This window comes from Marinobacter sp., assembly GCF_035268745.1.
Taxonomy (GTDB): domain Bacteria; phylum Pseudomonadota; class Gammaproteobacteria; order Pseudomonadales; family Oleiphilaceae; genus Marinobacter.
Genome location: NZ_DATFKH010000080.1, coordinates 1 through 48,434 on the forward strand (window position 1 = coordinate 1; position 48,434 = coordinate 48,434).

The 48,434-nt window shown below is 57.0% G+C and carries 47 protein-coding genes; 25 read left to right on the top strand and 22 right to left on the bottom strand.

All coding sequences use genetic code 11. The annotated features are described in order from the left end of the window. Together VJ956_RS06885 and VJ956_RS06890 are read left to right on the top strand one after the other, a co-directional pair. On the top strand, positions 1-1,968 hold a 1,968-nt coding region (locus VJ956_RS06885), incomplete at its 5' end, for an acetyl/propionyl/methylcrotonyl-CoA carboxylase subunit alpha (protein WP_324083114.1). Beyond that, positions 1,965-2,792 carry an NAD(P)-dependent oxidoreductase gene (locus tag VJ956_RS06890; RefSeq protein ID WP_324083116.1) on the top strand — a complete coding sequence of 276 codons (828 nt, stop codon included), beginning with the start codon at positions 1,965-1,967 and terminating at the stop codon, positions 2,790-2,792. The genes VJ956_RS06885 and VJ956_RS06890, both read left to right, overlap by 4 nt. Before the next feature lie 196 nt (positions 2,793-2,988). Here the strand turns inward: VJ956_RS06890 and VJ956_RS06895 are convergent, their stop codons facing one another. After that, the gene (locus VJ956_RS06895) at positions 2,989-3,969 is read right to left on the bottom strand and encodes an NADPH:quinone oxidoreductase family protein (RefSeq protein ID WP_324083117.1); all 981 of its coding nucleotides are present in this window, start codon (positions 3,967-3,969) and stop codon (positions 2,989-2,991) included. Positions 3,970-4,136: 167 nt separating this feature from the next. Beyond that, entirely contained in the window at positions 4,137-4,703 is a 567-nt protein-coding gene (locus VJ956_RS06900; protein WP_324083120.1) for a BLUF domain-containing protein, read from the bottom strand. Between the two features lie 267 nt (positions 4,704-4,970). Here VJ956_RS06900 and VJ956_RS06905 point away from each other — a divergent pair, with 267 nt between their 5' ends. Genes VJ956_RS06905 through VJ956_RS06920 form a run of 4 tightly spaced genes read left to right on the top strand, consistent with a single transcriptional unit; the run spans position 4,971 to position 9,002 of the window. Beyond that, complete coding sequence (locus tag VJ956_RS06905; protein WP_324083122.1) at positions 4,971-6,269, top strand: NCS2 family permease; 1,299 nt, start codon at positions 4,971-4,973, stop codon at positions 6,267-6,269. A 22-nt stretch (positions 6,270-6,291) separates the two neighbouring features. After that, positions 6,292-6,834: an adenine phosphoribosyltransferase gene (locus VJ956_RS06910; protein ID WP_324083123.1), complete on the top strand. Its 543-nt coding sequence runs from the start codon at positions 6,292-6,294 to the stop codon at positions 6,832-6,834. A gap of 57 nt (positions 6,835-6,891) precedes the next feature. After that, positions 6,892-7,557 carry a fumarylacetoacetate hydrolase family protein gene (locus tag VJ956_RS06915; RefSeq protein ID WP_324083126.1) on the top strand — a complete coding sequence of 222 codons (666 nt, stop codon included), beginning with the start codon at positions 6,892-6,894 and terminating at the stop codon, positions 7,555-7,557. Between the two features lie 50 nt (positions 7,558-7,607). Next, entirely contained in the window at positions 7,608-9,002 is a 1,395-nt protein-coding gene (locus VJ956_RS06920) for an AarF/ABC1/UbiB kinase family protein (protein ID WP_324083129.1), read from the top strand. Here the strand turns inward: VJ956_RS06920 and VJ956_RS06925 are convergent. The 4 genes from VJ956_RS06925 to VJ956_RS06940 all read right to left on the bottom strand — a co-directional run bounded on the left by VJ956_RS06925 (position 8,977) and on the right by VJ956_RS06940 (position 12,340). Continuing rightward, positions 8,977-9,516 carry an acyloxyacyl hydrolase gene (locus VJ956_RS06925; protein WP_324083131.1) on the bottom strand — a complete coding sequence of 180 codons (540 nt, stop codon included), beginning with the start codon at positions 9,514-9,516 and terminating at the stop codon, positions 8,977-8,979. The genes VJ956_RS06920 and VJ956_RS06925 overlap by 26 nt on opposite strands. A 139-nt stretch (positions 9,517-9,655) precedes the next feature. Continuing rightward, entirely contained in the window at positions 9,656-10,312 is a 657-nt protein-coding gene (locus VJ956_RS06930) for an SIR2 family NAD-dependent protein deacylase (protein WP_324083133.1), read from the bottom strand. A 63-nt stretch (positions 10,313-10,375) separates the two neighbouring features. After that, positions 10,376-10,888, bottom strand: a complete 513-nt coding sequence (locus VJ956_RS06935; protein ID WP_324083134.1) for a DUF2244 domain-containing protein — start codon at positions 10,886-10,888, stop codon at positions 10,376-10,378. A 48-nt stretch (positions 10,889-10,936) separates the two neighbouring features. Beyond that, entirely contained in the window at positions 10,937-12,340 is a 1,404-nt protein-coding gene (locus tag VJ956_RS06940; protein WP_324083136.1) for an FAD-binding oxidoreductase, read from the bottom strand. A 158-nt stretch (positions 12,341-12,498) separates the two neighbouring features. Here VJ956_RS06940 and serA point away from each other — a divergent pair, with 158 nt between their 5' ends. Further along, positions 12,499-13,728 carry a phosphoglycerate dehydrogenase gene (serA, locus tag VJ956_RS06945; protein WP_324083137.1) on the top strand — a complete coding sequence of 410 codons (1,230 nt, stop codon included), beginning with the start codon at positions 12,499-12,501 and terminating at the stop codon, positions 13,726-13,728. 70 nt (positions 13,729-13,798) lie between these two features. Here the strand turns inward: serA and VJ956_RS06950 are convergent, their stop codons facing one another. From VJ956_RS06950 to VJ956_RS06970, 5 genes are all read right to left on the bottom strand, one after another. Further along, on the bottom strand, positions 13,799-14,458 hold the full coding sequence (locus VJ956_RS06950; protein ID WP_414674396.1) for an OmpA family protein: 660 nt from the start codon (positions 14,456-14,458) through the stop codon (positions 13,799-13,801). A 24-nt stretch (positions 14,459-14,482) separates the two neighbouring features. Continuing rightward, positions 14,483-15,508 (bottom strand): alpha/beta hydrolase, encoded by a 1,026-nt coding sequence (locus VJ956_RS06955; protein ID WP_324083139.1) that lies wholly within the window; start codon positions 15,506-15,508, stop codon positions 14,483-14,485. 166 nt (positions 15,509-15,674) lie between these two features. Then, positions 15,675-15,983 (bottom strand): GIY-YIG nuclease family protein, encoded by a 309-nt coding sequence (locus tag VJ956_RS06960; RefSeq protein ID WP_324083141.1) that lies wholly within the window; start codon positions 15,981-15,983, stop codon positions 15,675-15,677. Continuing rightward, the gene (locus VJ956_RS06965) at positions 15,980-16,885 is read right to left on the bottom strand and encodes a DMT family transporter (RefSeq protein WP_324083143.1); all 906 of its coding nucleotides are present in this window, start codon (positions 16,883-16,885) and stop codon (positions 15,980-15,982) included. Before VJ956_RS06965 ends, VJ956_RS06960 begins: the two co-directional genes overlap by 4 nt. A 21-nt stretch (positions 16,886-16,906) precedes the next feature. Further along, positions 16,907-17,749: a 23S rRNA (adenine(2030)-N(6))-methyltransferase RlmJ gene (locus VJ956_RS06970; RefSeq protein ID WP_324083145.1), complete on the bottom strand. Its 843-nt coding sequence runs from the start codon at positions 17,747-17,749 to the stop codon at positions 16,907-16,909. 149 nt (positions 17,750-17,898) lie between these two features. On the opposite strand from VJ956_RS06970, the gene VJ956_RS06975 reads away from it, so the two are divergent. Then, positions 17,899-19,224, top strand: coding sequence for an MFS transporter (locus VJ956_RS06975; protein ID WP_324083147.1), 1,326 nt, complete (start codon positions 17,899-17,901; stop codon positions 19,222-19,224). On the opposite strand, the gene VJ956_RS06980 is transcribed toward VJ956_RS06975, so the two are convergent. The 5 genes from VJ956_RS06980 to VJ956_RS07000 form a co-directional block, all read right to left on the bottom strand. Then, positions 19,225-19,596, bottom strand: a complete 372-nt coding sequence (locus VJ956_RS06980) for a hypothetical protein (RefSeq protein WP_324083149.1) — start codon at positions 19,594-19,596, stop codon at positions 19,225-19,227. A gap of 51 nt (positions 19,597-19,647) precedes the next feature. Next, the gene (locus VJ956_RS06985) at positions 19,648-21,297 is read right to left on the bottom strand and encodes a methyl-accepting chemotaxis protein (RefSeq protein WP_324083151.1); all 1,650 of its coding nucleotides are present in this window, start codon (positions 21,295-21,297) and stop codon (positions 19,648-19,650) included. Between the two features lie 101 nt (positions 21,298-21,398). Further along, the gene (locus VJ956_RS06990; RefSeq protein WP_324083153.1) at positions 21,399-23,504 is read right to left on the bottom strand and encodes a PhoX family phosphatase; all 2,106 of its coding nucleotides are present in this window, start codon (positions 23,502-23,504) and stop codon (positions 21,399-21,401) included. 276 nt (positions 23,505-23,780) lie between these two features. After that, positions 23,781-24,041, bottom strand: a complete 261-nt coding sequence (locus VJ956_RS06995) for a hypothetical protein (protein WP_324083155.1) — start codon at positions 24,039-24,041, stop codon at positions 23,781-23,783. Between the two features lie 66 nt (positions 24,042-24,107). Further along, positions 24,108-25,910: an acyl-CoA dehydrogenase gene (locus tag VJ956_RS07000; protein WP_324083157.1), complete on the bottom strand. Its 1,803-nt coding sequence runs from the start codon at positions 25,908-25,910 to the stop codon at positions 24,108-24,110. 137 nt (positions 25,911-26,047) lie between these two features. Between VJ956_RS07000 and VJ956_RS07005 the strand changes: the two genes are divergently transcribed. Beyond that, positions 26,048-26,260, top strand: a complete 213-nt coding sequence (locus VJ956_RS07005) for a hypothetical protein (protein WP_324083159.1) — start codon at positions 26,048-26,050, stop codon at positions 26,258-26,260. A gap of 246 nt (positions 26,261-26,506) precedes the next feature. Here VJ956_RS07005 and VJ956_RS07010 read toward each other — a convergent pair whose 3' ends face one another. Continuing rightward, a complete protein-coding gene (locus VJ956_RS07010; protein ID WP_324083161.1) occupies positions 26,507-28,561 on the bottom strand; it encodes an NADPH-dependent 2,4-dienoyl-CoA reductase in 2,055 nt (684 codons plus the stop codon). A 96-nt stretch (positions 28,562-28,657) separates the two neighbouring features. On the opposite strand from VJ956_RS07010, the gene VJ956_RS07015 reads away from it, so the two are divergent. The 15 genes from VJ956_RS07015 (at position 28,658) to VJ956_RS07085 (ending at position 43,158) form a co-directional block, all read left to right on the top strand. Beyond that, positions 28,658-29,470, top strand: coding sequence for a crotonase/enoyl-CoA hydratase family protein (locus VJ956_RS07015; protein ID WP_324083163.1), 813 nt, complete (start codon positions 28,658-28,660; stop codon positions 29,468-29,470). A 95-nt stretch (positions 29,471-29,565) separates the two neighbouring features. Then, a complete protein-coding gene (locus VJ956_RS07020) occupies positions 29,566-32,376 on the top strand; it encodes a monovalent cation/H+ antiporter subunit A (protein WP_324083165.1) in 2,811 nt (936 codons plus the stop codon). 1 nt (position 32,377) lies between these two features. Beyond that, complete coding sequence (locus VJ956_RS07025) at positions 32,378-32,746, top strand: Na+/H+ antiporter subunit C (protein WP_324083167.1); 369 nt, start codon at positions 32,378-32,380, stop codon at positions 32,744-32,746. Next, positions 32,743-34,263, top strand: coding sequence for a monovalent cation/H+ antiporter subunit D (locus tag VJ956_RS07030; RefSeq protein WP_324083169.1), 1,521 nt, complete (start codon positions 32,743-32,745; stop codon positions 34,261-34,263). The genes VJ956_RS07025 and VJ956_RS07030 overlap by 4 nt, the downstream gene beginning before the upstream one ends. Further along, positions 34,260-34,748: a Na+/H+ antiporter subunit E gene (locus VJ956_RS07035; protein WP_324083171.1), complete on the top strand. Its 489-nt coding sequence runs from the start codon at positions 34,260-34,262 to the stop codon at positions 34,746-34,748. Before VJ956_RS07030 ends, VJ956_RS07035 begins: the two co-directional genes overlap by 4 nt. Beyond that, positions 34,745-35,014 (top strand): K+/H+ antiporter subunit F, encoded by a 270-nt coding sequence (locus tag VJ956_RS07040; RefSeq protein ID WP_324083172.1) that lies wholly within the window; start codon positions 34,745-34,747, stop codon positions 35,012-35,014. The genes VJ956_RS07035 and VJ956_RS07040 overlap by 4 nt, the downstream gene beginning before the upstream one ends. Before the next feature lie 52 nt (positions 35,015-35,066). Continuing rightward, a complete protein-coding gene (locus VJ956_RS07045; RefSeq protein ID WP_324083175.1) occupies positions 35,067-35,399 on the top strand; it encodes a Na+/H+ antiporter subunit G in 333 nt (110 codons plus the stop codon). Positions 35,400-35,614: 215 nt separating this feature from the next. Continuing rightward, positions 35,615-37,924, top strand: coding sequence for a putative monovalent cation/H+ antiporter subunit A (locus VJ956_RS07050; protein ID WP_324083177.1), 2,310 nt, complete (start codon positions 35,615-35,617; stop codon positions 37,922-37,924). Further along, positions 37,921-38,346, top strand: coding sequence for a Na+/H+ antiporter subunit B (locus tag VJ956_RS07055; protein ID WP_324083178.1), 426 nt, complete (start codon positions 37,921-37,923; stop codon positions 38,344-38,346). Before VJ956_RS07050 ends, VJ956_RS07055 begins: the two co-directional genes overlap by 4 nt. A gap of 34 nt (positions 38,347-38,380) precedes the next feature. Further along, positions 38,381-38,728, top strand: coding sequence for a Na+/H+ antiporter subunit C (locus VJ956_RS07060; RefSeq protein WP_324083180.1), 348 nt, complete (start codon positions 38,381-38,383; stop codon positions 38,726-38,728). Next, on the top strand, positions 38,725-40,239 hold the full coding sequence (locus VJ956_RS07065) for a Na+/H+ antiporter subunit D (RefSeq protein WP_324083183.1): 1,515 nt from the start codon (positions 38,725-38,727) through the stop codon (positions 40,237-40,239). The genes VJ956_RS07060 and VJ956_RS07065 overlap by 4 nt, the downstream gene beginning before the upstream one ends. Next, positions 40,236-40,709, top strand: coding sequence for a Na+/H+ antiporter subunit E (locus VJ956_RS07070; RefSeq protein ID WP_324083185.1), 474 nt, complete (start codon positions 40,236-40,238; stop codon positions 40,707-40,709). Before VJ956_RS07065 ends, VJ956_RS07070 begins: the two co-directional genes overlap by 4 nt. Positions 40,710-40,718: 9 nt before the next feature. Beyond that, positions 40,719-40,991, top strand: a complete 273-nt coding sequence (locus VJ956_RS07075; protein WP_324083186.1) for a monovalent cation/H+ antiporter complex subunit F — start codon at positions 40,719-40,721, stop codon at positions 40,989-40,991. Beyond that, positions 40,984-41,394 carry a monovalent cation/H(+) antiporter subunit G gene (gene mnhG / locus VJ956_RS07080; protein ID WP_324083188.1) on the top strand — a complete coding sequence of 137 codons (411 nt, stop codon included), beginning with the start codon at positions 40,984-40,986 and terminating at the stop codon, positions 41,392-41,394. The genes VJ956_RS07075 and mnhG overlap by 8 nt, the downstream gene beginning before the upstream one ends. Positions 41,395-41,508: 114 nt before the next feature. Continuing rightward, positions 41,509-43,158, top strand: a complete 1,650-nt coding sequence (locus VJ956_RS07085; protein WP_324083190.1) for a fatty acid--CoA ligase — start codon at positions 41,509-41,511, stop codon at positions 43,156-43,158. Here VJ956_RS07085 and VJ956_RS07090 read toward each other — a convergent pair. Genes VJ956_RS07090 through VJ956_RS07105 form a run of 4 tightly spaced genes read right to left on the bottom strand, consistent with a single transcriptional unit; the run spans position 43,155 to position 45,974 of the window. Beyond that, the gene (locus tag VJ956_RS07090; protein ID WP_324083192.1) at positions 43,155-44,429 is read right to left on the bottom strand and encodes a D-amino acid dehydrogenase; all 1,275 of its coding nucleotides are present in this window, start codon (positions 44,427-44,429) and stop codon (positions 43,155-43,157) included. The genes VJ956_RS07085 and VJ956_RS07090 overlap by 4 nt on opposite strands. A gap of 24 nt (positions 44,430-44,453) precedes the next feature. After that, positions 44,454-44,810, bottom strand: coding sequence for a translation initiation factor Sui1 (locus tag VJ956_RS07095; RefSeq protein WP_324083194.1), 357 nt, complete (start codon positions 44,808-44,810; stop codon positions 44,454-44,456). Between the two features lie 4 nt (positions 44,811-44,814). Then, positions 44,815-45,351 (bottom strand): DUF4136 domain-containing protein, encoded by a 537-nt coding sequence (locus VJ956_RS07100; RefSeq protein WP_324083196.1) that lies wholly within the window; start codon positions 45,349-45,351, stop codon positions 44,815-44,817. After that, the gene (locus VJ956_RS07105; protein WP_324083198.1) at positions 45,348-45,974 is read right to left on the bottom strand and encodes a YigZ family protein; all 627 of its coding nucleotides are present in this window, start codon (positions 45,972-45,974) and stop codon (positions 45,348-45,350) included. Before VJ956_RS07105 ends, VJ956_RS07100 begins: the two co-directional genes overlap by 4 nt. 69 nt (positions 45,975-46,043) lie before the next feature. Between VJ956_RS07105 and VJ956_RS07110 the strand changes: the two genes are divergently transcribed. After that, entirely contained in the window at positions 46,044-47,201 is a 1,158-nt protein-coding gene (locus VJ956_RS07110; RefSeq protein WP_324083201.1) for a GNAT family N-acetyltransferase, read from the top strand. Between the two features lie 27 nt (positions 47,202-47,228). On the opposite strand, the gene VJ956_RS07115 is transcribed toward VJ956_RS07110, so the two are convergent. Further along, a partial coding sequence (locus tag VJ956_RS07115; protein WP_324083203.1) for a nicotinate phosphoribosyltransferase occupies positions 47,229-48,434 on the bottom strand: 1,206 nt, incomplete at its 5' end.

Below are 48,434 nucleotides of genomic sequence, written 5' to 3' on the forward strand. Positions count from 1 at the left end.
ATGCTAAAAAAACTCCTCATAGCCAACCGCGGAGAAATCGCCGTCCGGATCATCCGCACCGCTAAATCCCTGGGATATCGAACCGTCGCGGTTTTCTCCGAAGCCGACGCCAAGGCGCTGCACGTGGAACTGGCCGACGAAGCCGTCTGCATCGGCCCGGCACCGGTCAACGCCTCCTATCTGAACGCCGATGCCATTCTCGATGCCGCCCGCAGAACCGGGGCCGACTGCGTTCACCCCGGTTACGGCTTGCTGTCGGAAAATTCCGGTTTCGCCCGCGCCTGCAAAGACGCAGGACTGATATTCGTTGGCCCGCCCGCGCAGGCGATTGAGCTGATGGGCAGCAAGCGCCGTTCGAAAATCGCCATGAAGAAGGCTGGCGTACCTGTCGTGCCGGGCTTCGAGGGCGATAACGCAGACGATGAAGAACTTATCAAAGCCGCCGCAGACATCGGCTACCCGCTGATGATCAAAGCCTCCGCCGGTGGCGGCGGCCGGGGCATGCGGCTGGTCGAGCAGGAAGCAGAGCTGGCAGATAGCCTCAAACGCGCGCGATCAGAGTCGAAACAGGCCTTCGGTGATGACGAATTGATCCTCGAAAAAGCGGTGATCGAACCCCGCCACATCGAAATCCAGGTCTTCGCCGACCGCTACGGTAACGCCGTCTATCTGGGCGAGCGTGACTGCTCCATTCAGCGCCGTCACCAGAAAGTCGTGGAAGAAGCGCCCTCGCCTTTCATGACACCGGAACTCCGCTTCGCGATGGGCGAAGCCGCGGTAAAGGCCGCGCTGGCCTGCCATTACGAAGGTGCGGGCACCGTGGAATTTCTGGTCGACAAAGAGCGGAATTTTTACTTTCTGGAAATGAATACCCGGCTGCAGGTGGAACATCCGGTCACCGAACTGGTCACCGGACAGGATCTGGTTGCCTGGCAGATGGCCGTTGCCGAAGGCGAACCGCTGCCGCTCAGTCAGGATGAAATCATCCTCAACGGACACGCTATCGAAGTGCGGCTTTACGCCGAAGATCCGGCCCACAATTTCACGCCGCAGACCGGCCCGCTGCATGTGTTTGCGCCGGCAAGCGGCGACGGCATCCGCTTCGACAGCGGCGTTCGCTGCGGCGACACCATAACCCCCCATTACGACCCCATGCTGGCCAAGGTCATCGCCTGGGGAAAAAACCGCAACGAAGCCCGCCGGCGGCTGCTGGCGGCGCTGGCCAATACCACCGTGTTCGGCACCATTACCAATCAGCATTTCCTGGCCCGGATCATTGCCAACGAAACCTTCGGACGGGGCGAAGCCACCACTGCGTTTCTGCACACCGGGTTTCAGGACGACTCGTCCATGGCCCCCGCCGACATCGGTCTTCGCCAGCTCGCTGTGGCCGCCTGCCTGTTCAGCCAGGGGCCGGAAAACCAGCAGGCCTGGAGCAACGCGCCGGCCACCGTTACCCCCATGAAGCTGGCGACCGGCGAGCAAACCCGTGAACTACTTGTCCGCACCAGCGGGAGCCGGATTAATGTCACCGCCGGCGAGGATCAGTACGAACTGAACCTGGTGTCCGCCGCAAACGGCCGCGCATGCATCATCGCCCAGGGCGTGCGGCAGGTTTGCCGCTATCACCGCCTGGGTGATCATCTTTATTTGCAGGCGTTCGGCCAGACTCTGGCACTGCGGGATCTCACCCACCAGCCTGCCAGCGGCGCAGTCAGCAGCGGTAGCGGCCATATTAAAGCCACCATGGACGGTGCCCTGATCGAAGTTCTGGTTGAGCGGGGCCAATCGGTGAAACAGGGTGATATGCTGGTGATTCTGGAAGCCATGAAAATGGAACACCCGGTCAGGGCTGACCGGGATGGCACGATTGCCAACCTTGCGGTGGGCAAGGGCGATCAGGTGAAACGCAACCAGCTACTGGCGGAAATCAGCGCTGACCATACCGGGGAGGACACAGAGCAATGAGCGACCTGACCAAGCGAACCGTTTTTATTACCGGTGGCAGCCGCGGCATCGGCCGGGCCATCGCATTGGCCTGCGCAACACAGGGTGCCAACGTGGTGATTGCCGCCAAATCTGACAAGCCCCATCCCAAACTGCCGGGCACCATTCACACCGTGGCAGACGAGATTCGCGAGGCGGGCGGACAGGCGCTGCCGCTGGTGCTGGACGTGCGTGACGAGGGCCGGGTAAAAGCCTGCATTGACGAAGCCGGCCATCATTTTGGTGGCATCGATGCCCTGGTCAACAATGCCGGTGCCATTCGCCTGACCGGAGTGGAAAACCTGAAAGCCAGCCGCTATGACCTGATGCATCAGGTGAACGCCCGCGCCGTATTCGTTTGCAGCCAGGCCGCATTGCCCTGGCTGAAAGAGTCAGACCAGGCTCACATCCTGAGCCTGTCGCCGCCACTGAACCTCGACACCAGGTGGTTTGCGCAGTACGGCCCTTACACCACGACCAAGTACGCCATGACCATGCTGAGTATGGGCATGGCCGAAGAGTTCAGGTCCTACAGGGTTGCCGTAAATACCCTGTGGCCGAAAACCCTGATTGCCACTGCGGCCATCGAATTCGAAGTGGGCGGGCCGAAGATGATGGCTCAGGGCCGCAAGCCGGAGATCATGGCCGATGCGGCAGTGAGCATTCTCGGGCGCCACGCGGACCGGATGACCGGCCAGACACTCATCGATGAAGACGTGCTGAGAGCCGACGGCGTGACCGATTTCGAGCCCTACCGCTACCAGCCCGGCGACAAGCCGCTGATGCCAGACCTGTTTCTGGAATAGTGTATTCACGGGACAAATAAAAAGGACCTTTAGCTTTCGGCTCTAGCCTGATTGTTCTGGTATATAGCCGGGGTTGAGGGGGCCAAGCGCCCATGGATGGGCTTGTAGCGTTTTTTGGGAGAGGGTGCCCACCGGTGCATTCCACCAAGACATGCGGGCTTGGAGCCCAACCTTAAGTTCCCCCGAGAGCCTCGTCTCAGGAACCAATCTTAAGCACAATCTTGCCGGTAGCCGTCCGGCCAGTCAGTGCGCCAAAAGCTTTCTCGTAGTCCTCGAATTCGAATACCTGGCTGATTCGCGGATCGATTTTGCCTTCGGCAAACATCTGCAGCAATTCCATCACGTTCTTTGCGCTGGTTTCCGGCTCGCGCTGGGTAAAGCTGCCCCAGAACACACCCACCACAGAACAGCTCTTCAGCAGCATCAGGTTCGCGGGAATCTTCGGGATGTCACCCGACGCAAAGCCGATAATCAGATGGCGGCCATTCCAGGCCATGGCCCGGAGCGCCTGCTCGGTGAATTCACCGCCCACCGGATCGTGGATTACATCGACACCCTTGCTGTTGGTCAGCTTCTTTACCGCCTCTTTCAGAGACTCTTCGGAATAGTTGATCAGTTCGTCGGCACCCGCTTCCCTGGCAACGGCCAGCTTTTCTGCGGTGCTGGCTGCAGCAATAACCTTCGCGCCCATCGCCTTGCCCAGTTCAATCGTTGCCAGACCAACGCCACCACTGGCACCCAGAACCAGAAGAGTTTCCCCCGGCAGAATATTCGCCCGCTGTTTTAACGCGTAGTAGGAGGTGCCATAAACCATTGAAAAAGCGGCGGCTTTTTCATCCGACATGGATTCCGGAATGGGCAGGATATTATGCTCCGGCACAACCATCTCTTCGGCAAACGCGCCGTAACCAGTCAGGCCGGCAACCCGGTCACCCGGGTTGAAGTTCCGGACATCGTCACCAACGGCAATCACCTCACCCGACATTTCACCACCGGGGGAAAATGGCATGGCTGGCTTGATCTGGTACTTGCCCTCAATGATAAGGGTATCCGGAAAGTTCAGACCCGCCGCCCTGACCCGGACCTTGACATCGCGCCCTCTGACTTCAGGGCTGGGCATATCCTCAATCACCAGCTTGTTGGCCGGACCGTATTCCTTGCAGAGAATTGCTCTCATGGTGGTACTCCATATTCGTCAGCGTCGGGTCAAAAGGGACACCCAAGGATAGTTGCTGATGATGCTGAAGCCAAACAGAGTAATGCCGGCAGATAAATGCTCCCTTCTATTTCTTCGGCGAATCAGTAAGGTTACGGGGCGCTGACTGCGGTATCAGAGCACCTGCATCAAAATATGGTGCTGGCATACACCAGGACGCCCACAAGGCCGAGAACTGCGAGCGCGAGTCCGATACTGACGGCGCTCATTCCGGAAGACCTGGCTTTGCGGGAAGAAGCGAGCTGGCTGTGGTCAATCACCCGGCCCTTTTCACTGGAGTCACGGATGACACTGATCATTCCCTCGCTGAGTGGGCGATTGAAATCCAGGGGTCTGAAGGATTTCATGTCGTTTTTGTCTAGAAAACTCTGGACGTCTGAAGACAGTGGGACGTATTTCATCGACCAGTTGGAGAACGTCCTCGCGGGCAGGGGTTCCTGTATCAGCGTTGTAACATTACGATGCCGCTCATCCCGGGAAATCCGGTCGTAGAGTTCGTTAACAGCCTGTTCTTCTCCCTCAAGATACTGAAAGAAATAGCCGTTGCCGTAAAAAAGTCCACCAACAATCTCTTCCTTGGCGTTGTTTCTCCGGGACATCATCAGGATGCGTGCAACATTGGGCTCTACCCCCTGCACTTCCGGCTTCTCATCAAAAGTAGCTTCACTGGCATAAGCAAGGCGCATTAAAGACATACAGAATCCTCCTATGATGTGCGGTCATACCAACGCTCCCGGGCTGCAACCTCTATCCCAGCAGTATTTTACGGGCGCAATGGCTTTTACGGATCACAGTCCCCCTGCCGGCGTCTGAAGGTATTCTCCCCAAAGGCGTCATCGCAGTTGCTGACCGAAGATCTTGGCCTGACTGACATCAGCCGGTAGAATGCGGCGTTTTCTCCAGTGTGCCCGGTCAACAGGCAGGGTACGGTCCACCCGGCATTAACGAGACAGGCATCCGTCATGCTCGAACGACTGTTTAAACTCCAGGCCCATGGCACCACTGTCCGCAAGGAAATTATCGCCGGCGTAACCACCTTTCTGACCATGGCCTACATCATCGTGGTTAACCCCGCGATTCTGTCAACTACCGGCATGGACTTCGGCGCGGTCTTTGTGGCGACCTGTCTGGCGGCAACCATCGGCACCCTGATCATGGGCCTGTGGGCCAACTATCCCATTGCCATGGCGCCCGGCATGGGCCTGAACGCCTTTTTCTCTTTCACCGTGGTCGGCAGCATGGGCTATAGCTGGCAGGTGGCGTTGGGCGCGGTGTTTATTTCCGGCGTCATTTTCTTCCTGCTGAGCCTGTTCAGAATCCGGGAATGGATCATCAACAGCATCCCGTTGTCGCTGAGATTCGGCATTTCAGCCGGTATCGGCTTCTTTCTTGCCCTGATCGCGCTGAAGAATGCAGGCGTTGTTATCGATAATCCCGCCACTCTGGTGGGCCTGGGCGACATAAAGGTCGCAGAAAGCCTGCTGTTTTTCGGCGGTTTTGTGGTGATATGCGGGCTTTCCTTCCGCCAGATCACCGGCGCGGTGATGATCGGCATTCTTGCGGTCACCGCTATCGCGATGATGCTGGGCATGGTTGATTACGACGGCTTTGTATCGGCGCCGCCGAGCCTGGCGCCGACCTTTATGCAGCTGGACCTGGCGGGCGCCTTTAACGTGGGCATGATCAGCGTTATTTTTGCGTTCCTGTTCGTCGATCTTTTCGACACTTCCGGCACGCTGATCGGCGCAGCCCAGCGTGGAGGCCTGCTTGACAAAGATGGCAGGCTGCCCCGCCTTGGCCGTGCACTTATGTCTGACTCCGTGGCGACCATGTCTGGCGCTGCGCTGGGCACATCGACCACCACCAGCTACATCGAATCCACGGCGGGCATTTCCGCCGGTGGCCGCACCGGGCTTACCGCAGTGGTCGTCGCTGTCCTGTTTCTGGCCTGTCTGCTGCTGTCGCCAATCGCCAAAATCATCCCTGCCTACGCCACCGCTCCGGCGCTGCTGTATGTGGCCGTGCTCATGGCCAGTGGCCTGAAACTGGTAAACTGGGACGACATCACTGACGCCGCACCCGCAGTTCTCACAGCGCTGATGATGCCGCTGACTTTCTCCATCGCCAATGGCATAGCCATCGGCTTTATAACCTACGCCGTGCTGAAAGCCGTGAGCGGCCGTTGGTCCGACCTGAACTCCAGCGTGATCACCATTGCGGTTGTCTTCATACTGAAATTTACCTTTCTGGACGCGGCCTGAGCTGCGTTACCCCGGAGCCTTCATGGATTATTTTTCCGACACTATCAAAAAAGCGATACGCACAGTGCCGGACTGGCCCAGGCCCGGAGTCGCTTTTCGCGACATCACCACTGTGCTTCAGGACCGGACCGCATTCCGGAAACTGATCGACGCCTTTGTTCACCGCTATCATGGCCAGAACATTGATGCCGTGGCCGCCGTGGATGCCCGGGGCTTCATCATAGGATCGGCGCTGGCCTACGAACTGAACGCCTCACTGGTGCTGGTCCGCAAGAAAGGCAAGCTGCCGTTCGACACCCTGGTGGAGGACTACGAGCTGGAATATGGCACTGCCTCCGTCGAGCTTCACAAAGACGCTTTCAGACCGGGTGATAAAATCGTCCTGGTGGATGACCTGATCGCCACCGGCGGCACCATGCTCGCTGCCACACGCCTGATCAGACGCATCGGCGCTGAAATCGTGGAAGCCGCGGCGATGATTGATCTGCCGGACCTGGGCGGTTCACGGAAACTGCAGGATGAAGGGCTCAGGGTCTATACTGTCTGCTCTTTCGAAGGCGACTGATCGCACCGGATCTGTCATGTTCCTGGCTCTGACTACGCACCGCGAGGGCAAGCCCTGATGGATTATCAGCACCACTGGAAAGACGGCACGCCAATCCGGCTGCCGCTTGGAAAAATCGTATGCGTCGGTCGCAATTACGCCGACCACGCCCGGGAACTGAATAATCCGGTGCCGGACGAGCCACTGCTGTTCATCAAGCCGGCCACGTCAGCGGTTCACCTGACGCGCCCGATCAGGCTCCCGGCCAACAGAGGCGCTGTGCACTTCGAAACCGAACTGGCCGTATTGATTGGTCGCCCGCTCACTGACGCATCCGCCAGTGACGCAGAAGCTGCGATTCTGGGGTACGGCCTGGCGCTGGATCTGACACTTCGGGATCTGCAGTCCAGGCTGAAAGCAAAGGGCGAGCCGTGGGAACGGGCGAAAGCCTTCGATGGCGCCTGCCCGCTGTCGCCTTTCGTTGCTGCCGACCAGATGCCCCGGAATCAGCTGACGTTTACCCTGGATATTGACCAGCAACGCCGCCAGAGTGGTGATACCCGTGATATGCTCAATCCCGTCACCACGCTGATCGCCCATATGAGCAGCTACTTCACATTGCTGCCGGGGGATGTCATCCTCACCGGCACTCCCAGTGGGGTCGGGCCGCTTGCAACCGGCCAGACGCTGTCACTGGAACTGCAGCAGGCGTTGTTTGTGGAGACTCATGTAGTTTCCGGCTGAAGGCGCCCCGTTATTTCTGGTCCATCCGTCCCCGAGAACGTATATCCGGCATGAGCAAAAAACCTGTTACCACCCGTAGGGGCCGATTCTTCAAACTCGCTGGCATGACCGCCTCTGTGGCCGGTCAGTATGCGGGTCAGCGCGCGCGTCGACTGTTCCGCAGTGAGGAAGATAACGAAGGTGCCCGCTCCGAAAGTTACACCCGTATGGCGGACCAGATTGCGGACACCCTTGGCGAGATGAAGGGCGCCGTCATGAAGGTCGGCCAGATTGCCTCCCAGACCCAGGATTTTCTGCCCAAGGAATTTTCCGATGCGCTGCAGCGGCTGCAGAAAGAAGCTGCACCCATGCCCTTTGAGATCATTGTCGGCCAGATAGAGAATGAGCTGGGCAAACCCGTTTCCGAACTGTTCGACTACCTTCAGGAAAAGCCCTACGCAGCGGCCAGTATCGGCCAGGTTCACCGGGCCAGACTCAAGGACGGCACCGACGTCATCATCAAGGTGCAGTATCCGGGCGTGGACGAATCCTGCGACAGCGACCTCAAGCAGCTGCGCATGGCTCTGAGACTGGGCGGGTTGCTCAAATTACCCAAGGAACATGTGGACCAGTTATTCGGGGAAATCCGGGTGCGGCTGAAAGAGGAACTGGATTACGAAAACGAGGCTGAAAACCTCGCGCTTTTCCAGGAATTCCACAAGAACGATGACTGGGTTGTGATTCCCCGGGTATTCAGCAGCCATTCATCCCGTCGTGTTCTGGCCATGGAACTGGTGGAAGGTGACCACATCAGCCAGGTAACGCCGGAAAATTACAGCCAGGATACCATCAACCTGATTGGCCACCGCATATTCACCATGATGGCGGACCAGTTGTTCCGCTACCAGTGCATCCATGGCGACCCTCACGCAGGAAACTTCGCCTACCGGCCCGACGGCACCATTATCCTTTATGATTTTGGCTGTGTGAAAAAACTGAAGCCTGAAGTCGTCGAAGCCTACCGCAAAGCATTGATGTCCGCGCTGGACGAGGATTACGCCGCCCTGGACCGCCACCTGATTGCGCTCGGCGCCCGCGTCGAAAACCAGCCTGCGGTGGACGAAGCCTACTATGCCATGTGGCGTGATATCCTGATCAGGCCCTTCGAAGGCGACACCCCCTATGATTTTGCCGGGTCGGAGCTGCACAAGGACGTCGCCGCGAAATCCACCACGGTTTTCAAATACCTGGATTACTTCAAACCACCGGTCGAAAGCATTTTCATTGACCGGATGATTGCCGGGCATTACTGGATGATGAAAAGGCTGGGGGTGCAGGCGGCGTTTCGGGAAGAGCTCGAACAGTACCTCGCCCCCGTTGAATCCGGTCCCGGCGGACCAGAAACGGACAGAAAAGCAAACAGGCAGGAAACACAAGGCATTAGCCGCCACCAAGGGGAACGCTGAACGAAACAACAACGGCTTCGGTGCCCGGGTTTTTATCAGCCAGGCCACCATTGGATAAATGGAATATGGCAGCGCCCAGCCGGTATCCCCCACCGAATTGGCGGGAGATTTCCAAGCCGCTACGAAACTCCACGGGCTTGCCGAGATCAAGGTCGGGGCGGTTATTGAACAGGCCTAATCCGAAACTGGGAGTCAGTAACCAATCCCCGGTCAAACGGAAGTCCCGTCTTAATTCCGTGTAGATAAAGCTTGCGTCATTCTCTCCGACAGCGACGCCGGTTGACGGTACGAGACGAAACCGTGTCAGCGGAGAAAAACGGTACTCCATGCCGAAACGCCAGGGTTCGTTCAGATTCTTGTCGACCCCGACCTGGCCGACCGTGATATTGAGTAGCGGGCGTTGCAGCGAGCGGTTTTCACTTCCGGGCGCTTTCCCGCCATAGACAAATGATGACGAAAGCAACAGCGATGCAATAAGAATTGTTTTAAAAATCAGCGAAATAGTGCCATACATGAATCAAAGTCACCTTTTATCCGGGGTAGAGGAAACTTCCCACCAACTCATCAATGGACCCCCCAAATTTATATCTGTTACACCGGCGTTTGTCGTGGGTGCCTTGATCATGCTCGACCTGGATAATGTGATGTTGAAGTCAGATGCCCCGGGATCTGGCGATGCTTTCGATCCACTCGGCGACCCCCTCGCCAGCACCCTTGCGAATCACGCTGGCACGCACCAGTGAGGTCGGTGCATCCGGATCAATTACCGTGATTGGTACCGTCATATCGACCTCGTGCGCCAGACTCGCGGCAGGATAAACCTGTAGCGACGTTCCGATAATCAGCAGATGGTCAGCTGATCTGACCACTTCCGCGGCGGCGTCCAGCATCGGCACTTCCTCACCGAACCATACGACATGCGGGCGGAGCTGGCTTCCGCGATCACAGGTGTCGCCCGGGCGGATATCACGGTAGCCTATGTCGTAGACAAGATCCGGGTCCACCGAACTGCGCGCCCTGGTCAGCTCACCGTGGAGATGGATCACCCTGGATGAGCCACCGCGCTCATGAAGATCGTCCACATTCTGGGTAATGACAGTAACCTTATAACGCGCTTCCAGCTCGGCCAGCAACTGGTGGCCACGGTTGGGCTGCGCGCTTCCCAGCTGCCGCCGCCGTTCGTTGTAAAAGCGTAGCACCAGCTCCTGATTGCGCTCGAACGCCTGCGGTGTGGCGACGTCGTAAACGCTGTATTTTTCCCACAGACCGCCATTGTCCCGAAAGGTCGACAGGCCACTTTCGGCGCTCATTCCGGCACCTGTAAGCACGACAATATGTTCAGAGTTGATAGGTCACCTCCGGTTCAGAGTGGGTTAGCGCCAGAACGAGATAGGCTCCTGGACTTCCCGCTTCTGGATGGGAATGCCGTATTGCTGAAGAATGCTGATCAGAATCCTGGTGTCTTCGATGTTCAGGAAATGGGCCAGCGGAATCTCATCATCGCGGAACTTGAAGTAGAGCTTGGGCGGCGTGAAAGGGTGCGGCGCCAGGTTCTGATAAACGCGCACAAACTGTTTCGGCAAATCCCATTCGACTTCTTTCTGCGTGGCGCCCTTTTCGAGCCGGATAATCGACGGGGTCAGCACCAGGACTTCTTTTCTCTGGCACTTGCGGGAAGTGTAATAAAAGGCACCGGCAAGCGCCGCCAGTTCAATCCCTGCAAATGGCAGAACCACCCAGGCGCCCATCAGGCTCATACCAGTGGCGACAAACGCTGTCAGGGCGAGGAGGGCAAGCCACACCCGGACATTACCCCCCCAGCTCATCGACCGGTTTGGCGTGAGCAGGTAGCGGCGCCCTTCTTCCGCCGACAATTCTTCCACCATAGCAGAAACCCCGTTGCCCGCAGTGCCGGTGGCCGTCAGGGTATCGTATCAGTCGAAAATCTTGCCGGGGTTCATCACCCCGTTGGGATCAAAGACCTGCTTGATACCTTTCAGATACGCAATTTCTGCGGCGCTGCGGGTGTATTCCAGATAGGCCTTCTTGGTCATGCCAACACCGTGTTCAGCAGACACGCTGCCTTCATGGCGCTGCACGATCTCAAAAACCCACTTGTTCACCTGCTGGCACTTTTCAAAGAAATCCTCTTTGTCCATGTCCTCCGGCTTGAGGATATTCAGGTGCAGGTTGCCGTCCCCGATGTGGCCGAACCAGATGATCTCGAAATCCGGGTAGTGCTCGGTGACTACTGCGTCAATTTCCTGCAGGAAGCCGGGCACTTTCGAGACCACAACCGAGATATCATTCTTATACGGCGTGCGCGGCGCAATAGACTCGGAAATCCCCTCCCGCAACTGCCACAGGTTCCGGGCCTGGGTCTCGCTCTGGCTGATAACACCGTCCAGCACCCAGCCGTTCTCCATGCACTGCTCAAACAGCGCCATGGCGTCCTCCATCACCTGGTCAGAGACGGATTCAAATTCCAGTAACGCATAGTAAGGCGCCTCGGTTGCAAACGGTGCCTGCACCTGGCCATGGGCCAGAACATGGCCCATGGCCTGATGAGAGAAGAACTCGTAGGCGGTCAGATCGATTTTCTTCTGAAAGGTCTGCAGCACATCCATGGTATTGGCGAGATCGCCAAGCCCGAGCACCAGTACCGTGAGATTCTCCGGCTGACGGGCGAGTTTCATGGTCGCTTCGGTGATAAAACCGAGGGTGCCTTCAGCGCCGATAAACAGATGGCGAAGATCATAACCTGTGTTATTTTTCGCCAGATCCTTGTTCAGATCCAGTACTTCGCCTTTTCCCGTGACCACTTTCAGCCCGGCGACCCAGTCCCGGCTCATGCCATAGCGGATTACCTTGATGCCACCCGCGTTGGTTGAGAGATTGCCCCCGAGCTGACTCGAACCCGCCGAAGCAAAATCCACCGGGTAATACAGGTCGTTGTCTGCGGCAAACTGCTGAAGCTGCTCGGTGACTACTCCGGCCTGACAGCGAACCATGCGGTCGCTGGCGCTGAAATCCAGAATCCGGTTCATCAGATCGAATGCCACCACAACTTCCCCGTTGGCAGCCACCGCACCGGCGCTCAATCCCGTACGACCACCGGAAGGCACCAGCGCCACCTGACTTTCATTGGCAAACCGGACCAGCGCCTGAACCTGCTCCGTCGTTTTCGGCAGCACGATCGCGACCGGCCTGGGCGGGTAGATCCTGGTCCAGTCCTTGCCATAGGTATCAAGATCGGCCGGGTCGGTCAGCACTTTGCCCGGAGCAGGCCCCTGATCCATCAGGGCACGCAGAGTGGCGATAATCTGTTCAGAATTCATGGAAATCCAGTCTCATAAAAGGTTGGTCAGCATGCGCTGTAAAATGCGTAAGCTATGGTATCATACCGCCCCTGCTCTGTGAGCCTGGCCTTTAACAGCGCCACTTGCAGGTCATTTCTAATGACCAATTCAATGACGAAAGGTTCGGAACCCAGCCCATGTCAAACACGTCTCTGGAAAAGAGCAAAATCCGCATCCTGTTACTCGAGGGCGTTCATCAGTCGGCGATTGATACGCTGAATGCCTCAGGCTATACCAACATCGAGTTCCTTTCCCACTCGCTGGCCGAAGACGAGCTTATTGACAGGATTGCCGAAGCGCATTTTATCGGCATTCGTTCGCGCACCCAGTTGACCGAAAAAGTCTTTGATGCGGCCCAGAAACTGGTCGCTGTTGGCTGTTTCTGTATAGGCACCAACCAGGTGGACCTCAAAGCGGCCACCCGTCGTGGCATCGCGGTTTTTAATGCGCCTTTTTCCAATACCCGCAGTGTCGCCGAACTGGTTCTCGCCCAGGCCATTCTTCTGCTTCGCGGAGTGCCTGAGAAAAACGCCAGGGCCCACCGTGGCGAATGGCTGAAATCCGCCAAAGACAGCTATGAAATCCGCAACAAGAAACTGGGTATTATTGGCTATGGCAATATCGGCACCCAGTTCAGTGTTCTTGCCGAAGGCCTGGGCATGGATGTGTACTTCTATGATGTGGTTTCCAAGCTGTCCATCGGTAACGCCACTCAGGTAGGAACCCTGCAGGAACTGCTGAATACCTGCGACGTTGTCAGCCTTCACGTGCCGGAAACACCCGCCACCCGCTATATGTTCGGGGCCGAGCAGTTTGCCCAGATGAAACCGGGCAGCATACTGATGAATGCCTCGCGCGGCACTGTGGTGGATATTGACGCGCTTGCCGACTCCCTGCGAAGTGAAAAACTGCTGGGGGCCGCCATTGACGTGTTCCCGGTGGAGCCCAAATCCAACATTGAGGAATTCATCTCGCCGCTGCGCGAGTTTGATAACGTGATTCTGACGCCCCATGTGGGCGGGTCCACCATCGAGGCCCAGGAAAACATCGGGCGGGAAGTCGCCGAGAAGCTGGCAATGTACAGCGACAACGGCACCTCGGTTTCTTCCGTGAACTTTCCGGAAGTGGCACTGCCATCGCACCCCAACCAGCATCGGCTGCTGCATATTCACGAAAACGTACCGGGCGTGCTGTCGGAAATTAACCAGGTGCTCTCGGATAACGGCATCAACATCTGTGGCCAGTATCTGCAGACAAAGGAAGAGATTGGCTACGTGGTGGTTGACGTCAACAAGGAATATGGCGAACTGGCGCTGGAGAAACTGCTCCATGTCAAAGGCACCATCCGGTGTCGCGTCCTGTTCTGATCAGATCATCAGCTACAGGAAAGCCCGGCCAATGGCCGGGCTTTCCTGTTTTCAGTGCCTGTTTTTTGCATTACTGCTGATTGGGCACCAGCGTCAGCTCCACCCGGCGATTCTGCTCCCGCCCGGCGGCTGTTTCATTGGATGCAATGGGTGACCTGGGTCCATAACCCACCGCCCGGGTGCGCCCGGGCTCAATGCCCTGGTTCAGCAGGAAGTCACGTACGGATCCAGCGCGGCGCTCACTGAGCAGCTGGTTGTAATCCCGCGAACCGGTGCTGTCGGTATGGCCTTCAATCCGAATCGTGGTCTTGTCGAACTCCTTCAGAACCAGCGCCACTGATTCCAGCGTATCGCTGAAGGTTGGTTTGATGGTGGACTGGTTGGTGTCAAAGGTGATGTTGCCTGGCATGACCAGGTCAATCTGGTCGCCATTGCGGACTACCCTGACTCCCGAGCCTTCCAGCCTGTGGCGCAGTTGAGCCTCCTGTCGGTCCATGTAGTAGCCGATGCCACCACCAATGGCCGCTCCGGACGCGGCGCCAATCAGCGCACCCTTACCCCGGTCGCTTTTGCTGGATGTGGCAGCACCGACAGCGGCACCACCAATTGCCCCGATAATGCTGCCCTTGGTGGCGCTGGAAGTCTTCTCCTCACCGGTATAAGGATCATAGGTCATACAGCCACCCAGGGTCAGGGTGGAAAAGGCAAGCGCAAGAATTATCTTTTTCAAAGCAATCTCCTGATAGCGGGTTGGTTAACAGGTCCCGGATGCAGTTCCGCCTGAATTCTGGTTAAACGTATCAACGATGGTATTGAACACCGCTGCCTGCAAATCTTTGGCTTCATTGACCAGGTGATGACGCCCGTCAGGAATCAGAAGTTCCTCTACAGACGAAAATTTGTTCCGGATTATCCGCAAATTGTGGGGCCAGTCTACCGTCGTGTCTTTTTTTCCCTGGACAACGGTCACCGGGAAATCCACCGGTCGGGCCGATTCAATATGCGGGACCCAGCGCCGCAGCGCGCTCACCCAGTCAACATGCACGGCCCGGGCCTGAAGCGGGTCAAACTCGCGCAGGAATTCCAGAAAACGGGAGTCACTGCTGTTGGTGGCAAAAGCCCTTCGCCACCGGGATACGAATGGCTTCATCACACTGTGCAGCATTTTTGCTGCCAGCCAGCCGGCCGGGCGCACCAGTGGCGCCAGCAATACCACCCGTTTGAACTCCGAAGTGCTGGGGGTGTGATGATTGGAAAGCAGGTAATCAATCAGGATTGCGGCTCCCGTGCTCTGCCCCACCGCAAACCAGGGCCCGCGCACCTGGTCCCTCACGCTTTCCAGAACATCCGTCAGCACCGCCTGATACTCGAGAAAACTGCCGATTGCGGCCGGCGTGCCGCTGGAAAGACCGTGGCCCGGCTGGTCGTAGGCCAGAACATCAAAACCGTCCCCGAGGCAGCGCTCAATTAACTGACTGTAAAGTCCGACATGGTCAAAATAGCCATGGAAAATGAATACAGTACCCTTGCGCGGCTTGCCTTCGGTTTCCGGCAGCCGGAAGTAGTGAACCATGACCTGGTGCTTTTCTGCATCCACATGGCCCTGGTGGTATTCGACTTCCGGGTACTCTACCCACAGGTCCAGGCCATAAAACCGGCAATAGGCCACCATGTCTTCATCCAGTTCGTGGCCCCGACCCGGATCAAAACGGACAACGTGATGCAGCAAGGACGCCCGATCCCAGCCCGGTATTTCTATGGTATCTGTTTTCCAGTACACGTAGAGTCAAACGCCTGTCGAAAGAGAGTCACAGATCAGCAGAGACCAGCTCTGTTTTCGAGCCGTAAGGTTATCACACCAGAGCCAGGATTGAGCGTCCGGCTGACACCATGGCAAGGGTTTAATCTGCGCTTCGCCACGGCAGCACGGCGCGAAGCCGGTGACTTCAGTCACTGGCATCAGCACCCGGAGGAGCCCGCCCCGCGAACCCGGGAAGCTCACGCTCACCCCTGATCAGCGCCTCTTTCTGCTCCCGGGGCCATTGCTTGATGGCCCACTCGAGCCGTGAGGCCATGGCGCGGCTGGCTGTTGCTGCATGAAACTCCAGCGTCAGCGGCCCTTTGCCACGCAGACTTCTGGCACCCTTCGGTGCGCCGGCCTGATGCTCGGCAAAGCGCCGGTCGACATCGGTGGTAATGCCGGTATAGAGCGCGCCGCCGGCTGTTCTTACCAGATAGACGTACCAGCGGCTCATGGCTGCTTGAGCCTCGCTTCGGCTGCTCTTGAACGGTGCTGCTGAATCCACAGGCCCGCCATAATCAACACCAGCCCGACATAGGTGGACGGCAGAATGATCTCGCCAAGAATGAAGTAGATGAATACCAGCGACAGAAACGGCGATATAAAGATCAGGTTGCTGACTTTCGATGTGTTTTCAGCCTTTTTCATGGCATAGGACCAGAGCACGAAGGCAAGCCCCATTTCGAATACGCCCACGTAGACCGCCGCACCCAGAGCGATACCAGGCCGGAAGTCGAACCCGTCCGTGAGCCCGCAGATCAAGGCAATCACCGGCAGTCCGCAGAGAAAATTCAGAAACAGACCGACCACCGGATCCCGGGTGTCGCGGGTGGCGATGATCCAGTAGGAGGCCCACACCAGCGTACTGCCAAGCGCAAAGGCAACGCCCAGCGGGTCCGAAAACGTCAGTGAAAGCACATCGCCACGGGTGGCGATCACCACCACGCCGCTGTAGCAGACCAGCCCGGCTATAATATCGGCGCGTCGCAATCGCTGCCCCAGAAACGGCACCGACAGGTAAGCCAGCACCAGCGCCCAGGTGTAGTTCAGGGGTTGGGCTTCCTGAGCGGGCAGGCGGTCAAACGCGCCAAACAACAGAAAATAATACAGGCAGGGGTTGATCAGCCCCATACCCATGGACTGCAGATACTGGCGGCGGGTCAGGGCAAACACCAGATGCCAGCGGCCCTGGCCAACCAGAATCAGCGCCATCACCACCACTGAAGCGGCACAGGCCACCACCAGCATCTGGACCGGGGAAAATTCCCGCAGCGACAGCTTGAAAGCGGTGGCAACGGTGGACCAGAGCAGCACCGTTGCCAACCCGTACAGCATCGCCTGGTTCTGATTAGTCATTGGCGTCTTCCAGCCCAGAATTTACTCGGGAACCTGCCAGTGTACCGTAGCAGTGATTGCCAGGCATTGATCACCGGCCACGGCCTTCATCATGTCCAGAAGTCTGTCCCCAAAGCCCCACGGCGGATTCACTACCAGCATCCCGGAGCCGCACATCCCGCGTTGCGGGGCATGATTGCGCATGACCTCGCTACACAGCACCTTGTTAATAGGGCTCGCTGATATTGCCTGTTTCAGCTTTTCATCCGGCCGTCCTGGCAGTATCGGGTACCAGATCAGGTACACCCCGTGCCGACATTTCTGCCAGGCACGGGTCATGGTGCGGGCAACTTCTTCATAGTCGGTTTTGATTTCGTAGGAGGGGTCGACCAGTGCCAGCAGTCGCGGTTGCCGGGGTGGCAGATGGCTAAGCAGACCCTTGAGCCCGTCCTCCTGCAGCACCCTGACCCGGGAATGCCGGCGTGCCCAGTTGGCCAGGGTTTGACCTTCTGCCGGATGCAGCTCAAATGCAGTCAGATTGTCCTGCTGCCGCAGATACCGCTCAAACCAGTGCGGTGAGCCCGGGTAATTCACCAGAGATCCATCGGCTCCCTGGCCCTGAGCCCATTCATCAAGCATGGCCTGCCAGTCATCCCCGTGCAGCCGGTCACGCCATGACCAGAGTCGGTGAATTCCGGAAGCGGCCTCACCGGTCTTTAATGCGCTTTTATCCGTAAGATCGTAAAAAGCACTGCCGGCATGGGTATCGAAACAGGCAATTCCCGAAGATTTGGAATGCATCATCCGGATAGCCAGAGTCAGCGCCGCATGCTTGTGAACATCGGCGAAGTTTCCGGCATGAAAAGCATGTAGATAACTCAGCATTTCAGAACTCCCGGCGGCCAAAGGTACAGTGTCCCGGCTGGCTAATTCGTTGACCTACTAAGCCACTGAGGGTATTGAGAGCCAGACGGGACACCAGTTTACAGGCAGAACTGGTATTCTTTTAACAAATCTGACCGGAGGACAGTGCCTTGTCCAAGAACAGGCCAGACAACAGCAAGGACACAATTGACCAGCTCTACAGCCTCATTGCCAACGAGGAAGACGCCCGGGTCTGTAGGGACATACCCGAGGAGGCGTGCCGCGAGGTTCCCCGCAATTTTTTCCTGATTCTGGCCAGCAACGTACTGACAAAGCTTGGCGACCTGCTGGTCAGCCCCAAGACCGTCCTGGCCTGGCTATTGAGTGCGGTTGGCGCCCCTGCACTGGTTGCCTGGCTGGTGCCAATCCGCGAATCCGGTTCTCTGATCCCGCAGATGGTGATCGGTGCCTGGGTCAGACAGAAGCCTGTGCGCAAGTGGTTCTGGACCCTGGGCAGCTTTGGCCAGGCTGTCAGCGTGGGTGGCATGGCCGCGAGCGTGTGGTTTCTGGAGGGCTATGCCGCCGGCACGGGCGTTGTTGCCGCTCTGGTGGTGTTTTCGCTGGCGCGTGGCTTCTGCTCTGTAGCCATGAAGGACGTGCAGGGTAAATGCATTCCCAAAAAACGCCGGGGACGGTTATCCGGCCTTGCCTCCACAATCGGAGGAACCACCACCGTGGTCCTCACAGTCCTGCTGTTCTGGGACCGGGGTGATCCCGGCCTGCTGTTTTACACACTGCTGCTGTTGCTGGCCGCTGTCCTCTGGATCATTGCCGGGCTGATGTTTGCGTCAGTCGATGAATACGAAGGCGAAACCGGTGGCGGTGGCAATGCCCTCGGGCAGGCAGTAAAAAGCCTCTCACTGCTTCGGGATGACCCGCCCTTCCGGCATTTCGTCATTACCAGGGCACTGCTGCTCTGTTCTGCCCTGGCCGCGCCCTATTTTGTGGTATTGGCACAGGGAGCAAATGACAGCGGCATGCTGCTGGGCGTATTCCTGCTTGCCAGCAGTCTTGCCAGCTCCGTCAGCGCCAGCGTATGGGGCTGGATGGCGGACGACTCCAGCAGAAAGGTGATGATACGCGGGGCGCTTGTTACCAGCGGATCCTGCCTTATTGTGGGTCTGGTGGCCTGGATATCCGGCGATAGCCAGTGGGTTGGCTGGTTCTATCCCGCCGGTTTCTTTGTGCTCAGCATCGCCCATGCGGGCGTTCGTCTGGGCCGGAAAACCTATCTGGTGGATATGGCCGGGGGCAACAAACGCACCGATTACACCTCTGTCAGCAACACGATTATTGGCGTGCTGTTACTGGTGGTGGGCGGCCTGACGGCGCTGGTGTCGATGATTTCAGAGGTGGCCGTGATCCTGGCCCTCGGCCTGATGGGGCTCGCCGGGGCCATCAGCGCAGTGCGCCTGAAAGACGTCACCAATGACTGATCAGACCGGCTCTGGCGGAAGTCCATCGTTCAGGGCCAGTGCGCCCTTGACGATGCGATAGATGATCCAGATGGAAATGCCCAGCAGAATAAACCAGCCAATAATAATAAACGTGGTGACAAAGCCGATAACGCCCCACAGCAGTCCGATCCAGAAAGTACGTATCTGCCAGCGGAAATGGGGTTCAATCCAGGTTCCCCGGACTTCGTCCTGCTTTACATAATTGACAATGACCCCTGCAAGGCCGCTGATCCCGCCGAGAAAAAACGACAGGGCCTGAAGGATATAAACGGCAACCGCCAGGTTTCTCAGTGGATCCTTGCGACGATCCTCCGGTCTGGTGCCGGCCGCTATGTATTCTTGCTCAGACAAATCTGGCCCCCTGCTGACTGCTTCAAACCCGGACTATAACGTGTCTTGCGCTTAAACAGAATGGTTCTCGTCCGGCCTGTAACCCAGCCGGAACCCTCCCCAGTGCTTGCCATTGACGTAAATCGGAACAGACAGGTCGTGCATGATTTCGCCAGTATCCCGCCGATAGGTCTGCAGAAGCATGGTCTGGGTGTGGCTGCCGCAACGCCCACCGGTGCGATCATTGAACAACCGCTTGCTGCGGCTCTTGACCAGATCCACTTCGGGCTTGCCGGTGGGTCGATGGGCAAACTCGCGGTTGTGGCTCGGTACGTAACCGTCTGGTCGCGTGGCAATTGCAAATACCATGGCCGGATGAGACTGCTTGACCGGTTCCTGAATTGCAGGCAGCCGCTGGTCCGTAAAGGCGTCGAATTTCGACGTGTATTGCTGAGGCTCGGTGTTGGGAATGGGTGTCCGTGACTCGTCAAACAGAGCCTGCTGAGTGATTTCGCCGGACCCGATGGCTGATTCGAACATTTCCCCAATGGCGGCCGCGGCGTCACGGGCCCGCTCATAGAATGGACGGTGATAGCTGTCCGGGCTGTTCAGGGCAAGAGTGGCATTGCTCTGTTCGGCCAGTTCCATCAGCAAGGCCGACATTTCAGCGAGTGACTGCAAGCGGCGCTCGCTCTCCCGCATCTGTCCGGTCATGCTCTCAATGGACGTAAACATCTGCTGAAGCTGCTGACTGTTATGCTCATCTTTCTCAGCAATCTGAAGGACTTGCTGACTTAACTGACCAGATTGCCCATCAATCTGGCCGAGTTGAGCGCCAACAGACTCAACCGATTCCAGGCCCTGTTCAACCGCCTGTCCCAGCTGCTCAATCCGGTTGAGAATATTCGAGGTATCCGTGCGCACTTCCGTCAGCGTGGACTCCACGTCGGCGGTGGCAACCGCGGTGCGACCTGCAAGCTGACGGACTTCGTCCGCCACAACGGCAAAACCCCGTCCCTGCTCTCCGGCTCTGGCGGCTTCAATGGCGGCGTTCAGGGCCAGCAAATTGGTCTGCTCTGCGATCCCCTGAATGGTGGCTGTGACACTCTGAATCCTGTTCGCTTTTTCGTTCAGCGCCTGAATGAGCAAAAGATTTTCAGAGGACTGCTCATGAATCTGTCGCACCCGATCAATCGCAATGCTCAGCGCTTCCCGCCCCCGCTCACTCACCCGCTGTGTGTCGCTGGCAAGATGCGACGCCTCATTGGCCTGAGCAGAGCATTGCTCAACATTCTCGGTGATCTGCTTGGCATATTCTTCCAACCGCGCGGCCTCTTCAACCTGCTGATCGAGACGACGCTTCAGCTGGTCTGCCGAAAAGGAAACCTCAGCCGCGGACACCGCATTCTTGTCTGCGGTGCCAGATAGCGACTCCATCAGGACTTCGCCGGCGCTGACCTTATCGATGAGCGGCCCCAGCTCCCTCGCCGCTGGCCCCGAGGAATCAAGCTTGCCCTCACTGAGCAAACGGATACCGGTCTCAAGTGGGATCAAGGCGCGAAGCATCAGAAAACCACCGGACACAAGCAGACCGATAACGACGCCAATCGATACCGCGACCCAGTCCAGGCCGAAAACGTAAAATAGTAACGCCGCGACCAGAACGGTCGCGGCGCCAATTACAAGACCACTCCGGATCAACGACTGACTGAATCCGACCACTGTAACCTCATTGAAGATCGCGTAATTCAAGAGTTTAGCAGTCTATCAATCGGAATCAGTGTCGCTGCGGCAGATTCGGCTCATACTTTAGTGCAAGGGACTTACATGGCTATATCGCCGCCATCTGTCCGCGTAACCACCACAGTAGCGGCCCGTGGTCGATCGCTCGCGTCGTAGGGAAACGAACTGCTGCTCTTCGGATCGGCAGGCGAGCCGCTATCGCCAGGGTGCTGCAGGTTCACAAAAAGCGTCTTGCTGTCAGCGGACAGGAATACTCCAGTCACCTCGCAATCGGGCACACCCACGAAGAACCGTTTTACCTGAGCCTGGTTATCCGGAGTCACCATCGAGGCAGCACCATTGGTTCTGGTCAGATTGGCCGGTATCACCGCCAACATCTGGTCGTTGGTATCACTCGCTACCTTGTTGCCACCGTTATCCGTCTGAATCCAGAGAACCCCCCGGTGATCAAAGTAGAGGCCATCGGGGCTCGCAAACTGGTTCTCGAGTGTCAGGCCCGACAAATTCGAATCCTGGTATTTCGGATCGCCTCCGGCAGGACCACCGAACACGAAAATGTCCCAGGTAAAACTGGTGGCGGCAGAATTGTCGTTACCCTCCCGCAGCTTGATGATATGACCGTACTCATTGTCAGGCCGCGGATTGGCGCCATTTACGGCCTCCTCGCCGGCATCACCACGGTCGTTATTATTGGTCAGCGTGTAGTAAATTTCGCCGGAAACAGGATCGACGGCGGACCACTCAGGACGATCCATAGTAGTTGCCCCGAGGGCATCGGCAGCCAGTCGGCTGAACACACATACTTCGGCTTGTGAGCTGAAACCAGCGTTCTGTAGTACCGGACCGGTCACCGGATCATTAATATCCAACGCCAGCCAGGAGCCGGATCCGTCCTCATTGAACTTGGCGACGTAAAGAGTGCCATTGTCGAGCATGGTTCCACGCAGTTCACTGACCCGCGCCGGATCCCAGTCTTCGGCCGTCACATACTTGTAGCAGTATTCGCCTCTCGCATCGTCGCCCATATAGAACGCAATCTTCTGCCCACTTTGGACCAGACCCGGCATCGAACCCTCATGGCGAAAGCGCCCCATCGCCGTGCGCTTTACTGGCGCAGCCGATGGATCATAGGGATCGATTTCAACGATGTAGCCGAACTGATTCGCCTCATTGCGATAATCCTCCGTCGCCGATGACCCGGTTGCTGCTGTATCCCAACGCGCAAACTCGTCGTCGCTCTCGCTGGCATCGCCTGCGACCTGGTTCCAGTGATAGCCAAAACCATTGGCGGTAATTCCATACCGCTTCTTCACATCCGAAATAGAGCCACTGGTATCAACAAGGTAGCCCTGAATGTTTTCTTCACAGGCAAGATAGGTGCCCCAGGGGGTCCAGCCAAACCCGCAATTATTAACGGTACCGCGGCCCCGGGTTCCATCGGCACTGTACCTGGTTTGGAGATACGATGAACCCGCCGCCGGGCCGGCCATGGTTGTAGGGGTTGCAGCTGTAATACGGCGATTCCTGCCCGCGCTGACCAGGCCCCAGCTACCACTGGAGCGCATAATTTCGGTCACTGAAACACCGTGGGCATTTATTTCTTTACGCACCTCATCTGCGTTGGTGCGCCGGCCATTGCTGTCTCGCGTAACGCCGTTGGGATGCAGAAACTTGTTAATCGTAAATTCGTGATTCAGGCACATAAGAGCTGAATCCGTCACCGGGGAGGGGAATGGCAGTACTCCACCGGCATCCAGTTGGGTGGGAAACAGGTACATTCCGTCATGCCCGTCACCAATCTGCAGTGCCTGCTCGGCGCCCGAATTATTGACAGAGAAGGCCGGCGCACCCGTTAAAAGTGGTGTTCCCCAGGGTAAGATCGTCTCGTACTGATAGCCCTCCGGAACGACTACCTGATCATCGACATTGTTTTTGACGGACTTGAAACCAAGCTGTTGGTCGGAAGCGCTTGCAGGGCTGGCGGAAGACGAACTGTTATCGTCATCCGAACAGCCGGCGATTCCCGCACCGGCAAACACCGACACAGCTGCAAAGCTCAGGCTGCCGCGAAGGGTGTCGCGACGGGAAATGCGCGCTCTCATAATACTGCCAAAGGATGGACTGTCGTTCTCTCGATCATAAACACTGGCAGGATCGGGACGTTTTACAGAAATATTCTTTTTCATCAGAAGCTCCAGACAGGATTGATATCATTATCGGACCTTCACTATGAGCCTGTTGAATTGCAGTTCGATGAACAAAACATTGCAGTTAGTTGTCGGTTTGCTGACAGAATAACCAGACAACCCGGCCGAAGCCGGGTTGTCTGTTATCGTATCGGTTTCCCGGGCCGGAGCTTTACCCGGTCATGTGGTTATAGCCGTCTCTTGCTGCATCGCCAGCTTCATCAACTATACGAGCGAACTGAGAGTTAATCTGTTGATATTCGTGCTCTTCAAAAATCAGGTGGGCCCGGCAATCAGACGGCCGTCAAGGGTGAGTACGTGGTCCAGTCGCAGCATCTGGCCGCGGCCGAGACAGATGAAGTCCTGGCCGGCCCGGCTGAACAGATCGCGAATCACATCATGGCTGGTCTGAATCTGGCCGGCGCCGTCCCGGTAGACGATTTCCGCGAGCCGGGACGAGGTTGCATACTCGCGAAGCAGGTTCTGGATTTCGCAGGACACCGCCCGGGCGGCTCCGTCGATCGACGATGAGGACATGGCAGAAAACCCCTTGGCCGCTGGCATGTTCTCAAGTCTGGTCCAGGAACCCGGTTTTCGCCAGCATCAGAACCAGTCGGCTTTCATGTTCAGGCAGGTGTCGTCCTGGTTTCTCAGCAGCACCAGATCCTGGGCCACAGTTGGCAGTTCCCAATGGAAAAAATACTGGGCAGCCTGCAACTTGCCCTGATAGAAGCTGCGTTCATCATCGGTGGTGGCAGAACCCAGCCCCTGTGCCGCCGCATTGGCCTGACGCAACCACATCCACGACACCATGATATGGCCGAACAGATGCAGATAGCAGGAGGCATTGGCCAGTACTTTGTCAGGATCCTCCGACATCAGCGATTTGCCCAGGATCTGGGTGACTTTGACCGCCTGCTGCAGGGTTTCGCTGAGTGACAGCGCCCACTGCTGGCAGCGCCCGGTGGTGGCTGCCTCCAGATCGACCTGCATTTCCTGCATCAGCAACTGCAGGCCATGGCTCTGATCCTGCCAGATCTTGCGGCCCAGCAGATCCAGTGCCTGAATGCCGTTGGTGCCCTCATGAATAGGATTCAGGCGGTTGTCACGCCAACACTGCTCAACCGGATACTCGCGGGTATAACCGGCGCCGCCATAAACCTGAATCGCCAGATCGTTGGCTTTTGGCCCGTACTCGGAGGGCCAGGCCTTGATCACCGGAGTCAGCAGATCCAGCAATTTCCCGGCACCAACACGTTTTTCCTCATCAGGGTGGGTATGCTGATCGTCCATCAAACGGGCACCATACAGGCACAGCGCCATTCCACCCTCACTGTAGGCTTTCTGGGCCAGCAACATACGCCGGACGTCAGCGTGCTCAATGATCGCAACCTGCGGCGTTCCGGGATTCTTCTCGGACACCTTGCGGCCCTGCAGGCGATCTTTCGCGTATTCCAGACTGTGCAGGTAACCACGGTAGCCGATTACGGCGGCGCCGAAGCCGACACCTATCCGCGCCTCGTTCATCATCTGGAACATGTATTTCAGGCCCTGGTGCGGCTCACCCACCAGATACCCATGGCAGGGTGCATCGTCGCCAAAGCTCAACGCTGTCGAGGTAGTGCCCCGGTAACCCAGCTTATGGATCAGCCCGGCCAGGCTGACGCCATTCCGGTCGGTGGAATTGCCGTCTTCATCCACCACAAACTTGGGAACAATAAACAGGGAAATACCCTTGACCCCGGGCGGCGCGCCCTTGATCTTCGCCAGCACCATGTGAACGATGTTCTCGGTGATGGACTGTTCACCACCGGAGATATAGATTTTCGCGCCCCTGATCAGGTAATCGCCATCCTCGGTTGGCGTCGCCGAGGTGCGGATATCAGAAAGCGACGAACCGGCATGGGGCTCGGTCAGCGCCATGGTGCCACTGAAACGGCCGCTGAGCATATGGGGCAGAAAGATGTTTTGCTGCCTGTCATTACCGAAGACGCGGATCAGGTTGGCGGCTGCGGTGGTCAGGAAAGGATAACCGGCCGTGCCGGGGTTGGCAGCGGTGAAAAAACCGTTACAGGCCGCCATCACCGACTCCGGAAGCTGCATCCCGCCCAATTCGTAATCGTAACGCCCGGCAATGAATCCGGCGTCCGCATAGGCGTCGAACGCGGCCTTGACCTGCGGCAGCATTTCGACCTCACCGTTCACGAACTTTGGCTCGTCTTTGTCAGCCAGCGAGTTGTGGCTGGCAAATTTATCGCGGGCAATCCTGTCTGCGGTTTCAATCACCGCGTCAAAAGTTTCACGGCTGTGCTCGCTGAAACGCTCACGCCCGGTCAGGCTTTCGGTGTCAAATACTTCGTAGAGCTGAAAGGCCAGGTCGCGGCGGTCGATCAGGGTGTCAGTCACGGTCGGTCTCCTGTTGTTGATTGCCATCTCCGGCGCACACGGGTATGGCCCGGGTTATGCATTCATTAGCGAAAAGGCGCTGTTTATACGCAAGAATGTAAATTTTATCGACAGGTGTAACAATGGAGAGAATCACCATGAACGCACCGATTCAGCAAAGCCAGGCAGACATTCTCAACCGTCTCTACAACATGAAGCAGAAACAGCTTGAGCAGGCCCTGCTTCAGGGTAATCCCCTGCGTTGTAAAGTACTTGAGGCGGAAGCAGAGGCGATTTCCAGCGCCCTGAAAAGCCTTCGCTGCGATAGCCGAGAGGTGACTCCGGCCTTTTTCCGGAATGAAATCTCCTGAGACGTCGACTCCATCTCTGCTTTGCATAGCGCCGAAGGTTGGACACATTGTCGGTCTCGCCAATGATTTCGGTGCCCAGGAGTGTCTCTGATATGTCCCCCAGCGTCACTATTCCCCGCCAGGTGCCCGGTTCGTCACAGACAACGGCCAGGTGTTGCCGCTCCCGCAGCATGTCGGCAAACACAACCTCAATACTGGTATTGCACTTCACCCGTTTGACCTCGCGGAGTACTGCTCTCAGGTTGTTTAAACCCCGGCTGCCACTTCAGTTCCCTGGCGGATTGCACGCTTTGCATCCAGCTCTTCGGCAACATCGGCCCCGCCGATCAGGTGCGCCTTGATGCCTTTGCTGTCCAGGTCATCATAGAGCGCTCTGAACGGCTCCTGTCCGGCGCAGATTACCACGTTGTCCACCGCCAATACCCGGGACTCAGTGATCTTGCCCTCTTTGTCAGCCAGGGTGACATGAAGCCCATGGTCGTCGATCCTGTCGTAGCTGCAGCCGCCCAGCATTTCCACATCACGGTGTTTCAGGCTGTTGCGATGCACCCAGCCCGAGGTCTTGCCAAGACCGCCACCGACCTTGCTGGTCTTGCGCTGCAGCAGGTAGATTTTGCGTGGCGTTGATGTTGGCTTGCGCGCGGCCAGGCCACCAGGACCTTCGTAATCAGGGGCTACGCCCCATTCGGCTTTCCAGTCCTCGAAATCGGCCTGCTGGCCCTCGGGATGGTTGCCGGGATTGTGAGTCAGGAATTCGCTGACATCAAAGCCGATGCCTCCGGCGCCGATCACCGCCACAGACTTGCCCACCGGTCTGTTGTGTTTCAACACATCCAGATAACCCAGCACTTTCGGATGGTCGATACCCTCGATGACCGGTGTTCTGGGCTTCACGCCAGTGGCGATAATGACATCATCAAAACCATCCTGTTCGAGGCGAGCCGAATCCACGCGGGTATTCAGTTGCAGCTCAATGTCCAGCAGCTCAATCTGGCGCTGGAAGTAGCGCAGGGTTTCGTAGAATTCTTCCTTGCCCGGAATCCGTTTGGCGTAGTTGAACTGCCCTCCGATCAGGGCATCTGCTTCAAACAGAGTGACGCGATGACCACGCCTGGCCGCCGTGGTGGCGGCGGCAAGGCCCGCAGGCCCGGCACCTACCACGGCAACGCGACGGCTGATGGGGGCAACCGTCAGCACCAGTTCGGTTTCATGGCAGGCCCGGGGATTCACCAGACAGGACGCGCGCTTGAGCTGGAACACATGGTCCAGACACGCCTGGTTGCAGGCAATACAGGTGTTGATTTCGTCACTGCGGTTTTCCCGCGCCTTGCGAACAAACTCCGAATCCGCCAGCAGCGGCCGGGCCATGGAGACCATGTCAGCCTTGCCGGCCGCCAGAATCTCTTCGCCTTTCTCGGGGGTATTGATGCGGTTGGTGGTGCATACCGGAATGCTTACCTCACCGTAGAACTTGGCCGTCACTTCCGCGAACCCGCCCCGTGGCACCGAGGTAACAATGGTGGGCACCCGGGCCTCGTGCCAGCCGATGCCGGTATTGATGATCGTGGCGCCAGCCTGTTCAATGGCCCTGCCAAGCTTGACCACTTGCTCCCAGGTCTGCCCGCCCTCCACCAGATCCAGCATCGACAGCCGGTAAATGATGATGAAATCCGGACCCACGGCCTCGCGGATGCGGCGCACAATCTCTACCGGCAACTGCATCCGGTTCTCGAACGGCCCACCCCACTTATCCTTGCGCTTGTTGGTGCGCTCGCACAGGAACTGGTTGATGAAATAGCCTTCCGAGCCCATCACCTCGACACCATCATAACGGGCCATTCTGGCCAGTTTCGCAGCACTGGCGAAGTCGTCAATCTGCCTGTCTACCGCTTTCGTGGACAGCGCCCGGGCCTTGAAGGGCGTTATCGGAGCCCTGGTTGCCGAGGCCGATACACTGAAAGGGTGGTAGCTATAGCGGCCCGCATGCAACAGCTGCAGGCAGATCCTGCCCCCTGCATCGTGAACTGCACTGGTGACATGACGGTGGAGTATGGCCGTGCCACGGTTATTCATAGTGGAGGCAAAAGGCGCTAGCTGGCCCACCAGATTTGGTGAAAAGCCACCCGTGACCATCAGGCCCACACCACCTTCGGCCCGCTCGGCAAAATAGCGGGCCAGCTTGTGGATGTTCCAGAACCGATCTTCCAGGCCCGTATGCATAGACCCCATCAACACGCGGTTTTTAAGCTCGGTAAAGCCAAGGTCCAGCGGCTTCAGAAGATTCGGGTAGGCTTGGGTCATCGTTGGCTCTCTCATTGTGTTTCGGGGGCATTCTCGTAATGGGCCGTCATGGTAGCATAGCGACTTTCGACCAATGTATGACACGGAACCGATACTATGAGCAGCTCCAAATCTGACCGGGTGCAGATCAGCATTGAGAACGGCATTGCCATGGTTACGCTGAACCGGCCGGAAAAATACAACGGTCTGGACATGCCCATGTTCCATGGCATCACCGATGCCGCCAAAACCCTGAAGAAAGACCGCAGCGTTCGCGCCATTATCCTCAGTGGTACCGGCGAGGCCTTCTGTTCCGGCCTGGACATAAAAACCGTATCCAGAAACCCGGCCAATTTTCTCAGACTCCTGTTCAAACCGGGCCGCAAGATCAGCAATCTGGCGCAGGACGTGGGTTACCTCTGGCGGGACCTGCCCGCTCCGGTCATAGCGGTGACCCATGGCTACTGTTTCGGCGGCGGTCTGCAGATAGCACTGGGCGCAGATTTCCGGTTTTCCACACCGGACTGTGAATTCTCGATTATGGAAAGCAAGTGGGGGCTGATTCCCGACATGAGCCTGGCGGTCACCCTGCGGGAGCTCATGCCCATCGACCTGGCCAAAGAGCTGACCATGACCGCGCGCCGCTTCAGCGGCACGGAGGCCCGCGCAATGGGCCTGGTCAGCCGGATCTGCGATGACCCCATGGCTGAAGCCCTTGACTTCGCCCGGGAACTGGCGGAACGCTCACCCGATGCCGTGGCTGCCAGCAAACTGTTGTTCAACAGAACCTGGAGTGCCACCGACAGGGACGCCCTGGCTTGGGAAACCCGCCTGCAGAAAAAGCTTTTGGCACGGACAAACCAGCGTATTGCCGTTGCCCGCAATTCCGGTGAACCCGACAAGCCCTTCGTGGATCGCAGAAACCTCTGAGACGTCCGTTCTATTGACCTGAACGGTCGGCCACGTATGATCAGGTGCTTGATTGCCTCTCCATCCATTAATAAAGAACAAATTACGAGGTTGCGATGTCGCTACCGCTGGTTGTCTTACTGCCTTTTTTGTGTGCCCTGGCAGCACCGCTGTTTGCGCAAGGCGGACGCACGGCGAGCGCCATAGCGTCATCAGTTCCCGCCATCATCGGCCTGGCGGCCCTCTACCCACACTGGAAAATCCTTGCTGACGGCGGCATTGTCGAGACCAGCTACGCCTGGATACCTGCCCTCGGCCTGTCCTTCAGCTTCCGGCTTGACGGCCTGTCGATGTTATTCGCTTTGATGATCCTGATCATCGGGTTACTGATCATCCTGTACGCCCGCTATTACCTCAAGCCCTATGAAAACGTCGGTAAATTCTACGCTCTGCTGCTTTGCTTCAAGGGCTCCATGCTGGGCATTGTGCTGTCCGGCAACCTTTTGCTGATGCTGATATTCTGGGAACTGACAAGCCTGACCTCGTTTCTGCTCATCAGTTTCTGGAGCCATCAGCAGGATGCCCGAAGGGGTGCCCGCATGGCTCTGGCGATCACCGGCGGTGGCGGCCTTGCACTGCTGGCCGGCATTCTGCTGATCGGTAACATGATCGGCAGCTATGAACTGGCGGATGTCCTTGCCGCTGGTGACCTGATCAAGAACCACAGCATGTACCCGCTCGCGCTGACTCTGATTCTGCTGGGCGCGTTTACCAAGTCGGCGCAGTTCCCGTTCCATTTCTGGCTGCCCAATGCCATGCAGGCGCCGACCCCGGTGTCGGCCTATCTTCACTCGGCCACCATGGTAAAAGCCGGTATCTTCCTGATGGCGCGGCTCTACCCGGCTCTGGCGGGCACTGAGCAATGGTTTTACATGGTCAGCTTTACCGGCATGGTGACCCTGTTGCTCGGTGCCTATGTCGCCATGTTCAAACATGACCTGAAAGGACTTCTGGCCTACTCAACGGTCAGTCACCTGGGACTGATAACCCTGTTGCTGGGCATGGGCACCAAACTGGCGGCGATCGCGGGCGTATTCCATATCATCAACCACGCCACTTTCAAGGCCTCGCTGTTTATGGCGGCCGGCATAATTGATCATGAAACCGGCACCCGTGACATGCGCCGGCTTAACGGTCTCTGGCAATATATGCCTCACACGGCGACCCTGGCGATGGTGGCGGCGGCTTCAATGGCAGGCGTACCACTGCTGAATGGTTTTCTCAGCAAGGAAATGTTCTTTGCCGAGGCACTGGAACTGAACCTGCCCGGGCTCTGGGCCTACCTGCCACCGCTGATTGCAACCCTGGCCGGTATTTTTGCGGTGGCCTACTCGGCTCGTTTTATTCACGACGTCTTTTTCAACGGCAAGCCCAAGAATCTGCCCAATTTTCCACCCCATGAACCGCCGCGATACATGAAAATTCCGGTTGAAATTCTGGTTCTTGCCTGCCTTGTGGTGGGTATGTTCCCGGCGTTTTCTGTCGGGCCAATCCTGTTTGCTGCTGCTTCCGCAACGCTCGGCGGGGAGGTTCCGGAATACCATCTGACCATTGCCCACGGGTTCAATATGCCTTTGCTGATGAGCGTTCTTGCCTTTATTGGCGGGCTGATCATGTACAGCCAGCGTCAGCGGTTTTTCGACTTCCACGCACGATTTAAGGAAATTGATGCGAAGGCGGTTTTCCAAGCCGTCGTTAGCAGGGTCGGAGAAATTTCCGAACGCTTCACCGCAAGCCTCGAAAACGGCTCTTTGCAACGATACGTTGTTTTGCTTTTCCTGGCGGCTTTCGTGTTAGCTTTCATGCCACTCGCCAGCCTCGGCCTATCAATTGGCAGCAACGGTTTGAGTCCGATTGATTATCCATCAGCCCTGGGCGCCCTGGTTCTGATGGGTGCCGCCATTGGCACAGTGGTGACGCACAGACGGAGGCTGACCTCACTGATACTGCTGAGTGTTGTTGGCCTGCTCGTCGCCCTGGCGTTTGCTTCGTTCTCCGCGCCTGACCTGGCCCTGACGCAACTCTCTGTCGAAGTGGTCACTATCGTATTGCTGGTACTGTCACTGTTTTACCTGCCGGCCTGGACACCGACAGAAACGGCGTCCCTGGTTCGCTGGCGGGATGCCAGTATCGCTTTGATTGGCGGAGTCGGTATGACACTGGTCACTCTGGCACTGCTGACCCGTCCGTTTACCTCTATTTCCGAATTCTTTCTGGAAAACAGCAAGCCGGGCGGCGGCGGTACCAACGTGGTGAACGTCATCCTGGTCGATTTCCGTGGTTTCGATACGCTTGGCGAGATCACTGTTCTTGCCATTGCGGCGCTCGGCATTTACGCCATGATGAAGTACTCGAAACTGAAGCCGCCCGCAACCGACGGATTCGGCAACCCCTGGAGCCGGGACGCTCATCCGACCATGCTCATGCAGGTATCCCGCCCACTGCTACCGCTCGCCCTGATGGTTTCGGTGTTTATCTTCCTCCGCGGCCACAACATGCCGGGTGGTGGCTTTATTGCCGGACTGATCACGGCAGTCGCGCTGATTTCACAGTACATTGCCAGCGGTATCAACTGGAGCGAAAAGCGCGTGACAGTGCCCTACCAGATCGTGCTTGCGCTTGGCGTCGGCATAGCGACATTGACCGGCGTTGGCAGCTACGCCCTTGGTTATCCGTTCCTGACATCCTCGTTCACTTACGTAACGCTTCCCGTGGTTGGAAAATTTGAACTGGCGACCGCAATGATTTTTGATCTCGGCGTTTACCTGACCGTCGTGGGCGCGTCTCTGCTGGCCCTTACCAGTCTCAGCAAGCTTTCTGATTCGACATCCGGGGTATCGGACAGTCACGAAGCAAGAGGAATCTAACGTGGAACTCGTATTTGCACTGGTTATTGGCACACTCACAAGCACTGGTATCTACCTGCTGCTTCGCGCCAGAACATTTCCCGTTGTCGTTGGCCTGACATTGCTTTCCTACGGAGTGAATCTGTTTCTGTTCTCGACCGGTCGCTTGATGAGCGATGGGCAACCCATCATTGGCGACGCCGAGACATACAGTGACCCGCTGCCACAGGCTCTGGTGTTGACGGCCATTGTCATCGGCTTTGCAATGACGGCGTTTCTGGTGGCACTGGCATTGCGCAGCCATGCCGACACGGATGTGGATCACGTGGACGGGATAAAACAGCAGGAAACCGCAGACGAGCAAGTGGATAGAACGGAGAACAACCAATGACCAACTGGTTAACCGCGCCTATCCTCATTCCACTGCTTGGCGGCGTACTACAGATATTCATGTCCTATGCTCCCATGCAACTGCGCAGAACCCTGGCATTGATCACCACGATCCTTACTCTGGTTGCCGCTGTTGTGCTGCTGAACCTGGCAGACGACGGTAGCTACCGGATGTATGCTTTTGGAAACTGGCAACCCCCGTTCGGTATTGTACTGGTCCTTGACCGACTGGCGGCGCTCATGTTGACGGTTACCGCAATACTTGCCGTGTTCTGCCATATCTACGCCTTTCACAAGACAGATACCCAGGGGCCACACTTTCACACCCTGTTTCTGTTTCAGCTGACCGGGCTGAACATAGCGTTCCTGACTGGCGACCTGTTCAACCTCTTTGTCGCGTTTGAAGTACTGCTTATCGCATCCTACGGCTTGTTGCTGCACGGCGGGGGGACGGCGCGAACCGTGCCTGGCCTGCACTATGTGGTTCTGAACCTGGTTGGTTCTGCGTTGTTTCTGTTCAGCGTTGGCATGATCTACAGCGTGACCGGCACCCTGAACATGGCAGACCTGGCGTTAAAGGTGCCCAATCTGAGCAGTGAAGACCTCCCGCTGGTAAGAATCGGGGGCATGCTCCTGTTGGTGGTATTCGGCTTGAAAGCGGCCGTCCTGCCTCTGTGCTTCTGGTTACCCCGGGCTTACGCCAGCGCCACAGCGCCGGTCGCTGCGTTGTTCGCAGTGATGACGAAAGTTGGTATTTACGCCATTCTCCGGGTATACCCACTGATATTCGGCGATAATGCCGGCAGTCTGGCAAATCTTGGCATGGAGTGGCTATTCCCCGCGGGTTTGATCACCCTGATAGTGGCCGTGATGGGATTGCTCGGTTCCAGGACCCTGAGAGCGATGGTTGCCTGGCAGGTCATCATTTCTGTTGGCACCATGCTGGCAGCTATCGGTCTGAACACCTCTGCCGGAATTTCAGCGGCGCTGTTCTACCTGATCAACACGACCTGGGTCGTTGGTGGGCTTTTCCTATTGGCCGACCTGGTGTCCGACCAGCGCGGCTCTGCTGGCGACAAATTGGTAACGGCTCCGAAAATGCGTAACCGCGCCCTGTTGGGGACGCTGTTTCTGCTCGGAGCAGTGGCGGCAATCGGTTTGCCGCCACTGAGCGGTTTTTTTGCAAAACTGCTGATTCTTCAGGCCGCCGCGCCCGGTATTGAGATGACGCTGTTGTGGTCGGTGATCCTAATCGGCAGCTTCTTTAGCCTGATTGCCTACAGCCACGCTGGCAGTATCGTGTTCTGGCGAAACAGCGATGGACAGATTGACCCGGACGGTAAACTGACCGTGCCGGTAACGGCATCGGTGACTGCATTGCTGGCGCTGAGTATCGTGATTGTTGCGCTGGCACGACCAATTAGCCGTTACACTGACGATACCGCCGCCCAGCTAACCAACTCCGCAGGCTACACCAGGATCCTTGAAATGCCTGTTTTCACGGAGGGTACAAAATGAACGCACGCTTCGGCCTGCCCCATCCGCTGTTGAGCTTTACGCTTTTCCTGGTCTGGCTGATGTTGGCAGGGGCGTCGGCGGCTTTCATTGTAGTGGGACTGATACTGGCCTGGATCTTACCGCTTCTCACCCGGGAATTCTGGCCTGACAAACCAACGATACGGAAACCCTGGAAACTGGTGCCGTACGTATTGAAGGTGATTCTGGATATCGTTATTGCCAGCATCAGTGTCGCCCGACTGGTATTGAGTTTTCGACGTGAACCACAGCCCGCTTTCGTCTGTTACCACCTGACAATGACGCACCCGATGGGGATAACCATGCTGGCGAGCACCATTTCTTTGACTCCCGGCACGGTCAGTGCGGACGTCAGTGATGATCACAAGCTCCTGCTTATTCATGCTGTCGATGTAAGCGATGACCAGGACCTGATTGAGACCATCCACAATCGCTATGAGAAAGCCCTGATGGAGGTGTTTCAATGATTGCAATTGCGCTCAATATTACCATTGCCTTTATAGCCCTCGCTGTCGTACTGAACGTCTACCGGCTGGTAAGGGGCCCTGATGCACCAGACCGGGTATTGGCACTGGATACGCTTTACATCAATGCAATCGCACTGATTCTTTTACTGGATATCCAGCTGGGCACCCGTATTTATCTTGAAGCAGCCCTGTTGATCGCCGTCATGGGCTTTATCGGTACAGTCGCACTGGCAAAATATCTCAAACGTGGCAGCGTCATCGAGTGAGCTATCACTTGCATACTGTCAGATCATGCCGCGCCGAATGGAGGCAATATAAATGGCACTAGTGGCCGAAGTGGGCATCTCGATCCTGTTAGTCACCGGCGGTGTGTTTGCATTGGTGGGCGCCATAGGGCTCGCGCGCCTGCCAGACTTCTACACCCGTCTTCATGGCCCTACCAAGGCGACTACCATTGGCGTTGGAAGTATTGCCATGGCCTCCTTCCTGTACTTTTATGACACCAATACGAGTCACGACCTGCTGGAACTTCTGATCATGGTTTTTCTGTTTCTCACCGCGCCCATCAGTGCCAACTTCCTGGCCAAGGCTGCCATGCATTTAAAAGTCAAAATCACGAAAAATACCCGGGGCCACCCCTGGGACCAATAAGTCATCCGGTCCCAGGAGCCCGGAGACGGACAATGACCCGCCGACCGTCATATCAACCCTAACCAACTGCAACGCCGGAGAAATGTTGCCTTCAACAAAGCGCTCGGATAGTCTGGGAAAAATTTCTGCGCCGAAGAACCGGATTTTATCCAGCTAATGTAAACCGCCCTCAGCTGCGAAACGTTTTAACTTGGGTCTGAAAGGAGCACCCTTGCATGATGTTACTGGCCGTGTTGTCGGGTTTTTTGCTGGCGGTCGTTGTTCCTGCGGTTTACCGTTTGACGGGCCAGCACGTCGGCTGGGCACTTGCACTGCTGCCAGCTTTGCTGACCGCATACTTTGCCAGCCTGATTCCGGCGATCGGCGATGGTGAAATTATTCTGGTTGAAAACCAGTGGATGCCGGGCCTGGGGGTATCCCTCGATTTCATGATTGACGGCCTGTCCCTGGTTTTTGCTCTGCTGATCAGTGGTATCGGCACCTTCATCCTTATCTTTGCCGGCTCTTACCTCAAAGGGCACAAGGATCTCTCCCGCTTCTACGTCATCATGCTGTCGTTCATGGCATCAATGCTCGGGCTGGTGTTATCCGATAATCTCATAACCTTTTTCGTATTCTGGGAGCTCACCAGCATCACCTCCTACCTGTTGATCGGCTTCAACCATGAAGATGCCGAGGCGAGAAAGTGTGCCCTGCAGGGACTTTTCGTCACCGCAGGCGGCGGCCTGGTATTGATGGCCGGCCTGATCCTGCTGATCTTTATCACCGGCAGCTATTCATTTTCGGAAATCCTTGCTTCCGGTCTGGCAGTTGAAGAACACGGCTATTACCTCGCAGCCGTCATCTGTATCCTCATAGGCGCCTTTACCAAGTCAGCCCAGGTACCTTTCCATTTCTGGCTACCGAACGCCATGGCCGCGCCGACTCCGGTTTCGGCTTACCTGCATTCTGCAACCATGGTCAAGGCCGGCATCTATCTACTGGCACGCCTGAACCCGTCCATGGGGGAAGGCTTGCTATGGAGCTATGCCCTGATGATTCTTGGTGCGTCCACCATGCTCACCGGCGCATACCTGGCATTCAGCAGTACCGGCATCAAAAAAGTGCTGGCCTACTCCACCGTAATGGCACTGGGCACCCTCACCATGCTGATCGGCATTGGTACCGAACTGGCAATCACGGCTTTCATCTGTGTCCTGGTCGCCCATTCACTCTACAAGGGCGCGCTGTTTATGCTCGCCGGTGCGATGGACCATGAAACCGGTACCAAGGACATTACCAAAATGGGCGGACTCTGGCGCAGCATGCCAAAGACCGCAATGATTACCTGTCTGGCTGCACTTTCGCTGGCGGGGCTTCCGCCACTTTTCGGCTTCGTTGCCAAGGAATTGATGTTTGAGTCGCTGCTCAATGCTCCGTTGTTGTCATGGACCCTGTTAGCGGCAGCAGTCACTGCCTCCATTATGGTTGTCGCGGTGGCGGGCCTGGTGTCTATAAAGCCCTTCTTCGGGCCTGTTCGCGCCACCCCGAAACAGCCCCACGATGCCCCTTTTGCCATGCTGATTGGCCCCGCAGTATTGTCACTGATTGCCCTGGTCTTTGGCATGGTGCCGTTTCTTCCGGCAGGGTTCGTGCTGGATGCCGCAGTTTCGTCAGTCTATGGCAGTGGCGTACAGACCGCCCTTGCCCTCTGGCACGGAGTTAACGTCCCGTTGATGCTGTCTGGCGCCGGCCTGCTGGCAGGGTCGCTATTACTTGTGAGCTGGCAACAGCTGCAACCGAGGCTCTACGCCATCAACACGATTGCCAGTCGATTCGGGCCGGAGGCAGGATATTTCCGCATCATGCTGGGTATCACCCAGATAGCCAGCTGGCAGACACGACTGCTGCAGAACGGCGTTCTTGGTATCTATCTGCTCATCCTTGTTCTTGTGACCTTCAGTCTGACTGGCTACACCCTGCTTACCCGGCACGGTTTTCATCTGAGTTCTGATTTCAGCGACAGCTTTTTCTACGAATGGGTAATTGCACTCATGATTGTCGCCTCGACCGTTTTTGCCAGTGTGACCAAGTCCCGGCTGGGCTCCGTTGCTTCTGTGGGTGTTCTCGGTTTCGGGGTAGCCCTGATCTTCATCCATTTCAGCGCTCCGGATCTGGGCATAACCCAGCTGCTGGTTGAAACGCTGACCGTTATATTACTGGTTCTGGTGCTCTTCAAACTACCGCCATTCGTCAACCTCTCGTCGCCCTGGGAACGTTACCGGGATCTTGCAGTGGCAGTATTTGCAGGCGTGGTCATGACCCTGCTCATGCTTGCTGTACTGGATATTCAATACTTTGACAGTATTTCCAGTTACTACATTGAAAACAGTTATGGCCTGGCCTTCGGCAAAAACATAGTCAACGTGATTCTGGTGGATTTCCGGCAACTGGACACTCTGGGCGAGATTTTTGTTCTGGCCCTCGCCGCCATGGGGGTTTACTCCATGATCAAACTCAGGGCGGAGGACCAGCATAAATCATGAAGTCCAACACGCTTATTCTGCACACGGCAGCCCTGGCCATCATGCCGTTACAGCTGATGTTCTCGGTTTTCCTGCTCCTGCGCGGGCACGATGAGCCTGGCGGTGGCTTTATTGGTGGGCTGGTTGCGGCGAGCGCTTTCGTGCTTTATGCCTTCGCCTTTGGCGCTGAATCAACCCGCAGGATACTGCGGGTCAGTCCGCGAGATCTCCTGGCCGCCGGACTACTGTTAGGGCTTGCTTCCACCCTGCCTGCCTTGTGGTCCGGCCAGGCCATGCTTACCGCCCACTGGTGGGAATTGCCGCTGCCCGGCAACAACTATCTGAAGCTATCGACTGTGCTGATATTCGATATTGGCGTCTACCTCGCTGTTCTGGGGACGCTGATGACATTCGTTATCGGCCTGATGGAGTCGGAAGAATGACTCCAACACCATTTTTTGAACAGGGAGCGATTCAATGGCAACCATGATGGCTTACGTCGTCGGTCTTCTGTTTGCCGCCAGCATTTATATGATGCTGAGGCGATCTATTGTGAAGCTGGTTATCGGACTGATCATTCTGAGCAACGCAGCCAATCTCCTGATTTTCGTAGTCTCGGGTTTGACCCGGGGCGCACCACCGCTCATTCCAGAGGGGGCAAGCGGGGTCGTCAGCGCGGTGGCTGACCCTCTACCGCAGGCACTCATCCTCACCGCTATTGTCATCGCATTCAGCGTACTGGCCTTCGCCGTGGTTCTGATCCGGCGCGCATACGAGGTGGTTGGAACCGATGACCTGGACAAGATGAAGGATACGGATACTTGAACCTGGAACTTGTTCTTCCGATTCTGATACCGCTGACTGCCGGCGCATTATCGCTGGCGCTCTGGCGCTCTGTCCGCCTTCAGCGCCTTCTTGCTGTCCTCGCCACCGGCCTTTTGCTGGCAGCCGGAGTCTGGCTGCTGGCATCAACCACTGACCAAGGCTTCCTGGTAGTGGAAATGGGCAGTTGGCCCGCACCGTTCAGCATCGTACTTGTAGCGGATATCCTTGCCGCCATCATGATTGTGCTTACCGGCATTATCGGACTCGCCATTGCCGTGTATTCACTGGCGTCGACACCCAGCGGCCATGAAAAATTCGGCTATTACCCACTGATGCATCTGTTGCTTGCCGGCGTAGCTGGCGCTTTCCTTACCGGGGATATATTCAATCTGTTCGTCTGGTTCGAAGTGATGCTGCTGGCTTCGTTTGCACTTTTAACCCTGGGCGGCGAACGCGCGCAGATGGAAGGTGCAATCAAATATGTAACCCTGAACCTGTTTTCGTCGGCGATTTTCCTTTCTGCCGTGGGTTTGCTCTATGGCATGGTCGGCACCCTGAACATGGCGGACATCGCCCAGAAAGTAAACAGTGTTGACGATCCGGGGATGATCACTGTGGTGTCCATGCTGTTTATGGTGTCCTTCGGCATCAAGGCGGCGGCCTTCCCACTGTTTTTCTGGTTGCCTGCCTCTTATCACACACCACAGGTCGCGGTTTCGGCGCTGTTCGCGGGACTGCTTACCAAGGTCGGAGTGTATGCGCTTTACCGCGTGTTCACGCTGATTTTCACTCAGGATGTTGATTACACCCACAACATCCTGCTTTGGGGCGCCGCCCTTACCATGCTGACCGGGGTACTCGGGGCCGCGGCGCAGTTCGAGTTTCGCCGGATACTGTCATTCCATATTGTCAGCCAGATCGGCTACATGCTTCTGGGTCTGGCGCTGTTTACGCCTCTCGCTCTTATCGGCGGGGTGTTCTATATCATGCATCATATTATCGTGAAGACGAACCTGTTCCTGGTCAGCGGCATCACCTATCGTTTGCTCGGCAGTTATGAACTGAAAAATCTGGGTGGCATATATCGCCAGCGCCCGTATCTGGCGCTGCTGTTTCTGATCCCGGCGTTATCGCTCGCCGGTATTCCTCCTTTATCAGGCTTTTTTGCCAAGTTTATCGTTGTTCGCGCAAGCCTTGAATCCGGCGAGTATCTGGTCACAGCAATTGCCCTGCTGGTGGGGTTATTAACACTGTATTCGATGATCAAGATCTGGGCGGAGGTTTTCTGGAAAAAGGTTCCTGAGCATGTAACTGACCTGAGTATGCTCAACGGCAAAAACCAGGATAAACTCAGTTGGGCTTATTTTGTGCCTGTCGTCGGCCTGGCTACGTCTACGCTGATTATCGGTCTTTATGGTCAGCCTATTTACTTGCTCGCCGAGTTGGCAGCAGAACAGTTAATGAATCCGCAACTTTATATTAAAGCGGTTCTCGGAGGGCAGTCGACGTGATCGGTCTCTTCTGGAATTTGCTGCTGGCTCTGGCCTGGGTGGCCCTGAGTGGCAGCGTCACTGCGATGAATCTGCTGACCGGCTTTTTCTTTGGCTACATTGCCCTGATGGTGTTACAGAATCAGGTACCCGCTTTAAAAGGCTACTCCCGCAGAATCCCGCGCCTTATGGCTTTCCTGGTCTTTTTCCTCAAGGAGCTGGTGAAATCAAACTTGCGGGTTGCTTACGACGTCTCGACCCCGGTCTGGTACATGAAGCCTGGTGTGATCGCGTTTCCACTCACGGCGAGAACCGACATGGAGATTATGTTCCTCAGTAGTGTTATTTCCCTGACACCGGGCACGCTGAGCCTGGACGTGTCCGATGACCGGCGGGTACTGTTCATCCACGCGATGTTTCTTCAGGATGAAGAGCAGCTCAGAATCGACCTTCGGGAACTGGAACACCGTCTCCTGAAAATCATGCACTAAGGCGCCGCCATGCTTGATGTTGTCATTAATATCGTTTATTTCATGCTGTCGCTGGCTTTGCTTTTTGCGTTCATCCGGTTAACCCGCGGCCCTTCCCTGCCTGACCGGGTGGTTGCGCTGGAACTGATTGCCTCCGTCGTGGTGGGCTATGCCGGGGTACATGCCATTGATACCAGTGTATCGAGTCTGCTTGATGTCGCTATCGTTATAGCCCTGACGGCCTTTCTGGCGGCGATCGGGTTTGCCAGATTTGTAGAACGGGGAGATGTGAAGGATGAGTGAAATTTTCGTCTCTGTCCTGCTGCTTGCAGGAGCTTCGTTCATGATCCTTGCAGCCATTGGCATCCTGAGACTGCCTGACCTCCCCACCCGCATGCACGCCTCCACCAAGGCAGGCGCATTGGGCGCCATGTTGATTATGGGTGGAGTCGCCCTGCATTTTGCTGATAGCGCTGTCACCGCAAGGGCTGTGGCATTTATTGTGTTCATCCTTCTGACCGCACCAATTGCAGCTCATGTTATAGGCCGGGCCGGTTACTTCACCGGCATCAAGCTCTGGGAGGGAACGGTAAAAGACGAACTGCGTGAACGTTACGACCCCTATACCCATAAACTCAACAGCGGGCTTGAATCCAGTCCGGAGAGCATGATCCCGCCTAAAGCGCCTGACAGTTCCGAGCAATAGAATTGTCCCGGGAGATGCATGAAACTCACCGGTCAGATTTTCAGGAGCGGTCGATCTGTGGCAGATTGGTCTCTCTCCGCCAATAAATCCAACAAATGAGATAGAGGGACAACAATGGCCAACACGCGAATTCTGCCGCCGGCAGACAACGCCTACCAATACCCGCTTCTGATCAAGCAACTGCTGTTGTCGGCACCGCGCTATGCGCCGGATCAGGAGATCGTCTACGCCAACAAAAGCAAGTACACCTACACCGACCTGGTGGAACGCATCCAGCGCCTGGCCAATGCCCTGACCGACGCCGGCGTGAAACCGGGCGACACCGTCGCAGTCATGGACTGGGATACCCCGCGCTATCTGGAATGCTTTTTTGCAATTCCGATGATCGGAGCAGTGCTGCATACCGTCAACGTGCGCCTGTCACCGGAACAGATCGGGTATACCATCAACCACGCGGAAGATGATCTGATTCTGGTCCATGACGACTTTCTGCCGATTCTCGAAAGCATCAAGGACGAGATCAGAACTGTCCGCCGGTACATCCAGTTGACCGATGCACCGGAAGCCAGATCAACATCCCTCGAAAGCGCGGGTGAATACGAGGCCTTGCTTGCCAAAGCCGGCAAGCACTTCGATTTCCCGGATTTTGACGAAAACAGCATCGCCACGACCTTCTATACCACCGGCACCACCGGCAACCCGAAAGGCGTTTTTTTCAGCCATCGCCAACTGGTGCTGCACACCCTGGCAATGACCGGTTCCCTGTCGGCGTTTGACGAAATGCCCATGCTGCGGTCATCTTCCGTGTATATGCCGGTTACCCCCATGTTTCACGTTCATGCCTGGGGTGTGCCCTACGCAGCAACCCTGCTTGGCATCAAACAGGTCTATCCGGGCCGCTATGAACCGGAGCTGCTGGTAGATCTGGTGAAGGAGCACAAGGTCACCTTCTCGCACTGCGTACCAACCGTAATGCAGATGATGATGGCGACCGAGTCGATCAAGACCGCCGACCTGAGTAACTGGCACGTGCTGATCGGCGGCAGCGCCCTCACCCGTGGCCTCTGCGATGCAGGAGCCAGACTGGGCATCCGGATGTATACCGGCTACGGTATGTCCGAGACCTGCCCGCTGCTGTCTGCCACCCATATCAGACCGGAAGATCTTGAGCTGCCGCTGGTTCAGCAAACCTCCAGACGCATCAAGACCGGCGTGGCGGTACCCATGGTTCAGATTGACATCGTCGACCCCAAGGGAAATCCGGTACCCCATGACGGCGACGCCAAGGGCGAAGTGGTTGCCCGCGCGCCCTGGCTGACCCAGAACTATTTCAAGGAGCCGGAAAAAGGCGAAGAACTCTGGCAGGGGGGCTGGCTGCATACCGGCGACGTGGCCAGTATGGAACCCGACAGTACCCTGGTGATCAAGGACCGTATCAAGGACGTGATTAAAACCGGTGGTGAGTGGCTGTCGTCGCTGGATCTGGAAAACCTGATCAGCCAGCATCCAGCGGTTGCCGCCGCCGCAGTGGTTGGCATCCCCGACGACAAATGGGGCGAACGCCCTCACGCGCTGGTTGTCCTGAAACCGGGCGAAGAAGTCACGCAGGAGCAGCTGCAGGATCACCTCAGGCAGTTTGTCGATTCCGGCGAGATCAATAAATGGGCCATTCCCGCCCAGATTGATTTTGTCGACGACATCCCGAAGACCAGTGTTGGCAAGATCAACAAGAAGCTGATCCGGGATCAGCTTGAAGGTTACTAATCCTTGCGTAAGTAAGCGCACAGGCCGGCGAAGGCGAAATCCACCTCCGGCCTGTGGCCCGCAATGATATCGGACAGCGCGGCCGCTGAGCCACAGGAATGGGTCCAGCCCAGCGTGCCGTGACCGGTATTCAGAAACAGATTCCCGATTCTGCTCCTGCCCACACAGGGCACGTTGGAAGGCGTGGCAGGCCGTAATCCCGTCCAGAACTCGGCCTGATCCCAGTGGGCCGCATCAGGCATGAGCTCGGCGGTGCGGCGAACAATGGCGCGGCACCGGGTCAGATTGAGTTGGCGACTGTAGCCGTTCAGTTCCGCCGTGCCTGCCACCCGCAGCCGATTTCCCAACCTCGAGAATACCAGTTTGTACTCGTCGTCGGTCAGGCTGACGCTGAATGCAGCCTGCTCGTTTTTGACGGGCACGGTAATGGAATAGCCTTTCGCCGGATAAATGTTAAGAGACAGGCCGATTTTCCTGGCCAGAGGCGCACTGTAGCTGCCCAGACTGAGGACATAATTGTCCGCTCTCAGGGTCTGATGCTGGCCGTCGTGAATAACGTTTACCCCCAGAATACGGCCCGATGCTTTGTCAAACCCGACCACTTCGGTGCCGTAAAGGAATTGCACCCCTGCTGCTTCCGCCCGCTTCGCCAGCGCCTGGGTGAATTTGCGGGCATCACCGGACTCGTCCTCGCTGGTATAGGTGGCACCGGCGATGCGATGCTGAATGGGCTTCAGCGCCGGCTCCAGCTCTACCGCCCGGCGGGCGTCGATTACCTGCCGGTCGCAGCCCAGGTCACGCATGATTTGCGCAGGTCTCTGGGCGGCGTCGAATTCTTTCTGGCTGGTATAGAAATGAAGAATGCCCTTTTCAAGCTGGTCATATTCCAGCTCTGCCTCCTGACGCAGGGCCTGTAAACAGGTGCGGCTATAGGTGCCAAGGTTCACCATCTGGCGAATGTTCCAGGCGGCGCGTGTGGCCGTACACTCTCTGAGAAAGGACAGTGCCCAGCGCCACTGGGCCGGGTCCAGGCGTGGCCGGAATAACAGCGGGGCATCCGCTTGTGCCATCCATTTAAGGACCTTTAGCGGTGCCGACGGGTTAGCCCAGGGTTCGGCATGGGAAACCGAGACCTGCCCACCATTGGCATAGCTGGTTTCCGTACCCGCTTTGCGCTGACGGTCAACGACCGTAACGTCATACCCTTTCCGGCGCAGATACCAGGCCGATGTAACACCGACAACGCCTGCCCCGAGCACCATGACATGCATTCATTACCTCCTCGATTCGGCGCTTCAGCCACCGGCACGTTTTACCGTCCAGCCTTTTGCCTGCAGCAAAGCAACCAGGGTATCGCGATGATCGCCCTGAATCTCGACCACCCCGTCCTTTACCGTGCCGCCGGTACCGCAACTGGCCTTGAGCAATTTCGCATAGGCCTTGAGTTCGGGTCCGGCCAGCGGAATGCCCTTGATCAGGGTCACCCCTTTGCCCTTGCGGCCCTTGGTTTCACGACTGACCCTGACCACACCGTCCCCGGCAGGCACCCGGGCCTCATCACAGTGGCAGTCTGCCAGCGGCTCACGGCAGTCAGGGCACATACGTCCCTGTTCGGTGGAAAATACCAGGCCGCCGTCAGAGTTTTTCTTCATGGCGTCAAGCCCCCGGCGGATATTCTTCAAACATGTCGGTCACAATCCGGTCTATCAGCTTCTGTCGTGATTCAGCTGACTGACTTTCTTCCAGATAACGCCGACTGGCCGCGCGCCAGACCACCTGCCTGGTTTGTGAATCGACCAGTTCGACAACCAGTTTGCCTTCTTCCACTTTCTCAATGGGTGGCTGCGTGGCGATGCCCCAGCCAAAATTACCGCTGCCGAAGCCCAGGCCAAAACCGAATCCTGCGCCAACACGCTCAAGGCGCTCTTCGGTCACGATCTGCCAGGCAACCAGCAGGTCCGCCTCCTCGGCGGGGACCTGTTGCAGATTTTCATGCTCCATTTCGCGTTCTATCGCTTTACGGATACGACTTCCATCCAGCGAGACATAACCTTCACTGCCGTCTCTGGCCGGCACAAAATTCCAGGATTCGTAAGTGCTGAAAACCGCACCGGAGTCGTAGTCGGTTATTACATTACTTGCGCAGCCCGTGATCGCCAGCGCGAACACGGAAATCAGTACTGACCTGATCATTGCTCAACTTCTCCCCGTTGTGGTTTTGTAAGGACTTCCAGCCCCCGCGAATTGCAGAACGCCGTCAGTTCGTCACAATCTTCGACCGTGAGTTCCACCGTCGCCGTTACTGCGATACCGTATTCTATATCCAGAATCGCGCCATCGTGGCTTTCGCACCAGTGGCGTAACGGCTGTTCGTCGGCAAACCCCATAATGACATACACGATTTCCAGCGGCTTTCGTATCACTCGCTCCACATCCGCAAGTACACTTTCTGCAGCACCGGCATAGGCGCGGACAAGCCCGCCGGCGCCCAGCTTGACACCGCCGAAGTAGCGGACGACCATCACCAGCACGTCCCCCATATCCTTATGCTGGATAACGCCGAGTATTGGCCTGCCTGCTGTGCCTGAAGGTTCACCATCATCATTCATGGCCGCTTCTGCTGCGGCGCCGGGACGCCCTAGCTGATAGGCCCAGCAGATATGGCGGGCATCCGGATGGTCGTGATGAGCCCGCTCAAGCCACTCTTTCACCTGGTTCCGGGAGCCGACAGGCGCCACACTAGCGATAAAGCGGCTCTTTTTTACTTCCGTTTCCCGCTCAAGGTATCCGGCAGGAACAGGATAATCTTTCATCATATTGTAAACCGGTGATCAACCTGCCTGTTCTCGCGTATGGTATCGAAACACCAAGGAGCTAGATTAACAATGCCCGATCGGAGCCTGCCAGAGTTGACCATCACCACCTGCGATTCGATTGCAGACATTGGCCGCGAGCAATGGCAAGCGATGGCTGGCACAGCTAACCCATTCCTGCGTTATGAGTTTTTCGCTGCCCTTGAACAATCCGGCTGCACCACCGCAGCGACAGGCTGGCAGCCCCAGCATCTGGTTTTCAGATCCGGCGACGTCGTGGTCGGCGTGGCACCTGCCTATCTGAAAACCCATTCCATGGGCGAGTACGTTTTTGATTTCGCCTGGGCCGAAGCCTACCAGCGCCACGGCCTGCCTTATTATCCGAAACTGCTGATAGCGATCCCGTTCACTCCTTCCCGGGGGCCAAGACTGTTGCTCCAGCCCGCAGCAAGAGCACACCTCAGGACTGGCGACATGCCGGCCCTGCTGGATTCGCTGATTGCCGACCTGGGCGTGCAGTCCTGGCACCTGTTATTCCCGGATGTCGGCGATCAGTCCCTGCTTCATCAGAACGGCGAACTGCATCGGCTCGGCTGTCAGTTCCACTGGCACAACAACAACTATGCCAGCTTCGAAGACTTCCTGGCCATGCTTACTTCCCGCAAACGCAAGTCGATCCGCAAGGAGCGCCGACAGGTAGCAGACCAGGGCATTACCTTTACCCGCTATCATGGCCGCGATATTTCAGATCAGGTGCTGTCGGCATTTTATGTCTTCTATCAGGCCACCTACCTGAAACGCGGACAACGGCCCTACCTCAACAAGGCCTTTTTCGAGCAGATCCGGGAAAGGCTGCCAGAGCATTTAACGCTGGTTATGGCATCCGATGCCGGCAGGATGATCGCCGGCGCCCTTTTCATGTCGGGGCAGGATACACTCTACGGTCGTTACTGGGGCTGTCTGGACGAATATAACTTTCTGCACTTTGAAACCTGTTACTACCAGGGCATTGAGCTGGCTATCCAGCAGGCATTGGCACGATTCGATGCCGGCGCCCAGGGAGAACATAAACTGGTTCGGGGGTTTGAGCCGGTCATTACCCATTCCTGGCACGGCATTGCTCACCCGGGCTTTCAGGAGGCCATTGCCAGGTTTACCGAAGACGAGGCAGACCATGTCATGGCCTATGCCCGGGATGCTCTGGAAGCACTGCCTTTCAGGCAGGTATAGCCGGCTCAGCCGCAGCCCCGGCCAGCTTCACGCTTTTGTGATCTTCTCCAGAGTTTCCCGCTGCAGTGTCTTCAGGAAGTCACTGATCACAACCGGGCTTTCCGTCACAGGCTCAAGCGAAAGAAATCCTTCCCCCAGGGCATCGATATTCTTTGCAGCCGCTTCGACCTGGTCATCCAGTGGCGGAATCGCCCCCTCGATGATCCGGCCCTGCCGCATTACCGGCTTCAGCAGGGGCTCACCGTCATGGACTTCATCACGGCCAGCAACAATATCCTGCATGATACGGCCATCCGCCCCGAGTTGACGGAAAATCTGCTTACGCCCAGGGAAGGACTGCTTGCCCGGGGAGTTTTTCATTCTGGGTAGACCAGCGTATTCGGTTAGCTTGAAGGCCAGTTCCAGCGCCGGTTCATCTTTCGATGAAGCGATCGCCGTACCAACACCAAATCCGTCGATCGGGGCGCCTGAGCCGACGAGATCGGCAATTTTGTATTCGTCCAGGCCTCCGCTGGCCATTATTTTTACGTCCGTAAATCCTGCTTCGTCCAGCAGGCGCCTGCATTCAAAAGCCTCTGCGCCCAGGTCTCCGGAGTCAAGCCGGATGCCCCCGATATGGACGTCGGTGTCCTCCTTCAACCATTTTGTGATTGCCCTGACCGCCTGCAGCGTATCGTAGGTATCGACCAGCAACGTGGTTCCCGGGTAAAGCCGCGCGTAGGTTTTGAAGGCGTCCATTTCGCTTTCACAGGCCTGCACAAAACTGTGGGCCATGGTGCCGCTCACCGGCATATTGAAATCCAGACCTGCCAGAACGTTGCTGGTTCCGGCCAGGCCGGCCAGGCGGTAGGCGCGAACACCGCGATAGGCGGCATCCACGCCGTGAGTGCGCCGCATTCCGAAGTCGACAACCGCCTTTTCGCCGGCTGCGAAGCGGACACGCACCGCCTTTGAGGCCAGAACCGACTCCAGATGCACATAGTTCATCACCAGGCTTTCCAGCAACTGCACCTCGGCGATTGGCCCCTCAATTTCCAGCAGAGGCTCCTGCGGGAACAGCGGAGTGCCCTCGTCAACGGCATGGACGGAACCGCTGAAACGAAAATTTCGCAGCCATTCCAGAAACCCGGGCTGAAACCGGTTCAGGGATTCCAGGCTTTCGATGTGCTCGTCGGTAAAGGCCAGTCGCTCTATGACCCGCGCCACACTCTGCTGGGCACAGGCCAGAACAAA

Excerpts from the sequence above, each read along its gene's own strand:
- VJ956_RS06890 (WP_324083116.1), top strand. The coding sequence starts at position 1,965 with ATGAGCGACCTGACCAAGCGAACCGTTTTTATTACCGGTGGCAGCCGC.
- VJ956_RS06895 (WP_324083117.1), bottom strand. The coding sequence starts at position 3,969 with ATGAGAGCAATTCTCTGCAAGGAATACGGTCCGGCCAACAAGCTGGTG.
- VJ956_RS06900 (WP_324083120.1), bottom strand. The coding sequence starts at position 4,703 with ATGTCTTTAATGCGCCTTGCTTATGCCAGTGAAGCTACTTTTGATGAG.
- VJ956_RS06905 (WP_324083122.1), top strand. The coding sequence starts at position 4,971 with ATGCTCGAACGACTGTTTAAACTCCAGGCCCATGGCACCACTGTCCGC.
- VJ956_RS06910 (WP_324083123.1), top strand. The coding sequence starts at position 6,292 with ATGGATTATTTTTCCGACACTATCAAAAAAGCGATACGCACAGTGCCG.
- VJ956_RS06915 (WP_324083126.1), top strand. The coding sequence starts at position 6,892 with ATGGATTATCAGCACCACTGGAAAGACGGCACGCCAATCCGGCTGCCG.
- VJ956_RS06920 (WP_324083129.1), top strand. The coding sequence starts at position 7,608 with ATGAGCAAAAAACCTGTTACCACCCGTAGGGGCCGATTCTTCAAACTC.
- VJ956_RS06925 (WP_324083131.1), bottom strand. The coding sequence starts at position 9,516 with ATGTATGGCACTATTTCGCTGATTTTTAAAACAATTCTTATTGCATCG.
- VJ956_RS06930 (WP_324083133.1), bottom strand. The coding sequence starts at position 10,312 with ATGAGCGCCGAAAGTGGCCTGTCGACCTTTCGGGACAATGGCGGTCTG.
- VJ956_RS06935 (WP_324083134.1), bottom strand. The coding sequence starts at position 10,888 with ATGGTGGAAGAATTGTCGGCGGAAGAAGGGCGCCGCTACCTGCTCACG.
- VJ956_RS06940 (WP_324083136.1), bottom strand. The coding sequence starts at position 12,340 with ATGAATTCTGAACAGATTATCGCCACTCTGCGTGCCCTGATGGATCAG.
- serA (WP_324083137.1), top strand. The coding sequence starts at position 12,499 with ATGTCAAACACGTCTCTGGAAAAGAGCAAAATCCGCATCCTGTTACTC.
- VJ956_RS06960 (WP_324083141.1), bottom strand. The coding sequence starts at position 15,983 with ATGAGCCGCTGGTACGTCTATCTGGTAAGAACAGCCGGCGGCGCGCTC.
- VJ956_RS06965 (WP_324083143.1), bottom strand. The coding sequence starts at position 16,885 with ATGACTAATCAGAACCAGGCGATGCTGTACGGGTTGGCAACGGTGCTG.
- VJ956_RS06970 (WP_324083145.1), bottom strand. The coding sequence starts at position 17,749 with ATGCTGAGTTATCTACATGCTTTTCATGCCGGAAACTTCGCCGATGTT.
- VJ956_RS06990 (WP_324083153.1), bottom strand. The coding sequence starts at position 23,504 with ATGAAAAAGAATATTTCTGTAAAACGTCCCGATCCTGCCAGTGTTTAT.
- VJ956_RS06995 (WP_324083155.1), bottom strand. The coding sequence starts at position 24,041 with ATGTCCTCATCGTCGATCGACGGAGCCGCCCGGGCGGTGTCCTGCGAA.
- VJ956_RS07005 (WP_324083159.1), top strand. The coding sequence starts at position 26,048 with ATGAACGCACCGATTCAGCAAAGCCAGGCAGACATTCTCAACCGTCTC.
- VJ956_RS07010 (WP_324083161.1), bottom strand. The coding sequence starts at position 28,561 with ATGACCCAAGCCTACCCGAATCTTCTGAAGCCGCTGGACCTTGGCTTT.
- VJ956_RS07015 (WP_324083163.1), top strand. The coding sequence starts at position 28,658 with ATGAGCAGCTCCAAATCTGACCGGGTGCAGATCAGCATTGAGAACGGC.
- VJ956_RS07020 (WP_324083165.1), top strand. The coding sequence starts at position 29,566 with ATGTCGCTACCGCTGGTTGTCTTACTGCCTTTTTTGTGTGCCCTGGCA.
- VJ956_RS07030 (WP_324083169.1), top strand. The coding sequence starts at position 32,743 with ATGACCAACTGGTTAACCGCGCCTATCCTCATTCCACTGCTTGGCGGC.
- VJ956_RS07035 (WP_324083171.1), top strand. The coding sequence starts at position 34,260 with ATGAACGCACGCTTCGGCCTGCCCCATCCGCTGTTGAGCTTTACGCTT.
- VJ956_RS07040 (WP_324083172.1), top strand. The coding sequence starts at position 34,745 with ATGATTGCAATTGCGCTCAATATTACCATTGCCTTTATAGCCCTCGCT.
- VJ956_RS07045 (WP_324083175.1), top strand. The coding sequence starts at position 35,067 with ATGGCACTAGTGGCCGAAGTGGGCATCTCGATCCTGTTAGTCACCGGC.
- VJ956_RS07050 (WP_324083177.1), top strand. The coding sequence starts at position 35,615 with ATGATGTTACTGGCCGTGTTGTCGGGTTTTTTGCTGGCGGTCGTTGTT.
- VJ956_RS07055 (WP_324083178.1), top strand. The coding sequence starts at position 37,921 with ATGAAGTCCAACACGCTTATTCTGCACACGGCAGCCCTGGCCATCATG.
- VJ956_RS07060 (WP_324083180.1), top strand. The coding sequence starts at position 38,381 with ATGGCAACCATGATGGCTTACGTCGTCGGTCTTCTGTTTGCCGCCAGC.
- VJ956_RS07075 (WP_324083186.1), top strand. The coding sequence starts at position 40,719 with ATGCTTGATGTTGTCATTAATATCGTTTATTTCATGCTGTCGCTGGCT.
- mnhG (WP_324083188.1), top strand. The coding sequence starts at position 40,984 with ATGAGTGAAATTTTCGTCTCTGTCCTGCTGCTTGCAGGAGCTTCGTTC.
- VJ956_RS07085 (WP_324083190.1), top strand. The coding sequence starts at position 41,509 with ATGGCCAACACGCGAATTCTGCCGCCGGCAGACAACGCCTACCAATAC.
- VJ956_RS07090 (WP_324083192.1), bottom strand. The coding sequence starts at position 44,429 with ATGCATGTCATGGTGCTCGGGGCAGGCGTTGTCGGTGTTACATCGGCC.
- VJ956_RS07095 (WP_324083194.1), bottom strand. The coding sequence starts at position 44,810 with ATGAAGAAAAACTCTGACGGCGGCCTGGTATTTTCCACCGAACAGGGA.
- VJ956_RS07100 (WP_324083196.1), bottom strand. The coding sequence starts at position 45,351 with ATGATCAGGTCAGTACTGATTTCCGTGTTCGCGCTGGCGATCACGGGC.
- VJ956_RS07105 (WP_324083198.1), bottom strand. The coding sequence starts at position 45,974 with ATGATGAAAGATTATCCTGTTCCTGCCGGATACCTTGAGCGGGAAACG.
- VJ956_RS07110 (WP_324083201.1), top strand. The coding sequence starts at position 46,044 with ATGCCCGATCGGAGCCTGCCAGAGTTGACCATCACCACCTGCGATTCG.